The following is a 57671-nucleotide window of genomic DNA, read 5'->3' on the forward strand; positions in this document are numbered from 1 at the left end:
AAAAACAATAAAAAGGCACTCAACCCATTGTTGAGTGCCTTAGTTTTTTGGCAGGGGAGACAGGATTTGAACCCGCAGCCCTCGGTTTTGGAGACCGATGCTCTGCCAATTGAGCTACTCCCCTGTATGGTTAGTATAGTATTTTAGTCGATAAATTACATTATAAAATATTGGATTTCATTAGTCAAGGGAAAAACTTTTATTATGACTTTAGCGCCACAAAACCTATGACTTCATTTATAGGGTTACTTGCAGTATGCATGAAGAACCGCTGCATTTAATACCTAAAGAACTGCGCAGGGAATTTATGAGCCAATATGGTGTGCATATAGAGGGTGAATTATGCCCTTCATGTCGCCTGCGCTTGGAACAGGAGTATGGGGGTCAAATTGAAAAGGTGCCTGTGGAGCGTATTGTGTTGTCAGAGGATAACCGTGTCGGTATAGGAACTTTTGCACCTTCTGATCCAAAAAGCCAGGATATTGCAGATCTAACAGGCAGTGTAGATTTTTCTACCATTGCTGAATATGGTTCGGAAAGTGATCCCCGGGCCTACCGCTTTGATGGGGAACTCAACATCAGTAACCGCGGATTAATGGAATTCCAGGAAATGTTAAAATGCGATGAAAAATTTTTATGGAATCTCTTGTCCCTTTCCCAAGAGGGAAATTTTAAGGCAGGCCGTTTTGCTTTAATTTATGCCGATGTGATGATTGTAGCTCATACCAATGAAAACGAATATCGGGCCTTTATTTCCAATAAAAAGAATGAGGCCTTGCAATCAAGAATTATTGTTATAAAGATACCGTACAATTTAAAGGTGTCAGAAGAGATTAAAATATACAACAAACTAATCAAGGAAAGCGATTTAAATGATGTTCATATAGCGCCCCATGCGCTGCGGGTGGCCAGTATGTTTTCTGTGCTTTCCAGATTAAAGGAATCTAAAAAGCAGGGTATGGACCTTATAAAAAAAATGAAGCTCTATGACGGGGAAGATGTGGAAGGATTTAAGCAAAAGGATGTAAGTGAGTTACATCAAGAGGCGGTGGAAGAGGGGATGAGCGGTGTTGATCCCCGGTATGTTATCAACCGCTTATCCAGTGCCTTAATCCGTACAGGCAGCAGATGTATAAATGCTTTGGATGTTTTACGTTCGCTAAAAGACGGTTTAGACCAACATCCGTCTATAACGAAAGAGGAACGGGAACAATTATTGAATTATATTTCTATAGCACGGCGGGAATATGATGAGTTGGCAAAAAAAGAGGTACAGAAGGCATTTGTTTATTCTTATGAAGACAGTGCGCGGGTTTTATTTAACAACTATTTGGATAACGTTGAAGCTTACTGTAATGGCCTCAAACTGAAAGACCCTATAACCGATGAAGAAATAGATCCCGATGAGCGGCTTATGCGCTCCATAGAGGAACAAATTGGGGTATCGGAAAGTGCAAAGAAGGATTTTCGCGAGGAAATTCTTATTCGCTTGTCCACCTATGCCAGAAAAAACAAGCGTTTTAATTATAACAGTCATGAACGCTTGCGTGAAGCAATTGAGAAAAAGCTATTTGCCGATTTAAAGGATGTTGTCAAAATAACTACGTCAAGTAAAACGCCGGATGCTGATCAGTTAAAACGTATCAATGAGGTAAGTAATCGATTAATTGAAGATTACGGGTATTGTCCGGTTTGTTCCAATGAGTTGCTAAAGTATGTGGGTAGCTTGTTGAATCGGTAGGTGATTATGGTGTCTGGGAAAGTAAATTTCATTGTTTCTAAGGAGGATTGGTCTTTACATCGAAAGGGAGAATTGGATCAGTCCAGGCATAGGGAAAAAGTTAGGGAAGCCATTAAAAAAAATCTTGCTGAAATTATTAGTGAAGAGAGCATTATTATGTCAGACGGTAAAAAGGTTATCAGGGTGCCCATACGTTCCTTGGAAGAGTATCGCTTTCGGTACGATTATCGCAAACAAAAGCATGCCGGTATGGGTAAGGGTGACAGTAAAGTGGGTGACGTAGTCGGTAGCGAGCGTCAACCTGCCGCCCCTGGCATGGGTGGGGGCGCAGGTGAACAAGCAGGTGTAGATTACTATGAAACCGATGTAACCATTGAAGAAATTTCAGAGATGGTTTTTGAGAAACTATCCTTACCGGACTTACAGGAAAAAAATGAAAAAAAGTTAGCTGCGAAGGCCATTGAGTTTAAAGATATCCGTAAAAAAGGTTTACAAGGCAATATTGACCGTAAGCGCACCCTCCTAGAGGTATTAAAACGCAATGCCTTGCAGGGTAAGCCCGGGGTACATGGTATTAAACCTGAGGATTTAAGGTATAAAACTTGGGAAACCACCTATCAGTATCAGTCTGCCGCGGTGGTAATGGCTATGATGGATACTTCCGGCAGCATGGGGCCCTTTGAAAAATATATTGCCCGCAGTTTTTTCTTTTGGATGGTGCGTTTTTTGCGGAGCAAATATCAGCAGGTGGAAATATTGTTTTTGGCACACCATACGGATGCAAAGTTAGTTACCGAGGAGGAGTTTTTTAGCAAAGGTGAAAGCGGTGGCACCAGATGTTCATCTGTTTACCGTCTGGCGCTGCAATTAATAGAAGAAAAATATAACCCCAGGGACTACAACATATATGCCTTTCACTTTTCTGACGGTGATAATTTAAGTTCAGATAATGAACTGTGTGTTGAACTGGTAAAAGAACTTTTAAATAAGTGCAATCTGGTAGGATACGGAGAAATTGAAGGTCCTTATTATTACACCGGTACATTGAAGACCTCCTATAAGCAAATTGAAGATAAAAAGTTTACCCTTGTAAGTATTAGGGACAAAAAGGGAGTTTACCCGGCATTAAGGGCTTTCTTTACTGATAAGCGGGAAAACGGAACTGTAAGTATGATACAACCCTTTGAACAGTATGCGGGGGAATAGCATGAGCAGTGAATTAAAAGCATTGGAGAAATCCATTGAGGAGATTGCTGAGATTGCCAAAGGCTTTGGCTTGGATTTTTATCCCATGAGATTTGAAGTTTGTCCGGCGGAAATTATTTATTCCTTTGGTGCCTATGGCATGCCCTCTCGGTTTACCCATTGGTCATTTGGCAAGGCCTATCATAAAATGAAAATGCAGTATGATTATAACTTAAGCAGAATACATGAAATGGTTATTAATTCTAACCCTTGTTATGCATTTTTGTTAGAAGGCAATTCGTTGATTCAGAATAAATTGGTGGTGGCCCACGTGCTGGCCCACAGTGATTTTTTTAAAAATAACGTCTGGTTTAGAAAAACCAACAGAGATATGATGGAGTCAATGTCTGCGGCGGCCCAACGCTTTCACAGTTATGAGTTGCAATACGGTTATGAAAAGGTGGAGCGGTTTATTGATGCTGTGATGGCAATACAGCAGCATATAGATCCCCATTGTTATATAAAAGAAGCTGAGAATAAGAACTGCCAATGCTCTTGTGACAGACAGCAAACACCCTACGATGATTTGTGGAACCTTGACAAAGAAAAAAACCGCTCCAGTGAATGCAATTGTGAGAATAACCGTCTTTTTCCTGAGGTGCCCCAGCGGGATTTAATGTTTTTTATATTAGAACATGCCAAGGACTTAGAGGAATGGCAGAAAGATATTATATCGGTATTAAGGGATGAAATGTTTTATTTTTGGCCGCAAATGCAAACAAAAATAATGAATGAAGGCTGGGCCAGCTATTGGCACTTACGTATTATGAGGGAAATGGATTTAGATGTACAGCAGTCCATAGAATTTGCCAAAATGCATGCCGGGGTTATGCAAGCTTCCACAAGGAATATTAATCCTTATTTATTGGGAATAAAAATATTTGAAAATATTGAAAAGCGCTGGGATAATCCCAGTGCCCGGGAAAGAAAACTTTATCAACGGCCGGGTGGACAGGGCAGGGAAAAAATATTTGAAGTGCGCACTATTGATAACGATGTCAGCTTTATTAGAAACTATTTGACTAAAGAAATAGTTGATGAATTGGATTTATATTTATACCGTAAGGTGGGACACGAATATAAAATTGTTGACAAGGATTGGGAACAGGTGCGGGATGAAATGGTTAAAAATCTAACTAATTGTGGAGTACCATATATTGATGTGATCAACGGGGATTATGGAAAACGGGGGGAGTTATACTTGCTGCATCGTTATGAGGGTCTGGAACTTGATGTGCAGCATTTGGAAAAAACGCTGGAGCATGTCCATTTAATTTGGGGTAGGCCGGTCTATTTGGAAACAAAAATAGATAGTAAGGCTGTCTTATTTTGCTATGACGGAAATGCCATAGCGAAGAAATTAATATAGAATAATGGTGGCTAAAGCCTGGCGGTAACCGCTGGGCTTTGTTTATGTTTATTGGCGGTGTTTGTGATAAAAATAAGCTCTATTGATCAAGATAAAGCCACAGGGTGATTAAGGGAAGGTGTTGTTATGCGACCGTTATGGAAAGGAGCAGTAAGCTTTGGCTTGGTCTATGTGCCGGTAAAGATGTATGCTGCCACCGAAAACAAAGATATTAAATTTAATTACTTGCATGAAAAATGTAAAACGCCCGTTAAGTACCGTCGATTTTGCCCCCAGTGCGAAAGTGAAGTGCCCATGGAGGAAATAGTGAAGGGTTATGAATACCAAAAGGGCAGGTATGTGGTGATAAACGAAGAAGATTTCGCCCGTCTACCGGGAGGAACGAGTAAAAGTATAGACATTCTGGACTTTGTTAATTTTAGTGATATAGACCCTGTATTTTTTGAAAAGTCCTATTACCTGGCGCCGGGGGATGGGGGGCAAAAGGTTTATCACTTACTGAAAACAGCCATGGAAAAAACGGGGAAGGTAGCTGTGGCCAAGGTGGTAGTAAGAACTAAGCCTTCTTTAGCCTTGCTGCGTGTGACGGCAAATACCGTGATGATGAGTACCATGTTTTACCCCGACGAAGTGCGTCAAGCGGACAATATACCGGAATTAAATTATAGTGTTGATTTACATGAGAATGAATTAAAAATGGCGGTTAATTTAATTAGTAGTTTGTCAAGTGATTTTAAGCCTGAAAAGTATACCAATGAATATAGACAGGCCTTAATGGAAGTGATTCAGGCTAAGGTAGCCGGTGACGAAGTGGAAGTGCCAAAGGAGGCAAACAAAGAAAAGATTGTTGATTTAATGTCCGCTTTAAAGGCCAGCATAGATCTGGCTAAGGAGGAGCGGGGTAGAGGAAAAAAGAAAACCCAAAGAAAAACTTCGTAATTTAAGATAACATTAAACGTTAATTTACCCCATATTCATAATTAGAGAAAGGATATGGGGTGAGACCATGCATAAGCCCATTACCGTTTTTTTTAATTTACGGCTGCTGGCAAAAATATTGCTTTTTGTGATACCGCTGGTATTCTTAGCGCGGATTTATCTACCGGCTCAACCGGCCCAGATAACCTTTACTGCACTTCGCTGGCCAGGGGAGATAGAAGTGGTCAATCAACAGGATGCAGATGATATAATGGAGGCCCTTCGTTATGTACATAAGGTTAGAGAACCGGGGCCACCGGAGAAAATGGCCCTTTATCTAATGACAATACAGCAGGGCAAGAAAAAACAGCAGTATTTAATCACTGAAAAAAATGAATATTTTTGTCTAGACGGCACAGCTGTGCTTCCCAGTTATAGGTTGCGTGAAATTGTTAACCACTATACGGCTCGATTGGAGCGCCTAAGTCCCTATGGTCGACTGATACCCTGGTCTGAAGCAAGACATATTTTTGGTCGTTTTGTTAAGGGAACGGTTGAAGATATAGATACCGGGCTTCGATTTGATGTGCAGAGAAGGGAAGGCAGGTATCATGCCGATGTTCAGCCCTTAACGGCAAGGGATACTGCAATCATGAAGGAAATATATGAAGGTGAATGGAGTTGGCGCCGTAAGGCTGTGGTTGTTGAGGTAGATAACATGCGTATTGCGGCTTCAATGAGCGGTATGCCCCATGGGGCAGGGGCAATAAAACATAATGAATTTGACGGTCATTTTTGCTTGCACTTTTTAGACAGCACAACCCATAACAATCCTGAGAGCACCAATTTAGCCCATCAAATAATGGTGTGGAAAGCTGCTGGAAGGCTGCCGGAAATGCTGGCAAATGCAAGCCCCGAAAAGGTGGTGGAGATTTTTCTTACTTCCTTAGGACAGCAAGCACCGGACATATCCCTGCTGACCTTGGCAGGGGAACCGGCGCTTGATGCCAAGGATTTTATGTTAAGGTCAACCCAGGTGGAATCTATAAATTATGAGATAGTAGAGTATAACAAAGACACTGATACGGTAACTGCAAAAGTTCAAATTGATTATTTGGACGGCCCCCGGGGTATACAAAAAGAATTGGAATTTAGAATGGTGCACAGTATGGGTTACTGGTGGAAGATAGATCCGCGCAATATAGAGCTCATTTTTGAGCCTAAGGCCACAGCCGGCTTCAAGGACTTGGGCCCTGTGCAGGAAAAATGTTTTTAATTGGGAGTTTTCACCATGATAAGTGAATTAAAGGAAAGGCTGGTTAATATAGAAGGTTACACAGTGAGGTTGACAAACCTGGATAAAGTTATGTATCCTGACCACATCACCAAGGGGGATGTAATAAGATATTACTACGATGTTTCGGCCACCTTGCTGCCTCATATAATTAATCGACCGCTGGTGCTGAAAAGATACCCTAACGGTATTGCAGGGGATTTTTTTTATCAAAAGGAATGCCCGTCCCATGCCCCGGATTGGTTACAAACCGCTACCATAGCCCACGGAGACAAACATATAAAATATGTGGTTTGTAATAATTTAGCTTCGTTAGTTTGGTTAATCAATCTGGGTTGTCTGGAGATACATGCATGGACGGCAAAAATTGATAATATAGACTGTCCTGACATTGGTGTGATAGATTTAGATCCCGCTGAGGGTATAGATTTCTCAGAAGTGATAAAGGTTGCCCTGCTGGTGAGGGAAGCCTTAAAAGAATTTGGAATTAACTGTTACCCTAAAACCTCCGGTTCAAGGGGTATGCATTTATATATCCCCTTAGAACCAAAGTATACCTTCCAAGAGGTAACTAAGGCGATGAAATATATAGCCGGTATAGTTGTAGATGTTTATCCTGCCAGATGCACAATTGAGCGGGCGGTGAAAAAAAGAGGGCAAAAAATTTATCTTGATTACTTGCAAAACACCCGGGGTAAAACCATGGCCTGGCAATATAGTTTGCGTCCTAACCCAAAGGCGGCGGTGTCAACACCGCTTTTATGGGAAGAAGTAGAAAAAGGCGGTTTTGATGCCCAACAGTTTACTTTATCGTCGGTGGTTAAAAGAATTAATAAATTTGGGGATATATTTTACCCCCTGTTAATTAACAGATATCAACTGGACAGGCTATTGGCTCAAGTTGGATAAGCTTATCAGCATATATCACCCTCAAGATGTCAAATAATAAAAAATAATAAAGTATAGCAGGAAAAAATTGCTTTCCCCCGAAATGCGTTATTTAATGGTGGGTGATGGTGATGGACAAAAGGCTGTATTGGTTAGCCTGGCAATTGATAATGCCCGGTGTGGGCAAAAGGTTATGGAGAATTATAGATTTCTTTGGCGGCCCGCAACAGGCCTGGCAGGCCGGTGAAACTGCATTGGCAGAGGTGCCCGGTATTACAAGGGGCACAGTTGAAAGGTTGGTTTGGCAGCAAAAAAACATTAATATAGAGCAAGAGGTTGAGCGCCTGCATAAACATAAAATATCTTTTGTGACCTACGAAGATGAAAATTACCCCAGGAGAATTAGGGATATTTTTGATCCCCCGCCGGTGCTTTTTGTAAAAGGCAGCCTGGAGCCATTAACCGATAATGCTGTGGCACTGGTAGGTTCGCGAAGGGCCACTGCATACGGTCGTGCTGTGGCCCAAAGGTTAAGTGCAGAACTGGCCCAAAGAAGGGTTGCCGTAGTCAGTGGTGCTGCCCGCGGAGTTGATTCCTCTGCCCATCGAGGGGCAATGGGTGCCGGTGGTTATACAGTGGCAGTGCTGGGATGTGGATTAGATGTGGTCTACCCGCCGGAAAATGCCCGGCTGTTAGATGAAATTGCCAGGAAAGGAGCAGTTCTTTCCGAGTTTCCTTTAGGTGCCCGGCCTGAAGCCTGGCATTTTCCTTCCCGCAACCGTATAATCAGCGGCCTGTGCAAAGTTGTGGTGGTGGTGGAGGCTGCGAATAAAAGCGGCGCACTGATAACAGCTGACTTAGCCCTGGAACAGGGAAGGGACGTCATGGCCGTTCCCGGCAGTATATACAGTAAACTCAGTGAGGGTGCACATAAGTTAATTAAACAGGGTGCAAAACCGGTTACAAGCGTTGAGGATATATTAGAAGAACTGGGTATTGACACTCTTTTTAATGGGGAGTACAAGGGTAAAGCCACAGGTCTAAAACTAAGCCTAACAGAACAGGCTGTTTATAAAGAGTTGAGCGGTGACCCCCTATATTTAGAAGAACTGATTCAAAAAGTTTCTTCGTCCTCCCAGGAGGTTATGGCTGCTCTGATGTTTTTAGAAATAAAAGGTTTGATAAAAAAGCTGCCGGGCAAAAAGTATGCGGCAGTAAAATGACAACATTAGTTCTAAATGTGCAGTGGCTTTGATAGATTTAAAAATAACGGTGGTGGCAATAATAGCGCTAACAGCACCGAAGTTGTTTGTTAGGGGTGTAAGATATTGGCAAAAAAAACTATAGTAATTGTAGAATCACCTGCGAAGGCAAAGAGTATCAGTAAATTTTTAGGCCGTAATTATAAGGTGAAAGCTTCCATGGGGCATGTGCGTGATTTGCCTAAAAGTCAATTTGGCGTTGACGTGGAACATGATTTTAATCCTAAGTATATCACCATTCGAGGAAAAGGGGATATTATTAAAGAATTAAAAGCTGCTGTTAAAAAATCAGACAGGGTGCTGCTGGCAGCTGACCCTGATCGTGAAGGGGAAGCCATTGCTTGGCACTTACAAAAGATTCTAGGTATAGATGAAAAGACCCCCTGTCGAATTGAATTTAATGAGGTTACAAAAAGCGCCGTTCAGCGTGCTGTAAAGCAACCCAGACTGATAGATCAAGATTTGGTTAATGCCCAGCAAGCGCGCCGTATATTGGATAGATTAGTGGGTTATAACCTCAGCCCCTTATTATGGCGTAAGGTTAAAAAAGGACTTTCGGCAGGGCGGGTTCAATCTGTTGCCGTACGCATGATTGTTGACCGTGAGGAAGAAATAAATGTCTTTGTTCCTGAAGAATATTGGTCTCTAACTGCCAAGCTCAACAAGCCCGGCCAAAGTACCTTTGAAGCTAAGTTAAACAAGCATAAAAACAAAAAAATAGAAATTAAAAGCAAAGAGCAAATGGACCAAGTGCTCAATGAGTTAAAGGGTAAAGATTTTGTGGTGGATGCCATCACTAGAAAAGAAAAGTATAGACACCCGGCTCCCCCCTTTACCACCAGTTCATTGCAGCAAGAGGCATATCGCAAACTAAATTTTACGGCACGAAAAACAATGGTGGTGGCCCAACAGCTTTATGAAGGTCTTGAAATTGGTGAAGAAGGCCATACCGGTCTGGTCACCTATATACGCACCGACTCTAAACGTGTATCTGAAACTGCAATGTCAGAGGCAAAGGACTTGATAGCAGAAAGATTTGGGCCGGCCTATGTACCCAAAAAGGTAAAACAAGCCGGGGAAAAGGGAAATAAAGATAATAAAGTCCAAGATGCCCATGAGGCCATCAGACCAACCTATGTACATTTAGACCCGGTTTCAATAAAAAAATATTTAACCAATGATCAGTACAAATTATATAAATTGATTTGGTCACGGTTTGTGGCCAGTCAAATGGCTCCGGCGGTGTTAGATACCACCGCTTTAGATATTAAAGCCGGCAATTATAACTTTAGGGCCAATGGTTCAATTATTAAGTTTCCTGGTTTTATGCAGGTATATATTGAAGAACAGGATGACGAGCAGAAGGATGAAGAGGGTGTATTGCCGGAATTGGCCCAGGGTGAAAAATTAAACTTAAAGGATTTGATTGCAAAACAGCATTTCACCCAACCACCTCCGCGGTATACCGATGCGTCCTTAGTAAAAGCCCTTGAGGAACAAGGTATCGGCAGACCGAGTACCTATGCTCCCATTGTGGAAACAATACAGAAACGGGGTTATGTGGTAAGAGAAAACAAACAACTTTATCCCACTGAATTAGGTGTAATTATAGTTGATTTACTTAAAAACCATTTTCCTGATATTATTAATGTAGAATTCACAGCTGAAATGGAAGAAAAATTGGATAAAATAGAAGAAGGGGGAATAGACTGGGTAGATGTATTGAGAAAATTCTACACTCCCTTCAGTGAAACATTAAAGACGGCGGAAGAAGCCATAGGAAAAGTGGAAATTGAAGATGAAGTTACCGATGAAATATGCGACCAATGCGGTAAAAACTTAGTTATAAAGTTTGGGCGCTACGGTAAATTTTTAGCATGTCCGGGCTTTCCCGACTGTAGATTTACCAAACCACTGCTTGAACCAACCGGTGTACAGTGCCCAAGGTGCCAAGGCGATGTGGTATTGAGGCGCAGCAAAAAAGGAAGAAAATTTTATGGCTGTAGTAATTACCCCAAATGTGATTTTGTAAGTTGGGATCAACCTGTTAAAGAAAAATGTCCCCAATGCAATAGTTATATGGTACAGAAAAACGCCCGTAACAAAGAAACTTATATTAAATGCTCTGACAATAACTGTGGCTACAGAATCAACGGTAACAGTGTCGGTGAAAAAAGCAAAGAAGATAAGCATGTTGCTGACTTGCAAACAAATCAACCTTTGGTAGAAGAAGCTGCAGTTTCCCCAAATAGTTATTCTGGAGGAAACAATTGATGTCCGGTGGGCCCAATGGCCAAAGCTCAATCCCCCATGCTCACTCCGGAAAAGGTTCAACTGCACAGCCAAGTCCGAAGGGTATTTGATGTTATGTTTGGTGATGGCCGACAACATTGTCGGCCATTATAGTGCAAATTATCTATTAAAGGCAGACAGACCTGTTCGTCACTGCAGGAGTTCACCGGTGCTGTATTAGTTTTCTACTAAACTACAGGAGATGTGGTTGCTGATAATGAGAGAAGTCAAAGTAAATGTGATCGGAGCCGGATTAGCCGGGTCAGAGGCTGCCTGGCAGCTGGCCAGACACAATATACCCGTAAGATTATATGAAATGCGCCCCCGGAAAAAGTCCCCTGCCCATCATACTGAAAAATTTGCTGAATTGGTGTGCAGCAATTCTTTACGTGCTGTAATGCTTGAAAATGCAGTGGGCTTGTTGAAAAAAGAAATGGAACAATTAAACTCCTTAATTATAGAAAGCGCCTATAATACAAGAGTGCCTGCCGGAGGGGCGCTGGCGGTGGACAGGGAATTATTTTCCCAGTATATTACCGATGCTTTGGTTAATCATCCCAAGGTGGAGTTAATTCGTGAGGAAGTCACTGACCTTCCGTTAGATGGAATAACCATTATAGCCACCGGTCCCCTGACCTCGGATACATTGGCCGCTAAAATAAAGCAGCTGACAGGTGATGACTACCTTTACTTTTATGATGCGGCGGCACCCATTGTTACCTTAGAGTCATTAAATATGGATATAGTATTTAAGGCATCCCGTTACAATAAAGGTGAGGCTGCCTATCTGAATTGCCCCATGACAGAAGAAGAATATGATAATTTTTATCAACAGTTAATTAAAGCCGAAAGGGTGCCCCTGAAAGAATTTGAAAAAAAGGTTCACTTTGAAGGGTGCATGCCCGTGGAAGTTTTGGCATCCAGGGGTAGGGAAACCTTAACCTTTGGCCCGTTAAAACCGGTGGGTTTAACTGATCCCCGTACCGGCAAGCGCCCCTATGCGGTGGTGCAATTGCGACAGGATAACCAAGAAGGCACCCTCTACAATTTAGTGGGCTTTCAGACTAATTTAAAATGGGGTGAACAAAAAAGAGTTTTTAGCCTGATACCGGGTTTAGAGGATGCAGAATTTGTGCGCTATGGTGTAATGCATCGCAATACCTATATAAACTCACCGAAATTATTAGAAGCTACCTTGCAATTCAAACAAATACCTAACCTATTATTTGCCGGCCAAATTACCGGGGTTGAGGGATACGTAGAGTCAGCTGCTTCGGGTTTGGTGGCCGGCATTAATGCCGCAAGGCTGGCAGTGGGGAAGCAGGCGGTGATTTTTCCTAAACAAACTGCCATTGGGGCCCTGCTGCACTATATAAGCACGGCACCGGCAAAAAACTTTCAACCAATGAACATCACCTTTGGATTAATGCCGCCGCTGGAAAAGAGAATAAAAGATAAAAAAATGCGCAATCAGTTGCTTTCCCGGCGGGCACTGGATAAACTTGAAAAATTCATTGAGGAAGTTGGATTGTAATGTACCACTATATAGATGAATTTATTCTTTACTTAAAGTTGGAAAAAAACAGTTCGCCGCGTACCCTGGAAGAATATCAGAAGGATATTTTTCAAGGGCTTGATTTTTTTGTTCAATTAATGGGTAAAGAAATAACAGAACTGCATCCCTCCGATATCGATCATCGTACCTTAAGATGTTACCTGGCCCACCTTCAGAAAGAGGGTTTTGCACGCAGTACGGTGGCACGTAAATTGGCGGCATGGAGATCTTTTTACAACTTTTTGAGTAGGGAAGAGGTGTTGGCAAGCAATCCCCTTACCAGGGTTTCTACACCGAGGATACACAAGAAGTTACCAAAATTTTTCTACCCTGAAGAAATAATAAAGCTGCTTTCTGCTCCGGACCAAACACCGCTGGGAATGCGGGATAAGGCTATAATGGAGACAATTTATGCCTCGGGTCTTAGGGTTAGTGAACTCGTTTCATTGGATATTGGTGATGTTGATTTAACCAATGGATATTTAAAGGTAATGGGTAAAGGTTCGCGGGAAAGGGTGGTACCCCTGGGCTCATATGCCGCTAAAGCCATAAGTATATATTTAGAAAAAGGATATCCTTTCCTAGGCAAAGAACATGATAAGACAATGTTAAAAGCCCCTCTTTTTTTAAATTACCGTGGTGCAAGACTTTCTGCCAGGGGGGTTCGCAAAATTATTGACAAGTACTTAAAATTGGCAGGTATAAAAACTTCTGCCAGTCCCCACACAATTAGACACACCTTTGCCACCCACCTATTGGATAGGGGTGCTGATATGCGAACTGTGCAGGAACTGCTGGGACATGTAAGATTATCCACCACCCAGATATATACCCACCTAACAAAGGAAAAGCTTAAACAGGTATATCTTAATACCCATCCCAGGGCGTGAAAAAAGTCGAATATATGGGTGAGAACATTGTAAAAACACCTTACAAATTATATAATTAATAATTGTGAAAGAGGGAATAGATATTATGTTTCATGCTACCACCATTGTGGCAATAAAAAAAGGTCCTCAGGTGGCAATAGCCGGTGACGGACAGGTTACCTTTGGAGATCGTACCATATTTAAACAAACAGCTAAGAAAGTGCGAAAATTGTACCAGGGCAAAGTGGTGGCCGGTTTTGCCGGATCTGTAGCAGATGCCTTTACCTTATTTGAAAAGTTCGAAGCTAAGCTGGAAGAATACCACGGCAATATTTTACGCGCATCGGTGGAGATGGCTAAAGAGTGGCGGTTAGATAGAATGTTGCGCCGTTTAGAAGCCTTACTTATTGTAGCTAATAAAGAGCATCTGTTAATAATATCCGGCAATGGAGAAGTTATCGAACCCGATGACGGTATTGCAGCCATTGGCAGCGGTGGCACATATGCCTTAGCCGCCGCCCGGGTATTAGTAAAACACAGTAAACTTTCACCGGATGAGATAGCCAAAGAGGCTTTAAACACTGCGGCAGATATATGTGTGTACACCAACCACAACATCGTGGTGGAACAATTATAAAGGGAGGAATATAATATTATGCAATCCTCAACCCCACGGCAAATAGTTGCGGAACTGGATAAATACATTGTCGGCCAAGATGATGCCAAAAAAGCAGTGGCAATTGCACTTCGCAATCGTTATAGACGCAGTAAGCTGCCTGAGGAACTACAAGATGAAGTGGTTCCTAAAAATATACTGATGATTGGACCCACAGGGGTTGGAAAAACAGAAATTGCCAGACGTTTAGCAAAGTTAGTTAAAGCACCCTTTGTAAAGGTTGAAGCTACTAAGTTCACAGAGGTGGGATATGTTGGGCGTGACGTGGAATCCATGGTGCGCGATCTGGTAGAAACCAGCATCCGTATGGTCAGACAGGAAAAGATGGCTGAAGTGGAAGACAAGGCCATGAAAATGGCTAACGAGAGAATTGTGGAATTGCTGGCACCCATGCCTGCGCAGCCCGCCCAAAACAAAAACCCATTTGAAATGTTGTTCGGAACTGCCAATCAAAACCCTGCGGAGGATAACAACCTAGAGCAGCAGAGAAGAACAAGGGTATATTTTGAACGGGAAACCTTGCGGGAAAAACTGCAACGGGGTGAGCTTGAAAATGAATACCTGGAGATAGAGGTGGATGATAATAACCCCCCCATGTTAGAGGTATTCACCGGTTCCGGAGTGGAAGAGATGGGCATAAACATAAAAGATATGTTTGGGGGAATATTTCCTAATAAAAAAAGAAAACGTAAGGTGACCGTTCGAGAAGCGCGAAAGATCTTAACCCAGCAAGAGGCTCAAAAACTGGTAGATATGGATGAGGCAACGGCAGAGGCCATAAAACGTGCTGAAGAACAGGGGATAATATTTTTAGATGAAATTGACAAGATTGCAGGGAAAGATTATGGCCATGGACCGGATGTTTCAAGGGGTGGAGTGCAAAGGGATATTCTACCCATTGTGGAAGGATCCACTGTGATGACCAAGTACGGCCCGGTAAAGACTGACCACATATTATTTATGGCTGCAGGGGCCTTTCATGTTTCCAAGCCTTCTGATCTAATACCGGAGCTACAGGGTAGATTTCCCATCAGAGTAGAATTAAAAAGTTTGTCGAAGGAAGACTTTTTACAAATACTCACGGAGCCTCAAAACTCCCTTATTAAACAATATAAGGCACTATTAGCCACAGAGGGTGTTATTGTAGAATTTTCAAAAAATTCACTTGAAGAAATAGCAAAAATCGCTTATACTGTAAATGTACAAACAGAGAACATAGGTGCCCGTCGGTTACAAACTATCATGGAAAAACTGTTGGAAGATCTCTTATTTGACGCGCCTGAAATGTCTGGTGAAAAAATTGTCATTGATCGCGAGTATGTAGAGGGTAAGCTTGGAGAAGTGGTAGCAAATGAAGATCTAACCCGTTACATCTTATAAGCAGACAGGGAGGGGTAATAGTTGAGCAACTTGCTTGAAAGGACCCGATCGATTAATAGATTATTACAAAAATCAGCCGGGTACCCGGTAGACTTTAATGAAATAACCACCGTCTTATCTGAAAACATTCAGTCTAACGTATATATTATAGATAGACGTGGACGTGCTTTGGGATATTCTTTTATGAGTGAATTTGCCTGCGATATTATGAGAGATATAGTGGAGGGCAGTAAGAGATTTCCAGAGGAGTATAACAACCATTTACTAAAAATAGATGAAACCTATGCAAACTTTTGTCAGACAATTAATGCTTGTGTGTTTTTTGATGAGGAAGGCTGTAGGTTTAGTAATAAAGTAACAACGGTTGTTCCCATTATGGGTGCAGGTTCCAGACTGGGTACTTTAGTTCTTGCAAAGTTTAATCAAACCTTTACCGATGAAGACTTAATTTTAGCTGAGTATGGCGCCACCGTAGTGGCCATGGAAGTATTGAGGGCAAGGGCGGGACGGATGGAAGAAGAGGCCCGCAAAAAGGCGGCGGTACAGGTGGCTTTGGGTACTCTGTCTTACAGTGAACTGGATGCCGTCAAGCACATATTCAGGCAGCTGGAAGGCGAAGAGGGTGTGCTGGTGGCCAGTAAAATTGCCGATCGCGTGGGCATAACCCGTTCAGTGATTGTAAACGCATTGCGCAAATTTGAAAGCGCCGGTGTAATCGAGTCTAAATCTTTAGGAATGAAGGGCACCTATATTAGGGTGCTAAATGATAGGTTATTGGAAGAATTGGATAAACTAAAGTAAGCCACAGCCTTAACTGTGGTTTACTTTTTTATCTAACCGGCCCTGCCTGTAAGTAGCAAGAGGTGCTTTCCATCAATAATTGGTTTTTTTTACTCTTTTACACTAAAAATTAAACTTAAGGCCTTGCCTTGAACAAATGTTTATGTTATCATTTTTTCTGGTGTTAATTACACACGCTGTTGGATTTTTGCAAGGGTGCCTGGGTGAAAACCAAGGTCTTGCAAAAGGTGAAAACAGCGGAGGGAAAAAACCACTTAGGGAGGAGGTGTAGCAGTAGTGGCAGTGATCTCAATGAAGCAGCTGTTGGAAGCAGGCGTCCATTTTGGACACCAGACAAGACGTTGGAATCCGAAAATGGCTCCCTACATCTTCACTGACCGTAATGGCATCTACATCATTGATTTACAAAAGACGGTACGTAAGGTTGAAGAGGCATATAATTTTATCAAAGAAACAGTGGCCAACGGTGGCAGTATTTTGTTTGTAGGTACAAAAAAACAAGCACAACAGTCTGTTCAGGAAGAGGCAGAGCGTTGTAACATGTTTTATGTGAACCAGCGTTGGTTAGGCGGTATGTTAACAAATTTCCAAACAATTCGTCGTCGTATAGATCGCCTTCATGAACTGGAACGTATGGAGGAAGAGGGAACCTTCAGTCGCCTTCCTAAAAAAGAAGTGGCTGAACTTTTACACGAAAAAGAGCGGCTAAATAAGTTTTTAGGCGGCATTAAGGACATGAAACGTATTCCCGATGCGCTGTTCGTGATTGACCCCCGCAAAGAGCGTATTGCAGTTGCCGAGGCCCATAAACTTGGCATACCCATTGTAGCAATTGTGGATACCAACTGTGATCCCGACGAAGTTGACTACGTGATACCCGGTAATGATGACGCTATTCGTGCGGTGAAGTTGCTAACCAGTAAAATGGCCGAGGCTGTTCTTGAAGGTAAGCAAGGCGAGCAAATTAGTGAGTAGTGAAACAAAGGGCAGAGGGCGTCTCAAGAGGGTACTCTCTGTCCTTTTTGTATGTTTGTCTGCGGAATTAAATGGTTATAATAGCAAAGTAAAACATAAATATAGGAGGAATTATTATGGCCGAGATTTCTGCAAAAATGGTTAAAGAACTGCGTGAACGCACAGGCGCAGGTATGATGGATTGCAAAAAGGCCCTGGTTGAGGTAAACGGGGATGTTGATAAGGCGGTTGACTACCTGCGTGAAAAAGGTTTGGCTGCTGCAGCTAAAAAAGCCAGTAGAATTACCGCAGAAGGTCTTGTGGAGTCATATATACATGCCGGCGGCCGTATAGGTGTACTGGTTGAAGTTAACTGTGAAACAGACTTTGTGGCTAAAACCGATGATTTTAAAGACCTGGTAAGGGATATAGCCATGCAAATAGCTGCTTCAAAACCGGAATATGTCTCCCGGGAAGAGGTACCCTCTGAAGTAATAGAAAAAGAAAAAGAAGTATTAAGGGCTCAGGCCTTAAATGAAGGCAAGCCGGAAAAAATTGTAGAAAAAATGGTTCAGGGACGTATTGATAAGTATTATAAGGAAATTTGCCTACTTGAACAACCCTTTATTAAAGATCCCGATGTAACAGTGCAGCAGTTGGTTACCGAGAAAATTGCCAAAATTGGTGAGAATATTTCGGTACGTCGTTTTGTTAGGTATGAACTGGGCGAAGGTATTGAAAAAAGACAAGAAGATTTTGCCGCTGAAGTAGCTGCTCAAATGAAAAAGTGCTAATTGAAAGATAAATCGCTCTCCGATTAGGGTGCGATTTATCGCACATTATTCCACATTTTTATATTTGTGCATTATTTTACAAAGGAATTTTATTATTTATGTAGAAATAATTTTTAACCTGACTGGAGGTTGCATTATCGCATGACTCCCAAGTACAGACGTGTTGTTTTAAAACTTTCCGGAGAATCGTTGGCAGGCAGCAAGGGGTATGGTATTGACCCTGAGGTAGTGTATTCCATTGCTCGACAAATTAAAGAAGTTGTTGAGATGAGGGTGCAGCTTGCTGTGGTTGTGGGTGGAGGTAATATTTGGCGCGGAGTGGCCGGCAGTGCTAAGGGTATGGATCGTGCCACTGCTGACTATATGGGCATGTTAGCCACTGTAATGAATTCTCTGGCTTTACAAGATGCCTTAGAAGACATTGAAGTGGATACACGGGTGCAATCTGCAATAGAGATGAAAGCTGTGGCTGAAACATATATAAGACGTAGGGCCATGCGCCACTTGGAAAAGGGTAGGGTGGTAATATTTGCAGCCGGTACCGGCAACCCATTCTTTTCTACCGATACCACCGCTGCACTGAGGGCGGCCGAAATTGAAGCTGAGGCCATTTTAATGGCAAAAAGAGTGGATGGGGTGTATTCTGACGACCCTATCAAAAATAAAGAAGCACAAAAATATGACTACCTATCATATATCGAGGTGCTTAATAAGGGGTTACAGGTGATGGATGCAACCGCCACCTCATTGTGTATGGACAACAATATTCCCATTATAGTTTTTAACATTACCCAAAAGGGAAACATTAAAAGAGTATTGATGGGCGAAAAAATAGGTACCTATGTAGGGGGGGATAGTAAATGATTAATGAAATAATCAAGGACGCAGAAGAACGCATGAAAAAAAGTGTAGAAGTTACTAAAAGTGAATTTGCTTCCATGAAAGCAGGTCGCGCTACCCCTGCCTTGCTGGACAAAATTCAAGTTGATTATTATGGCACTCCTACACCAATAAATCAAATGGCGAATATTTCTGTTCCTGAAGCCAGGCTATTGGTTATTCAACCCTGGGACAAAACTTCCATTCCTGATATTGAAAAAGCTATCTTGAAGTCTGATTTAGGTATTAACCCAACAAATGATGGCACGGTGATTAGGTTAGCCATTCCACAACTGACCGAAGAACGTCGCGTTGAATTGGTTAAGGTGATAAAAAAGAAAGCGGAAGAAGGCCGTGTTGCTATACGTAATGTGCGCCGTGAAGCCAATGACAGCATGAAAAGCGCTCAAAAAGAAGGCATTATCACTGAGGATGAATTAAAACGCGGTCAAGACCAGGTGCAAAAGGTTACCGATAAGTTCATTAAAGATATAGACAATTTGCTTGCAACCAAAGAAAAGGAAATTATGCAGGTATAATTACCATGCGCATACCCGACATGCTGGGCATGGAACTGGATAATGCTATTATAGAGTTAAAGTCTACACCTTTTAAAGCCGAGATAAAAACCACCGGCGTTACCAATTCCTTATCTGCTAGAGGAGGTACGGCAAGGATTGTGCGTATTGATAAAGTAACTGAAGATAAAATTTTTCTTACAGTGACGTACCACAAGGCTGCAGGAAAGGAGGTGTAGATAAATGGCATACCTAATTTCTGATGAATGTCTTGCTTGCGGTACATGCATAGATTCATGTCCGGTTAGCGCTATAGTTGAGGGAGAATTCTACTCGATTAATTCAGAGGTATGCGATAATTGCGGTATATGTCTAGACTCCTGCCCTGTGGGAGCTATTATTGAAGAATAATATAGTACCCCCTCGAAGTCGAGGGGGTTGTTTTCATATGGGAGGTGAGTTATTGTGATAAAAAAATTCCTTGATCGCTGGTTAAAGGCCGGAAAAGATAAAAATAACCCAGATCAGCTCTTAAAAGAGCTTGATCATGAACGATTACCACATCATATTGCCATTATCATGGACGGCAACGGCCGCTGGGCTCAGCGAAGGGGAATGCCTCGGGTTTATGGGCATCGGGAAGGGGTTGAGTCATTACGGGAGATTGTAAAGACCTGCAATGAGCTAAAGATACCTGTTCTCACGGTGTATGCCTTTTCAACTGAAAATTGGAAACGCCCCAAAGATGAAGTGGACGCCTTGATGAATTTATTGGTAGAATATGTTTACAAAGAAATAGATGACTTGGATCAAAATAAGGTGCAAATTAGAGCAATAGGCAGGATACATAAACTGCCTGAAGCATGCCGCCGTGCTGTATCCTATGCCCGGGAACGTACCGCGGACAACGACGGATTGATCTTTAATTTGGCGCTAAATTACGGCGGTCGTTCTGAATTGGTGGACGTTGTAAGGGCCATAGCAAAAAAGGTGGCTGACGGTGAGATTACCACGGAAGAAATTGATGAACAACTGTTATCGGCACATCTCTATACAGCAGGCTTACCGGATCCTGATCTGTTAATAAGACCATCCGGAGACTTTCGGATTTCTAATTTTTTGCTCTGGCAGCTGGCTTATACTGAGTTTTGGCATAGCAATGTCATGTGGCCTGATTTTAGTAAAGCTGATCTGCTACAGGCAATTTATGACTACCAGAATCGCGAGCGCAGATTTGGTGGTCTAAAGACAAAATAGCAGTATAAAATTACAGGTTGGTGAAAATATTTGTTACATTTAAGGGTGCTCAGTGCACTGGTGGGAATTCCGTTAGCTGTATTTGTGGTCTGGCACGGTGGTTTACTGTTACTGGGCTTTATAGGCCTAGTTATTGTGCTGGGTGCTTTAGAGGCCATACGGATATTTAACAATTTAGACATGCGCCCCAATCACCTGCTGGTGATACTGGGGCTGTTGCTGGTTCTGCTAACTGTATACCTGCAGTTTTGGCCGCTGGCGGCAATCACCTTTACAGCCTTGCTGCTGTTACATATGTTGTTAATGCTAGTGTATTATCCCCATTATAGACCCACAGATGTTTCGGCCGGGTTATTTGTAACCATGTATTTAAGCCTACTCACATATATATACCTTATAAGTACGTTACCGGAGGGACGTCATTGGATATTTTTAATGTTGGTAGGTACCTGGGCCAGTGATACCTTTGCATATTTCGCCGGTCGCGCCTTTGGCAAACACAAGCTTAGCTCCTTAATTAGCCCTAAAAAAACCTGGGAAGGGGCATTTGGCGGAGTAATTGGGTCATTATTGGGCGTATATATATATAGCTATTTTTTAATTCCCATAGATTTGCCCTGGCTAATATTATTGGGGCTGCTAATCAGTGCTTCCTCCCAAATTGGTGACCTGGTGGAATCCGGACTAAAACGGCATGCCAAGGTAAAAGATTCCGGCAGACTGATTCCAGGCCACGGTGGAGTTTTAGATCGTTTTGACAGCATGTTGCTTTCAGCGCCACTTGTATACTATTATGTACTAATGTTAATAATTTGAATGAGGTGAAATAATTGGTTCCAGGATGGTATAGACCTGCAATAAATACAATTGTGCTGGTGGCAGCGGTGTTGTTGTCGCTGGCTCTGGCCGGTTTATTTATATGGTTAGCCGGTTATTTATTCCCGGCCCTGTTGCCTTTTATTTTGGCTGCATTTATTGCTTTTATGATGGAGCCATTAATAAATTTGCTGCAGAATCGCTTAAGGTTAGGCCGTGGTCCGGCTGTTGGCTTATCGATGTTGCTTGTTTTTGGTGGTTTAGGAACGGCCTTCACCTATCTGGTTGTGCAGTTGTTGGCAGAATTAATCGCCATATCCCAGACATTACCGGATGCAGCCAGAGAGGTTAGAATGTACCTGGAATCATTAATTCCGGTTGTAATGCGTTTTTACGGTGACTTACCTGTGGATATGATAAGTTACCTTCAGGATTTGGTGCGCAATTTAACTGCTATGCTACAATCATTGGTAGAAATTGTGGTTGCATCATTATTAGCGGTGCTGTCCCTGGTGCCGGGAACCTTTGTCGGTGCCATTGTAACCTTTTTAGCCACTTATTTTATTGCCAAGGATCGTCGCCGTATAGCTAACTTTTGGTTAAAGATAGTACCAACTCCCCATGGTCAGAACAGTTTAAATGTGTTACGTGAGGTATTAGGAGCCTTTTGGGGCTATTTGAAAGCCCAGGGCATTTTGGTAGCCATTAGCACTACCATTTGTATTATAGGTCTGTACATTATTGGGGTGGACTACGCCCTTACGGTGGGTTTAGTGGTCGGTTTGTTTGATATTATACCGGTACTGGGACCTTCCACCTTATTTATACCATGGTTAGTATGGTTGTTTTTTACCGGAAATTACGTATTCGGTCTAAAGGTGGCCATCCTTTATGTGCTCATCATGGCGGTACGTCAATTATTGGAGGCCCGGGTGGTGGCACATAATTTGGGATTGCATCCGCTGGCAGTGCTGATGGCAATGTTTATGGGATTACAATTAATAGGATTTTTAGGACTGATTTTAGGCCCGATATTATTAATTGCAATTCAAGCTGCCCTTAAAGCAGGAAATATACTACAAAGGGTGAAATAAATACTTTGAGGTGTTGACGTGAAAAAGGTTTCTATAATTGGCAGTACCGGCTCCATTGGGTGCCAAGCCTTGGATGTGGCATATAACAACCCAGACAAGATTAAAATTGTTGGCTTATCTGCTGGAAAAAACATTGAGTTATTGATAAAACAAGTAAAAGAATTTCAACCGAAGGTGGTATCGGTATCCAGTGTTGAACATGCCGGTTTGTTACAAAAGGAGTTTGGCGCATCCAAAGGGATAGATATTTACCATGGAAGCGAGGGCTTACTTGCAGTGGCCGGTTGTGAGGATGCAGATATAGTGTTAACTGCCGTTACCGGCACTGTAGGCTTAGCGCCAACCTTAAAAGCAATAGAGAGCGGTAAGGACCTTGCTTTAGCAAATAAAGAAACCTTGGTTGCAGCAGGACCCTTGGTAATGGCTGAGGCAGGTGCCCGGGGAGTAAAAATATACCCGGTGGACAGTGAGCATTCTGCCATATGGCAATGCTTAAACGGTGAAGATACTAAGGCACTTTCCCGATTGATACTTACTGCCTCCGGTGGTCCCTTTAGAAATTTACCACAGAAAGAAATGGATGCAATTACACCGGAACAGGCACTAAAGCACCCCAATTGGAATATGGGTAGTAAGATAACGATAGATTCAGCCACTCTAATGAATAAGGGGTTAGAGGTTATAGAAGCTCGCTGGTTATTTGATGTGGACTTTGATAAGGTGGATGTGCTTGTTCACCCCCAGAGCATCGTTCACTCAATGGTGGAGTTTATTGACGGATCGGTGATGGCCCATCTGGGTATTCCTGACATGCGAATACCGATTCAGTATGCCCTGTCAAATCCCCACCGTTGGCCAAATAATTTACCTAAGCTGGATTTAATGCAGGTGGCACATCTCACCTTTGAGCGGCCTGATTTAGATCGTTTTCCATGTTTAAAACTTGCCTATCAAGCAGGAAGAATAGGTGGTACCATGCCGGCGGTGTTAAACGCGGCCAATGAGGTGGCTGTGGAAAGATTTTTACGAAAAGAAATAGCTTTTACCGATATACCTAAAACGGTGAGCAGGGTTATGGAAAAACACCAAAGGGTGGCAAGTCCCACCTTGGAGGACATATTACAGGCTGACCGTTGGGCAAGGGAAGCGGCTTACCAATTCTAAAAATAGCGTTTTGAGGTGTACAATGCTAACATTTATTGCTGCAGTGTTTGTCTTTGGCATTTTAATATTTTTCCACGAACTGGGACACTTTTTAGTGGCTAAAAAAGTAGACATAAAGGTGTATGAATTTAGCTTGGGGTTCGGCACTAAGGTTTTTGGTTTTAAACGGGGGGAAACCATGTATAATTTAAGGCTGATTCCCCTGGGCGGTTATGTTCGCATGGCCGGAATGGATCCTGAAGAAGAAGATAAGGCCAACCCCGGCTTTGATATTAAAAGGGCATATAACAGTAAGACGGTATCCCAACGGTCTGCGGTAATAGTGGCAGGGCCATTGATGAACTTTGTCCTTGCGGCCATCTTGTTGGCAGTGGTGTTTATGTTGATACCGATACCCACTGCACATATTGGAGGAGTAATTGAGGGGTACCCGGCGGAACAGGTAGGGTTAATGCCGGGGGATCGGGTGGTATCTATAAATAACAAGGCCGTGGATACCTGGTCGGACTTAGTTACCCAGGTAAATGCCTATAGCGGCCAACAATTAAATATAGTTGTTGATAGGGATGGAATGACTAAAGATTTTGTCATTACTCCGCTGTTAAATGAAGACGGCATGTATGTAATTGGCATTATGGCAGACGAGTCAAAGGCAGACCGGTTAAACCCCTTGGTGGCCATATGGCGGGGTATTGAAACAACTTGGCAGGTAACCGTTTTGATTATTACCTACCTTATTCAAATGTTTTCTGCCCAGGCACCGGTTGATTTAGGTGGCCCGGTGCGGATTGTTTCTGAAATTGGTAATGCGGCAGAGGACGGCTTTTTAAACCTGTTGCAGTTGGCTGCATTCCTCTCTATTAACGTTGGTCTGTTTAACCTTTTCCCCATCCCGGCATTGGACGGAAGCAAGCTGATATTTCTGGGCTGGGAAAAAATTGCCGGTAAACCGATTGATCCCTCAAAAGAAGGTTTTATTCATATGATTGGTTTTACTTTATTATTGCTACTGATCATTGTGATTACTTACAAAGACATTATTGGATTAATAACCGGTACTTAATGGGGGGCTATAAATGATTAACCGAAGGAAAACCCGGTTAATAAATGTGGGCAGCGTGCCGGTGGGCGGGGATTCACCCATATCTGTGCAGTCTATGACCAACACTGACACCAGAGATGTTGCTGCCACCGTTGCACAAATTAAAGAACTGGCAGAATTAGGCTGCGAAATAATCAGGGTGGCGGTACCGGACGAAGCAGCCGCTGCCAAACTTAGGGATATAAAAGCACAAATTAACATACCCTTAATTGCGGATATACATTTCAATCATAAATTGGCGCTAAAAGCCATAGCTGCCGGTGTTGACGGTTTGCGTATTAACCCGGGTAATATCGGCGGTAAAAGTAAGGTGCTTGAAGTGGTGACGGCTGCAAAGGATAGGGTTATACCCATTCGCATTGGGGTAAATGCAGGATCTTTGGAACGGGAATTATTGGAAAAATATAATGGTGTTACACCTGGGGCATTGGTGGAAAGTGCCCTAAAACACATTACTATACTGGAAAAATTAAATTTTTATGATATAAAAATATCATTAAAGGCTTCTAATATACCCTTAATGTTAGAGGCATACCGACAGTTGGCCAAAGAGGTTGATTATCCATTTCACATTGGTGTTACCGAAGCGGGTACTGTTAATTCCGGTGCGATTAAATCTGCCGTTGGCATTGGCATACTACTGTCCGAGGGACTGGGGGATACCCTTAGGGTATCATTGACAGGCCACCCCCGCCATGAGCTTAAGGTGGCTTATCAAATTTTACAGTCACTGGGATTACGCCGTAGGGGAGTGGAAATCATTTCCTGCCCCACCTGTGGCCGTACCGAAATAGATTTGATAAATATTGCCCACCAAGTGGAAGATAGACTACAAAAACTGGACAAGCCAATAAAGGTGGCGGTGATGGGTTGTGTAGTAAACGGCCCCGGTGAAGCCAGGGAGGCAGACGTGGGCATAGCCGGAGGCAAAGGAGTGGGCATAATTTTTCGCAAGGGTGAGATTGTAAAGAAAGTACCCGAGGGGAAACTCTTAGAGGAACTTTTGGCTGAGATTGATAAAATTTAATGGTTCCAGTAGAAAACCCTGTGGCGCCGGTTAAGGGGCGGGTTTCCATGGCCGCCGGTTTCTTGTTCCGGTGTGGCAGGTTTGTTTAAATTACACTATATACGGAGGTTACCGATGCGCGTATCTGAAATGTTTATACCCACCTTAAGAGAAACACCTGCTGAGGCAGAGGTGGTCAGTCATAAATTACTGCTTCGTGCGGGTTTTATCCGTAAAACCGCAGCCGGGGTTTATTCTTACCTGCCCTTGGGTATGCGGGTAATTAAAAAGATAATGAACATTATTCGGGAAGAAATGGATAAACAGGGCGGTCAGGAAATGCTGATGCCTATTATGCAGCCTGCTGAGCTGTGGTTAGAATCGGGTCGGTGGCAGGTGTATGGCCCGGAGCTAATGCGTTTTAAAGACCGTCATAATAGAGATTTTTGCTTGGGTCCTACCCATGAGGAAGTAATCACGGTGTTAGTAAGAAACGATGTCAGGTCCTATAAACAATTGCCACAATTACTTTACCATATCGGCAATAAATACCGCGATGAGCGGCGCCCGCGCTTTGGCTTAATGAGGGGTAGAGAATTTATAATGAAAGACCTTTACTCCTTCGATAAAGACGAAGAAGGCTTACAAAAAAGCTATGAAAAAATGCACCGGGCATATACTAACGTATTTACGCGGTGCGGCTTAACATTTCGTCCGGTGGAAGCAGACTCCGGCGCCATAGGCGGCAGTACAACCCATGAATTTATGGTGTTGGCAGACTCCGGTGAAGCCACCATATTGTACTGCGATACTTGCGATTATGCATCAAATGTAGAAAAGGCATCACTGCCCGCTGCCGGTTTAGATGCCGGCCTTGAAAAACTTGAAATGAGGGAAGTGACTACCCCCGGTGCCCATACGGTGGAGCAGGTTACTGAATTTTTAGAGGTTGAAGCCCGGCAAATAATCAAGACGCTTATCTATAAAACTGACAAAGAAATAGTTGCCGCCCTGGTAAGGGGAGACAGAGAGCTAAACGAAATTAAATTATATAATGCCTTGGGCTGCCTAACCTTGGAACTGGCAGGGCCGGAAACCGTAAAAGAAGTAACCGGTGCTCCGGTGGGTTATGCCGGCCCGGTGAACCTTAATGATGTGCGTATTATTGCAGATTTAGAAGTGGCACAAATGGTCAATGCAGTTGCAGGGGCAAATAAAGGTGATGCCCATTTAATAAATGTTAATCCCGGTCGTGATTTTAAAATGGACTTGGTGGAGGATATTCGGATGGTCACAGCCGGTGAATCTTGCCCCAAATGTGATGGAAAACTGCAGGAGGCTAAGGGCATAGAAGTTGGGCAGATCTTTAAATTAGGTGATAAATACAGTAAAATACTTAAGGCTCACTACTTGGACCAAAACGGCAAAGAAAAACCCATTATCATGGGCTGCTACGGCATAGGTGTCGGTCGTACAATGGCTGCATCTGTGGAACAAAACCATGATGATAATGGCATAATTTGGCCGGTGAGCATTGCCCCTTACCATGTTGTGGTAGTTCCTATAAGCGTTAAGGATCAACAACAGATGCAGTTGGCAGAGGACATTTATAATGAATTAAGTGGTAGGGGCATAGAGGTTGTATTAGATGATCGCAATGAGCGTCCCGGCGTCAAATTTAAAGATGCTGACCTAATCGGTTATCCCATAAGAGTGGTGGTTGGAAAGAGAACGGCGGAAGACAAAGTCGTTGAAGTATATAATCGAAAAACCCAAGCAAAAGAAAACATAAGCATAGAAGAATTGACAGATGCAATACAGAAAACATTGATATCCCTTCAATAAAATGTAGTACAGGCAGCGGGAGGTTTGTAGGTCTTGCAAAGTACGAAGGAAATGATAACCAAATTACTTCCTGATGCAAAGGTGGCAAAAGTTCAGGTGGATACCCGGCAATGCTGTTGGCACATCCACCTGAACTGTTCTACCCCTCCGGATAAAGAAAGACTGGAAGAAATAAAACAGTATTTTTACCGGGTAATGCCTGAGTTAAAAGCGGTTAATTTTACAATAACCACAAAATTAACTGATCAAGAAATTGCGCAAAAACTATCTGAAATATGGGCTAAAGCAATTAGCTTTGTTATTAAGGGTGTTCCTTCGGCCAAGGGCTGGCTGCAAACTGCCCGGTATAACTACAGGGAAGGCACACTGGCAGTACAACTAAAGGATAAGTTAGGCATAAAAATGTTACAACAGCGGGATGTTGTTAATCAACTGGCTGAACAGTTTGCCACTGAAATTGGTTTTATACCCAAAATTGAACTTTCATGTGATGACAATAAAGACATTGACCGTCAGCCGTCATGGCAAAGCAAAGCAGAAGAAGAGTATGTTAAAAAAATACAGCAGGCTGTGACAGGCTCTGCCAATACCGCTGACAAGACAAGTAAAAAAAATAACAATGCTAAATCTACACCCGCCGATACGGGTGTTTTTATTGGTCGTGCCATTAAAGAGCAAGCGGTGAAGTTGGAAAACATCCAAGAGGAAGAGCGGCAGGTGGTGGTCTGCGGTCGGGTATTTGGAGTGGATCTTAAAGAGTTGCGCAGCGGAAGACAATTATTAATGTTTAATATAACCGACAACACCGACTCCATAGCTGTAAAGTGTTTTTTGGAAAAGGATAAATCTGAGGGTGCTGCAAAGATCAAAAATGGCAGTTGGGTGTTGGTAAGGGGCCCGGTACAACATGACCGCTATACTCAAGAGCTTACATTAATGGCCTATGATATTAATGCAAGCTCAGCTCCTGAACGGGTGGATGAGGCCAAAGAAAAAAGAGTGGAATTGCACTTACATACCAAGATGAGTGCAATGGATGCCGTACTCGACGCCACCACTGCCATCACACAGGCCGCCCGGTGGGGGCATCCGGCGGTAGCCATTACAGACCACGGCGTAATACAAGCTTTTCCGGAAGCCTATAGTGCCGGTGAAAAGGCCGGCATAAAGGTGATATACGGTGTTGAAGCTTATCTAATAGATGACGGTGCACCGGTGGTGGAGAACCCCACTGCCACAGACTTAGCGAACACTGAGTTTGTAGTCTTTGACATTGAGACCACCGGACTTCACCCCCGAACCGACGAAATAATTGAAATAGGTGCTTTGAAATTCTCTGGGTTCGAAGTGGTAGATAGCTTTTCAACACTGATACGGCCGAAAGCAACAATACCCCTAGAAATAGTTAAGCTGACCGGCATCACTGCTGATATGGTTAAAGACGCCCCCGATGCGGCAGCGGCATTGGAAAAATTTCTAGGCTTTATTGGTGATGCCGTATTGGTTGCTCACAACGCAGCCTTTGATGTGCCTTTTATAAGGGTAAATCTTAAAAAACTGCTAGGGAAGTCGTTAAACAATCCTGTGTTGGATACACTGACTTTGTCACGGGCTTTGTATCCCAGTTTAAAAAATCATAAGCTTAAAACACTGTGTGCAGAGTTTAAGGTGCCCTTAGAAAACCATCACCGGGCGGTGGATGATGCCGGCGCCACAGGCAAATTGTTAAAAATATTTTTAGATAAATGCATAGATCAAGGTATCAAAAGGCTGGCAGATTTAAACACGCTAATTGGCAGCGGTAATTTAGATAAAGTAAAGCCTAATCATGTCACCATTTTGGCGCAATCTCAAAAGGGTTTAGAGAACTTATATAATTTGATCAGCTTGTCCCATTTAAAATACTTTTACCGGCATCCACGTATACCCAAAAGCCTGCTGGCGTCCTATCGTGAGGGTCTTTTAATTGGTTCAGCCTGCGAAGCCGGAGAGTTGTTTAGAAGTATTCTTGCCGGTGCACCTGAAGATAAAATTGAAAAGATAGCTTCCTTTTACGATTACCTGGAAATACAACCGGTGGGCAACAGTGAGTTTTTGGTTAACACCGGTCAGTTACAAAGCATCGATCAGCTAAGGGAAATATACCGGTACATCTACCGGCTGGGTAAAAGGCTGGGCAAGCCAGTGGTGGCCACCGGAGATGTGCACTTTTTAAATGCTGAGGATGAAATATATCGCCGCATTTTAATGTACGGTCAGGGTTTTGAAGATGCTGAAAAACAGCCCCCCCTCTACTTTAAGACCACCAATGAGATGTTGGACGAGTTCTCATATCTTGGAAAAGAGGCTTCATATGAAGTGGTTGTGACAAACCCTAGAGAGATTGCTGATTCAGTAGATAAGCTACTGCCTGTTCCCCTGGAACCTTATCCCCCTAAAATTGAAGGGGCAGAGCAGCAAATTACAAATATGGCTGAGCAAGGGGCACAGGAACTATACGGAAATCCGCTACCGGCCATTGTGAAAGAAAGGCTGGATAAAGAGTTAAAATCCATTATCGGCAACGGATTTGCCGTTTTATATCTTATTGCCCATAAGCTTGTAAAAAAGTCTATGGATGATGGGTATTTAGTTGGCTCCAGGGGTTCCGTCGGTTCCTCCCTGGTGGCCACCCTAACCGGCATAACTGAGGTTAACCCTTTACCCCCCCATTACCGGTGCCCCCGGTGCAAATTTAGCCGGTTTGTAGAAGACGGCAGTTATGGTAGCGGGGCGGATATGCCTGATGAAGAATGCCCAAATTGCGGCAGTGTTTTAAAAAAAGATGGGCATGATATTCCCTTTGAAGTTTTTATGGGCTTTGAGGGAGATAAGGTGCCGGATATAGATTTGAACTTTTCCGGTGAGTATCAACCCCGGGCTCATAAATACACAGAGGAGTTATTTGGCAAGGATAAGGTGTTTAGGGCCGGTACCATAGGTACCATAGCCGAAAAAACAGCCTATGGTTTTGTGAAAAAATATCTTGATGAAAAAAAATTGGTTAAACGGGAAGCGGAAATTAACCGCTTAGTGAATGGTTGCACCGGAGTTAAACGCACCACCGGACAGCACCCCGGAGGTATGATGGTTGTGCCTAAGGATATAGATGTGCACAAAATTACACCGTTACAACATCCGGCTGACGATAAGAAAAGTGGTATTATCACCACCCATTTCGACTATCATTCCATTCATGACTGCCTGATAAAATTAGATATTTTAGGACATGATGATCCCACTGTTATTAAAATGTTGGAAGACCTTACCGGTGTAAAGGCCCAAGAGATACCCTTGGATGATCCAGAAACACTAAGCTTATTTTATAGCACCCATGCCTTAGGTGTCACTCCGGAACAAATTCGATCTCAGGTGGGGTCCTATGCCATCCCTGAATTTGGTACAAAATTTGTACGCCAAATGTTGGTTGATACAAAGCCAAAGACATTCAGTGAACTGGTGCGTATTTCCGGTTTTTCACACGGCACTGATGTGTGGCTGAACAACGCCCAAGATCTAATTAAAGAGGGTGTTTGTCAGTTATCCGAGGCTATTTCTGCCCGGGATGATATTATGGTCTATCTTATTTATCAAGGACTACCACCTAAACAGGCATTTAAAATAATGGAGAAGGTACGTAAGGGTAGAGGAGTGGATGAAGAGGACGCAGAATCAATGCGCAGCCACGGCGTTCCCCAGTGGTATATAGAGTCATGTCGCAAAATCAAGTACATGTTCCCAAAGGCCCATGCTGTTGCTTATGTGATGATGGCTTTTCGGATAGCATGGTTTAAGGTAAATTACCCTAAGGAGTTTTATGCCACTTATTTTACAGTGCGAGCCGATGATTTTGATGCAGATCACATTATAGGCGGCCAACAGGCTGTACTTAAGGCCATTGAAGAAATAGAAGCAAAGGGAGTGACTGCATCAACAAAGGAAAAAAACATGCTTACAATTTTAGAAGTGGCATTGGAGATGTATGCCCGGGGTATAAACTTTCAAAGGGTGGACCTAAAACGTTCACATTCCACTAAGTTTTTAATTGTAGGCGAAGAACTGCTGCCACCTTTGATGGCACTGCAAGGACTAGGTGAGTCTGCTGCCAAAAGTATAGTGAAAGCCCGGGAAGAATCACCCTTTACTTCAATAGAAGATTTAAGAAACCGAGCTAAGGTGTCGAAAACCGTAATTGAAATTATGGAAAACCATGGTTGTTTACAAGGCATGGATCAAACTGATCAATTGAGCTTATTTTAATTTAATTATGTATATTAATTTATGTATATTAATTTTTAAATAGGCAATAATGTGCACATAATAGTCCTGTGTAACATAACACTTGTAAACAACTGGTTATTATGGTATACTACCTTTGGTTTGAATCAATTAGGAAGTTTTTCGAAGGAGTGGGGGTTGCGCCCACTCTTTCCTATTATCACGAGGTACTGGAAAGGGGCCCCGTTAAATGAGCAAATCTAAAGTAACTGCACAGGTTGCAGAATTTGCTAAACCTATAGTAGAGGAAATGAATTTAGAGTTGGTGGATGTTGAGTACGTAAAAGAGGGAGCAAATTGGTATTTGCGGATATATATAGATAAAGAAGGCGGGGTTGATTTAGATGATTGTCAGGCAGTGTCACAACGATTAGACAGCATACTGGATGAAAAAGACCCCATACCTCAATCCTACATTTTAGAAGTATCTTCACCCGGCATTGAAAGGCCGTTAAAAAAACCTGATGATTACCGCCGTTTTGCCGGCAAAAAAGTTGCAATAAGTACATATGAGCCGTTGAACGGGCGTAAAAAATTTACCGCTAAGTTGTTGGGCTTTGACCAAACAGGTGTACAACTGGAACTTGATAACCAGCAAGTAACAATTCCAATGGAAAAAATTGCTTCGGCGAAGCTGGTGGTAGAATTTTAATGTTGCTGTAGGAGGAGCTACAAATGAATACTGAGTTTTTAGATGCATTACATGATCTGGAAAAGGAAAAGGGCATATCGGTGGATATCTTGTTGGATGCCATAGAAGCCGCACTGCTAACTGCCTATAAACGAAACTTTGGCTCTGTTCAAAATGCTAAAGTTACTATTGATAGGGATACTGGGGATTTTAGGGTGTACTCCCAAAGGCTAGTAACTGATAAAGTTGAAGATGAACGAATGGAAATATCTCTTGAAGACGCCCGGGCAATTAATCCAAATTACAGCCTGGGCGATGTTGTGGAAACAGAAGTCACACCCAAGAACTTTGGTCGCATAGCCGCTCAAACTGCTAAACAAGTTGTGGTGCAGAGAATTCGGGAAGCAGAACGAAATATTATTTATGATGAGTACGTAGACCGTGAAGGTGATATTATCACCGGGGTTATTCAACGCATTGAACAGCGCAATGCATATATTGAATTGGGAAAAACCGAGGCTGTGCTTGCACCCTCAGAACAAATACCCGGAGAAAACTTATATCCGGGCATGAGACTTAAATGTTATATTGTAGAAGTGAGAAAGACCACTAAGGGACCGCAGATAATGGTTTCCCGCACCCATCCGGGGCTGCTAAAGAGACTTTTTGAATTAGAGGTGCCGGAATTGCATGAGGGTGTGGTGGAGTTAAAGTCTGTTTCCCGTGAAGCGGGCTCCCGATCAAAAATAGCAGTTTATTCTAAAGATGAGAACGTAGACCCTGTGGGTGCCTGTGTAGGTCCTAAGGGAATGAGAGTGCAGAGTATTGTCAATGAACTAAATGGGGAAAAGATTGATATAGTAAAATGGGACCCAGACCCTTCGAAATTTGTGGCTAATTCCCTTTCACCTTCTAAGGTGGTGGCTGTTGAAATATGGGAAGATGAGAAGGTGGCGCGGGTAATTGTTCCGGATTACCAATTATCACTTGCCATAGGAAAAGAGGGGCAAAATGCCAGATTGGCAGCTAAGTTAAGCGGCTGGAAAATTGACATTAAGAGTGAAAGCCAGATGAAAGAAATTTACCCCCAGTATGGTGAAACATCTGACTATTATGATGAAGATAGTTATGATGATTATACTGAAGGGTATGATGATGATCTGTCTGATGAATACCTTGATGATAATTCCGGTGAACCGGTGGATGTTGAAGAAAACATTGTTGATGAAGAAGTGCCAAAATAAGGGGAGGATGTTATGGCTAAGGTACGAAAAAAGCCTTTCCGCATGTGTGTGGGATGTCAAGAGATGAAGATAAAAAAAGACTTGATACGCATCGTGCGCACCCCCGACGAAACGATAGAAATAGATTACACCGGCAAAAAATCAGGCCGGGGGGCTTATATATGCCCCCAACAGCAGTGTCTTGAAAAGGCAAGAAAAGGCAATAGATTGGAAAAGGCACTTAAACATAGTGTTAGCAGCGAGGTATATGAAAAACTGCTGCAGGAGTTGGAATCAAGTGAATAAAAAGGCAGTCAATTTATTAGGTCTTTGCCAGCGTGCAGGAAAACTATTAACAGGTGATTATCAGGTTAAATCAGCCATTAAGAGCGGAAGGGCTCTGCTGGTACTGCTGGCTACCGATGCTTCCCAGCGTACCAAAAAGGAATATCTATACATGGGGAAGGCTAACAAGGTTCCTGTGATTGAAACCGGCACCAAAGCGGAATATGGTGTGTTGGCCGGTAAAACACCTAGAGCGGCATTGGCGGTGATAGATAATAACTTTGCTAAGGGTATTTCTGAGGTAATTGTTAGGGGAGAGGCGTGACAATGTTGCGCTAATCTTACGGAGGTGGATATATGACAAAAAAACGTGTACATGAACTTGCCAAAGAGCTTAATGTTGAGAGTAAAGATGTTATAAATAAATTATCTTCCCTTGGAGTCACAGTAAAGTCTGTTCTGGCCACAGTGGAAGAACAATATGTTGAAAAGTTAAAAGCCATGATGGAACCTAAAAAAAGCCATGACGTAAAAGGTTCAGAACGTAAAAAGAAAGAACACAATCGAGGACCTGGATTGGTGGACAGGGTACCGTCCAGACCACCGGATCGCCGTTTTGATGAACGCAAATCTGAACAGGCCGGTAACACCCGCCAGGGACAAAGCGGACAAAAAGGCCAGCATCAATCTAAACAGGGCAAGGCTGCCAGCCGTGGCGGCCAACAGGGCAGACCGGGCAATCGTGGTGGCCAACAAGGAAAAGCTGATCGCGGCGGTCAGCAGGGTAGACCCGGCAGTCGCGGTGGCCAACCGGGTAAAACTGCATCCCGTGACAGTCAACAAGGTAAACAGCTGGCACAACATAAAAGGACTTCTAAAGATAAAGAGATAGCAATTCCTAAACCGGATCCGGTGGTGAGTGCACAGGCCAAGGCCAAGGCCCAAGAACGACCGAGGCCTGAACAAAGAGGAAAAGCAAATAAAATGGCCAATAAAGACCGCTGGATAGAACAAAAGGAACGGCAGGAGAAATTTAAATCCCAAAAACGCCGGCCTCAAAAGAAAAGGTTCGATAAGAAATCACAGGAAAAGCAGCAACCGGGACAACCCGTAGAGAAGAAACCAATAACCATTGGCGAAAGTCTTACTGTACAAGAGCTGGCTGAAAAGCTGCGCCGTACTGCTGCCGATGTTATTAAGACGCTGATGGGCATGGGTTTAATGGCCACAATTAACCAGGAAATAGATGCTGATACTGCAACCATAGTGGCCAACGAATTTGGTTATGATACCATTGTAAAAGTTAAAGAAGATATTGAAGAATTGGTGATGGCTGAGCCGGAGGATGACAGTGAAGAACTTGAGCTGCGTCCACCTGTGGTTACAGTGATGGGTCATGTTGACCATGGGAAAACCTCTTTACTGGATGCCATACGGGAGGCAAATGTAACTGCCACTGAAGCCGGAGGCATAACACAACATATAGGCGCTTACCAGGTAGAGAAAAACGGTAAAAAGATTACTTTTTTAGACACGCCGGGACACGCAGCCTTTACAGCCATGCGCGCCCGTGGGGCAAAGGTGACGGATATTGCTATTTTGGTGGTTGCAGCAGATGACGGTGTAATGCCCCAAACCGTAGAAGCTATTAACCATGCTAAGGCAGCGGATGTACCGATAATTGTGGCCATCAATAAAATTGATAAACCGCAGGCAGCACCGGACAGAGTACGCCAGGAACTGACTCAGCATGGATTGGTGGTAGAACAATGGGGTGGCGATGTTATCAGTGTAGAAGTATCGGCCCTTAAACAAACCGGCTTAGAGGAACTGCTGGAAATGATTTTGCTGGTATCCGAGATATCTGAGTTAAAAGCAAACCCCAACAGACTGGCCCGTGGAACTGTAGTAGAAGCAGAATTAGACAAGGGACGTGGCCCAGTTGCCACTGTCTTGGTGCAAAACGGCACCTTAAAAGTAGGCGATCCTGTGGTGGTAGGCCGTGCCTATGGCCGTGTTAGAGCAATGATGGATTACTTCGGCAGGAGAGTGAAAAAGGCAGGACCTTCTACTCCAGTTGAAGTGCTTGGGCTGAATGATGTTCCTGAAGCCGGTGATATTTTAGTTGCAGTTGAAGACGAAAAAATTGCCCGGGCAGTGGCAGAGAAACGTCAAAACCGCAAACGGGAAGAAGAAATGAAATTAACCAATAAACTTTCACTGGATGACCTGTTTAAACATATCAAAGCAGGTAATATAAAAGAGCTGCCCATTATTATTAAAGCCGATGTACAGGGCTCTGTGGAAGCCTTAAGCCAGTCGCTGGAACGTTTATCAAACGAGGAAGTAAAGATCACAATGGTGCATGGGGGAGTAGGTGCAATCACTGAGACTGATATAATGCTGGCATCTGCCTCTAATGCAATTATCATTGGTTTTAACGTAAGACCTGACGTTAATGCCCGCAAGGCTGCGGAGACTGAAAATGTGGATATTAGGTTGTACCAAGTAATATACAGTGCCATTGAAGACATGAAGGCGGCCATGAGTGGTCTGTTAGATCCTGAATATAAAGAAGTGGTCATCGGCAGAGTTGAGGTTCGAAAAACCTTCAAGGTTTCGAGAATTGGTACCATTGCAGGAAGTTATGTTTTAGAAGGTAAAATCACCCGTGATTCAGGAGTACGGGTAATAAGGGACGGAATTGTTATTCACGAAGGTAAAATTGAAGCCTTAAAGCGCTTTAAAGATGATGCTAAAGAAGTGCCCCAGGGTTATGAATGTGGTATTACTCTTGAAAAATTTAATGATTTTCAAGAGGGCGATATAATCGAGCCCTTTGTTATTGAAGAGGTAAAAAGGGAATTGGCCTAAGAAGTATTGGGAACACTAATTTAGTCACAATCTTATGGGAGGTGTGTTGGATTGTCACACCGTACAGGAAGATTAGCGGAGGAAATTAAAAGAGAAGTTTCTTCTATCATTCAAATGGATATGAAAGATCCCCGTGTCGGCTTTGTGAGCATTACTTCTGTGGAAGTTTCGGGGGATCTACGTCATGCCAACATTTATATCAGTGTAATGGGCAATGAGCAACAAGGCAGCGATACATTAAAAGCCTTAAAAAAAGCCCAGGGCTATATTCGCAGTGAATTAGGAAAAAGAATAAAACTGCGCCATACACCGGAGTTAAACTTTAAGTTAGATGACTCAATAAGCCATGGGGTTAAGGTGATGAAACTACTACAAGAAGTTAAGGGTGAAGGGGAACGTCCAGCCAATGAATAGTTTCGTAAATGTTGTGAAAGCAATGCAGGATGCCCAAAATATTATTATATCCGGGCATGTGACGCCTGACGGTGACAGTATTGGTTCAACCTTGGCTTTGGCCCAGGGTCTAAACAAACTAGGCAAAAATGTTACCGTCACTTCTCCTGACCCTATTCCTGAGATATATCAATTTTTGCCGGGGGTAAAGGACTTGAGGGTTGGATTACCCCTTGGCAATTTTGATACCTTTGTGGTGTTAGATTGTTCTGTTCCATGGCGTTTAGGGGATGAATTGCAAGAGTTATTAAATAATGAAGATGTTAAGGTGGTTTGCATAGACCACCACCCCTTTGAGCAGGTTTTTGGTAATGTTAATTACATTGACATTAAAGCTGCAGCAACCGGTGAAATTATATATGACCTATTAATAGAAATGAACATAGAGCTTGACCTGGATATTGCTATTAATTTATATACTGCCATAGCCACTGACACAGGTTCATTTAGGTATGAAAACACCACTGCAGGCACTCACCGCCGTGTGGGGGAATTGTTGAATTACGGGGTGCCGGTGGCTAAAATATCAAACCTATTATATGATGAAAAACCCTTGGAAGTATTTAAGGTGCTACAAAGGGCATTACCCACCCTGGGCCTTTCCGCCTGTGGGAAAGTTGCCTGGATATGCGTAGATTGGAACACCAAGCAGCTTACGGGGGCTAAGGATGAACATACCGACGACTTAATTAGTTACCCACGTAGAATCAAGGGGGTAGATGTGGCTTTGATGTTCAGGGAGCAGTCCCCCGGTTTAGTAAAGGTTAGCATGCGGTCTAATTACCGGGTGGATGTAAATAAACTGGCAGGCCAATTTAACGGCGGCGGTCATAAAAGGGCTTCCGGATGCTTAATTAAAGGTGATTTTAATAGTGTTCAAAAACAAGTGGTGACTGCAGCAATTGATGCAGTGCGGAGGGGAAATTAATAACTATGATTACCAAACCGGTAAACGGGGTGGTTAACATTCTTAAACCCCCGGGAATGACCTCCCACGATGTGGTAAATGTTTTGCGCCGTATTTATAAAACCAAAAAAGTAGGACATACCGGAACACTGGATCCGGCAGCGGTGGGTGTTTTGCCCATATGTGTGGGTAGGGCAACTAAGATTGCCCAGTATATTGCCGGAGCAGATAAAAGCTATCGGGCAGAAATTACCCTTGGTGTTGTTACTGACACCCAAGACAGTGAAGGGAAGGTACTAAGCACCACAGACGCCTCTTTTATTAAAGAAGAACATTTTAAAGAGGTATTAAAAGATTTCGTGGGGAACATCAAGCAAATTCCACCCATGGCCTCGGCGGTTAAAATTAAAGGCAAGAAGCTTTATCAGTTGCACCGAATGGGTCAAGTGGTTGAAAGAGAACCCAGAAATGTAAAAATTCATCAGTTGAATATTATATGGTCACAGGGGTGGGGAACGGCGCACCCCAAAGCCTTGTGTGAAGTGCATTGCTCAAAAGGCACCTATATACGCACATTGTGCCATGATATAGGGGAAAAACTGGGTGTTGGTGCCCATATGAGTTTTCTCCTAAGAACATCGGTGGCTCAATTTAGTATAGATAATTCTATTACAATGGAAGAGCTTGAAGAGGGTGATCACCAAAAGGTGATTATCGCTATTGATGATGTGCTGAAAGATTACCCGGTGGTGACACTAAGGGAACAAGCAGTTAAATCGGTCATCTCCGGGGCCAGTCTTTATCCCCCAGGGGTATTAAAAAAACCCAAAGATTTAGCTGGGGGACAACTGGTGCGTTTAAAACACGATGATGAATTATTGGCATTGGCAAAAACTCAAATTGATGAACATGATGCAAGAAAGAGGTTTGTTTTTAAGCCAGTGTGTATAATTAAAATTGATTAACTAAGAATTAGTATCTACATAAAATAACATTAATACCTGCTGCATTATAGGAGGATACTGCAATGCATGTGACAAAATCCTACCAAGGTTTAAAAGATAAATACCGGAATATAGTGGTTGGTTTAGGAAATTTTGACGGAGTTCACATAGGACATCAAAGGCTAATCACTGAAGTGGTTAGTACTGCAAAAAATATCGGTGGCACAGCTGTAATATTAACCTTTGATCCCCACCCGCTGTCGGTATTAGCACCCAACAACAATCCACCCAAATTGTTAACGCAGCAGGGAAAGGAGAAAATGATCGGCCGTTTAGGTGTGGATGCGATCATTTCTGTTCCCTTCAACTTAGAATTTGCAAAAATGACGCCGGAAGAATTTATTGAAAAGGTGTTATATGAACAATTAGCTGCGAAAGTAGTGGTTGTGGGTTACAATTATACCTTTGGTAATAAGGGTGCAGGTAATGCCGATACCCTTAAAAGCAAGGCTGAAAAATATAAATATCAAGTAAAAATCATACCCCCGGTTAAAATCGGGGATCAAGTGATAAGCAGTACACTTATTAGAAGGTATTTAATGGAAGGTGACGTAACAGAGGCAACCAAATACCTGGGGCATCCTCCTTTTGTTGAAGGTATAGTAGTCAGCGGAGACCGTAGGGGCAATACAATTGGGTTTCCCACTGCCAATTTAAATCTAGACCAGGAACAACTGGTGCCGGCCAAGGGGGTTTACAGTGTACATGTGGTTGTAGATGAAGATACTTTCCTAGGGGTTGCCAACATAGGCATTAAACCTACATTTAACGGGGCAGGGGGCAAAACAAATTTAGAAGTACACCTCTTGGATTTTTCCGGTGACCTGTATGGAAAAAACATAACTGTAAAGTTTATTCGAAGGTTACGAAGTGAACAAAGATTTAGCTCTGTTCATGAACTGGTGAGTCAAATCAAAAACGATATTAAAGAGGCCCAGGCGGACAGGATGTAAAAAATGTCTGTTTAGGAAAAGTTATATAAAATTTCACAAGAATAAATGGTGTCTCCAACAATATATATTAAATAGACATTACATTTACATTTAAGCCTGTATATGCTACAATAAACGCGGCAAACGTCTAATTTGTTTGAAAGGAGACGTTGCCTGTGGGAGCACCAAAGTGTGATTCTCCGGAAGAAGAAATTAAGCGCTGGCTTAATCACATAGCGCTTATTTGTTTGTCTGAAGAATTCCAAAACCTTAAGCGCGAATTGGAGAGCTTGTATGTTAAGTCAAATGTTGATAATGTAAGATTAATAGCTTTTCAAGACGCATTATATGCATTTCTCGCCCAACAGCAAGATGATGACCGGGGATATCAATCCCGGGGCTGCTAAGTTGTGGTGGCGGCAATGCGGGTAATTATCACCGAGCATGCGCGCAAAAGGTTAAAGGATGTGCGCCAGGATAAAATAACCACCCATGATATTATTACTGCCGCAAAGGGTATACCGGGGCGCATACCAACAGCCACAAGGTTTAGGGGTTTCTTTGCCAGGTCAGGCCGTATGTTTGATATAGTGGCTAAAGACATAGCCAACGGCCGGCTGGTGATAACCATAATTGGAAAGTAAATTTCCATACGAACTGTTAGCTAGGTGGTGCGTTAACTCCGACGGTCTTCTTGGCTAACAGCGATTTAAAACTAAGGAGGTGAAATATATGGCATTGAGTGTGGACAAGAAAAGCAATATTATTGAAAACTTTAGAATTCATGAAAAAGACACCGGTTCACCTGAAGTTCAAATTGCCATACTGTCGCAACGCATTAAAGAACTCACTGAACACCTAAAGGTGCACAAGAAAGACCATCATTCCCGCAGGGGTTTGTTAAAGATGGTTGGTCAGCGCAGGGCATTGTTGAACTATCTACGTGACCGTGATTTTGATCGTTACCGTGCAATACTTGAAAAATTAGGTTTGCGCAAGTAACAAAAAAGCGGGTTTTTTTAACCCGCTTTTTTGGTACATTTAGGTACTGTAAAATATTAGTAAAATTACAGCTTTATGATTGCATAGTATTTAAAATTGAAGATATAGGAAATACTATCGCTATAACAATGAGATGTAACCATTTCAGGAGGTATACTATGACCGAACAAAAAGTTCTAAGAAGGGAGATAAATCTAGGTGGACGTGTCCTAACATTGGAAACCGGCAGATTGGCCAAACAAGCCGGTGGAGCTGTGCTGGTAAGCTACGGTGAAACTGTAGTGCTTGTTACCGCCACCATGTCCAAAAACCCCCGCGAAGGTATCGATTTTCTTCCCTTAACTATGGACTATGAAGAACGGCTTTACTCAGTGGGCAAAATTCCAGGGGGATTTATTAAGCGTGAGGGTCGCCCCAGCGAAAAGGCAGTGTTGTCTGCAAGATTAATGGACAGACCCATTCGTCCGCTATTTAATAAAAATTTACGCAATGAGGTGCAGGTTATTGCAACGGTGTTATCGGTTGAACAAGATAATGCACCGGAAGTTGCAGCCATGATCGGGGCTTCGGCAGCATTACATATTTCTAACATTCCTTTTTTAGGACCCATCGGAGCCATAATAGTGGGCAGGGTAGACAATGAGTTTGTTATAAATCCAACCACCCAGCAGGCACAAGAAAGTGATATGCACCTTGTGGTTGCCGGCACCAGCGATGCAGTGATGATGGTTGAGGCCGGTATGAAAGAAGTGCCAGAGGTTATTGTGCTGGAAGGTATAATGTTTGGACACGGTGTAGTGCAGGATATAGTTAAGTTTATTGAACAATTCCGCCAAGATGCGCTGGAAATGGGCTTAGCTCAACCTAAAGTTGAAGTTGAGGACCCGGAAGTTGATGCTGAATTAAAGCAAAAAGTAACTGAGCTGGCAGACAGCAGTTATACTGAAGCAATCAAAAGATGTGCAAATGAAAAACTTGCTAAAAAAGAGAGAGAAGCATTTTTAGAAGAAGTTAAAGAAGCCATATTGGAACAGCTGACCGCTGAAGAAGAATTTGATGAGAATCAGTTAAAGGTAATCAAAGACCTAATTTCTGAACAAGAAAAGAAAGTAATGCGTCGTATGATTACTAAAGAGCATATTCGTATTGACGGTCGAGCCATTGACGAAGTACGAAATATTAGCGTTGAAGTGGGAGTTCTACCGAGAACCCACGGCAGTGGCTTATTTACCAGGGGACAAACCCAAATTCTTTCAGTGGCTACATTGGGTCGCATTAGCGAAGAACAGGTGTTAGATGGCCTTGGTGTGGAAGAAACCAAGCGCTATATGCATCATTATAATTTTCCACCGTATAGCACCGGGGAAACTAAAATGATGCGCTCACCGGGACGCCGCGAAATCGGTCACGGTGCCCTGGCCGAACGGGCCCTGATACCGGTGTTGCCGTCAGAAAATGAATTTCCATATACTATCCGTGTTGTGTCAGAGGCCTTGGAGTCTAACGGTTCAACCTCTATGGGTAGCGTCTGTGGCAGCACCTTGGCCTTAATGGATGCCGGAGTAAAAATTAAAGCCCCTGTTTCAGGTGTTGCCATGGGCTTAATTAAAGAAGATGATGACTTTGTGGTGTTAACTGATATTCAGGGCATAGAAGATGCCCTAGGAGATATGGACTTTAAGGTTGCCGGAACAGCAAAAGGCATCACCGCCTTACAAATGGATATTAAAATAGCCGGTATAAGCAGAGAGGTATTTGAAAAAGCCCTTGCACAGGCTCACCGGGGGCGTATGCATATATTGAATAAAATGCTTGAAGTAATAAGTGAGCCCCGGCATGAAATTAATCAATATGCGCCGGCAATTATCAGTATGCAGATTGATCCCGAACAGATCCGCGATGTTATTGGCCCCGGCGGCAAAATTATTAAAAGCATTGTTGAGAAAACCGGTGCGGATATTGACATTGAAGATGACGGCCGGGTATTTATTTCCGCAGTGAACAGGGAAGCAGGTAGAGAAGCCTATGAACTTATAGAAACCCTTACTAAAACAGTGGAGCCAGGAGAAATATACACCGGCAAAGTTGTAAAGGTTACCGACTTTGGAGCATTTGTGGAGGTAATACCCGGTGTGTTGGGCATGCAGGGCAAAGACGGCCTGGTTCACATATCACAACTGGCTTATAATCGTGTGGAGAAGGTAGAGGATGTTGTAAAAGAGGGTGATATAATCACTGTAAAAGCGCTGGGTTATGATAACATGGGCAGGTTAAAGCTTTCTAAAAAAGAAGCCATGCAACCACCCGAAGGATATGTTGAAAAAACCGAGCGAGAAAACACCAGAAACAGAAGACCAAGAAACTTTAATCGCAGACCAAAGGATTAACAAAGAACCCCAATAGGGGTTTTTTAATTTTTCTACCCCCTAAACTTTGTAATTCTATGGACTGGCAGCACAGCATAAGTTTTAACAAAAGATAAGGGGGATAGTATATGGGAGTTTTTTATTTTACCCGTCGATTGATACTTAAATTGGCATGTGTATTGTTGGCGGCAGTGCTGTTAATAGGCGGTGGTTACTATGTACTAAAAAAAGAAAGGTACCAACCTACATTGGCCCCTATTTATCAGGGTGATCAAGGAAGAAAAGAAATTGCACTAACTGTAAATGTTTACTGGGGTGAAGAATACCTTCCGCAGATGCTTAAAATTATGGAGGAAGAAAAGGTAAAGGCAACATTTTTTATAGGCGGCATGTGGGCGGAAAAATTTCCTGATTTATTAAAAGAAATAGCCCAACAGGGTCATGACATAGGTAGCCACGGTTACTCGCATCCACACCCTGACCACTTGAACAAAGCAGGTAATTTGCGCGAAATTAAACGCTCGGAAAAAATAATTAAAGAAATAATCGGTAAAGATATAAAGCTCTTTGCTCCCCCATACGGAGAAAGGGGCAATTCAGTTCTTGCTGCAACAGAAGAAGCGGGTTATCAACTTATCTTATGGAGTATAGATACCATAGATTGGCAAAGACCTGCCCCTGATACGATAGTACAGAGGGTGATTAGCAAAGCCCATAACGGGGCAATTGTTTTAATGCATCCCACAGCACCCACCGTACGGGCACTGCCCACTATCATTAAAGAATTGAAAGGGCGGGGGTATGAATTTATTACGGTAACGGAATTGCTGGAAAACCTGCCACAAGAGGAGGAAGGGCAATTAACGGAGGAAACCGGATAGATTATCACATGATTCGTCATCATCTAATTTCTTGCCAATGGGGGCCAGGGGCACAATAACTATTATTGATAAACTGCTATCATTTTGGGAAGTATTTAACAGACAGGACATACTGCAGCGGGGTGAATATTAAATTGCATATTAGAAGCAGCCTAATGATAGCACTGATGGTTATTGTAATAAAAATATGTTGGTTGTCTTGTGCTGAGGCCGGCATTTCTCAATTTAAGGCGCCGGAAATAACGGCAGATGCAGCTGTTCTTATAGACGCAAACACCGGGCAAGTATTGTTTGATAAAAACATGCATCAAAGACGGCCTCCGGCCAGTACCACTAAAATTATGACTGCTCTACTGGCGCTGGAGGGAGGCAACTTGACCGATAAAGTTACGGTAAGCGACAAGGCCGCCCAAACAGGGGAGTGCAGCATTAATTTAAGGCCTAATGAAATACTAACTTTAGAAGCACTGATATATGGCGCCTTGATGCGTTCCGGTAACGACGCCTGCGTTGCCATAGCTGAACATGTTGCAGGCAGTGAAGAAAACTTTATTAGACTTATGAATCATCACGCCAAAATATTGGGTGCCCAGAATACAAATTTTCTGAACACCAACGGTCTGCCGGAAGACCAACACTACTCCACTGCCTATGATTTGGCACAAATTGCCCGTTATGCGATGAACAAGGTGAAATTTAGAGACATAGTAAGTACCAAGAGCAAAGAGATAACCAATGAAGACGGTGAAAAAAGATTTTTTCAGAATACCAACAAGCTACTGTGGCTTTACAGGGGTTCTGACGGTATTAAGACCGGCACCACCGATGCTGCCGGCAGTTGCCTGGTAGGCTCTGCCAAGAAAGACGGCAGACACTTAATAAGTGTAGTGCTACATAGTGACGACCGTTATGCTGACACAATTAAGTTGTTAAATCACGGGTTTGATGATTATGAAGAGGTGGTTGTGCTTACCAAAGGAGAACATTTTACCACCCTTCATATTGAAAATGGATATTCATCAACTGTACCGATAATTGCTGGCAGTGGTCTGTCGGTGCTGGTTCCAAAAGGAGAAATTGGTACCTTTGAGCAGCTGGTAAAGCTGGAAAGAAACCTTAGTGCACCTATAAGATATCATCAAAGGGTGGGCACGCTTGATGTGTCAGTAAAGGGAGAGGTGGTAGGCAGTGTTGAACTTATTACCGGAGCTGCCATTAATAAGTTGCCTGTACATTTAAAAATATATAATAAATTGGATAAACACTTATGAAATAATTGCCATTATTGAAGTGTTTAGATATGATATGTAGAGAGTTTTACATAAGGTTAGGGGGTTATTAAATGTACCAAAAGACAACACTAGATAACGGTCTACGCATTTTATCAGAAGAAATCCCACATGTAAGGTCGGTTTCCATCGGACTATGGATAAACGTCGGTTCAAGGGATGAAACCAATGACAATAGCGGCATATCACATTTTATTGAACATATGATGTTTAAAGGTACTAATAAAAGAACAGCAAAGGATATAGCAGAAGAACTGGATGCAGTTGGCGGACAATTAAACGCTTTTACTACCAAGGAGTACACCTGTTATCACTCCAAAGTTTTGGACGAGCATTTTGACTTGGCGGTTGACGTATTGACTGACATGGTGTTTAATTCCAAGTTTGCCCCAGAGGATATAGATCGCGAAAAAAATGTAATAATTGAAGAAATTAAAATGTATGAAGATGCCCCGGACGAATTGGTGCATGATATATTTACAAATACTATTTGGCATGGCCATCCCCTGGGCAGGCCTATTATTGGGACAACCGAGATTGTAAGTTCCTTTAGCAGAGATGATTTGCTGGATTTTCATCATAAGCATTATACACCTGAAAAAATGGTTATTTCGGTTGCCGGCAACATTAAACATGAAAAAGTAGTGGAAAAACTGGCACCGATATTGAGTCAATTAAAGGCTACAAAAACCCCCCGGCAAAGCACACCTCCCCAAGGGGTAAGTAACTTAGTATGCCGTAACAAAGATACGGAACAGGTACACATGGTAATAGGAACCCCCGGTTATCAACTGGACCATGAGGATATCTATACAGTACAGTTAATTAACACTGTTTTAGGAGGTGGGCTGTCGTCACGGCTATTTCAGGAAATCCGTGAACAAAGGGGATTAGTATATACGGTTTTTTCTTACCATAGTTCTTATCATGACACCGGCTTGTTTGCTGTTTATGCTGGTTTGTCAAAAAATAATGTTAATAAAGCCATGGAACTGATCTTTAAAGAGATAAAGGACATATCAAGGCATGGATTAAAGGAATCTGAACTGCAACGCGCCAAAGATCAGCTTAAGGGAGGACTGCTGCTTTCCTTGGAAAATGTTAACAGCAGGATGAGCAGACTGGGCAAATCAGAGATGTATCTTGGGAAAGTGTTGACCCCTGATGAAATTGTAGGACGTGTTTTTAAAGTAACCAATGAAGATATTAAAAGAGTGGCTAAAAATATGTTCATTCCCGACAGATTCACCATGGCTGCTATCGGTCCTTGGCAAGACTGCGGGGAATTAAATACTGCATTGGCTAAGCTTAAGGAATAACCTGGGTCTAAGAACCAGGTTATTCCTTTTTATACGGTTATCATTATCATTAAAATGTCATATATCTCGTCCTTCACCAATACAATTTAATGGAGGTGGGACAAAGTGATTATGACAGCTCTAACTTTATTGGTGCTCTTGCTTATTTATCTATCGGTACGGGAGAGAGCTCGCCGAAGAATGACCCGGTGTAAAGAATTGGGGGGGTTAGATACAAGAAGCTCACCTTTGGCCAATGCCTTGGGGGCACTGGTGGGTACAGCAGGTGGTATTTACCTTTCCATGGTGATGCTAATTAATTTTTTGGAGCTAGATGTGCCAAATAAGGTACAGATAATGGGTGTTAACATGGAACCATTAGCCGCCATTTCATTGTTGATGGCGATAGTACAGCCCTTTGCAATGCGCCTTATTGGTAGATAATTGTTTTTAGGGAGGAGAATGTACCGTGCGTCTTAGTGAACTGGTGGGAAAAGAAATAGTAAACATTGTCAACGGCGCCCGCCTGGGGGTTATTGGCGAGTCAGACTTGTCCTTAGATATGGAGACCGGCCATATTCAATCAATCATTTTGCCACGGCGCAGCAATTTTTTCAATTTATGGGTTGACAAACAAAACATAATGATTCCCTGGGAGAATGTGCGTAAAATAGGTGAAGAGGTGGTTATAGTTGAAATAGATCAGGGCCACTTAAATTTTCAAAGATATTCTGTCTAGAGGATTGGGTTTTCCCCGGCGCAGAGGTCGTCGGGGTTTAGTATTTCATAGTACCGTTATCCATTTAGTCCGCCTGTTCCGACAGTGTACCGGGAGCTTGGCCGTCCTGCCCCATATCGCTTTGCGGAATAATTCTAGGAACTTGACAACATGTTACCATATATAGAATAATTAAACAGAATCAGAGATGAAAATGTTGGCTCATGGTAGTATATATCTAAAAAAGTTTGGAGGTAGCGGTAGATGATTAAAGTAGTTGTTGCAGGCGCAGCAGGCCGAATGGGCCAGGAAAGCTGCAGAGCTATTTTGCGTGCGGATGGAATGGAGCTTGTGGGGGCGGTAGACAAGAACAGCAGTGGTGAAGAACTTGAAAAAGTAATAGCAATGGACGGTGTTGAATTAACAATTCAATCTGACTTAGACACTACTTTAAAAGAAACAAAACCTGATGTGGTTGTGGATTTTACAAACCCCAATGTAGTATTTAACAATGCACAAATAGCACTGCAGAATAAGGTTCGCCCGGTTATTGGCACTACCGGCTTGACCGGTGAACAAATTGCTCAATTGAAAGAACTGGCCCAAAAACAGCAGCTGGGTGGTCTAATAGTGCCAAACTTTGCAATTGGAGCACTGTTGATGATTAAATTTGCCTCAATAGCGGTAAAGTACTTTCCCCATGTGGAAATTATTGAGTTACACCATGACCAAAAGATGGACGCTCCTTCGGGTACGGCGTTAAAAACAGCGGAGGTGTTAGCTGAAATTAGGGGAAATATGCGCCAAGGATTACCCACTGAGTTTGAAAAAATCCCCGGATCCCGTGGCGGTGACTTTGAGGGTATGCGTGTTCATAGCGTACGCTTGCCCGGTTTTGTGGCCCACCAGGAAGTAATATTTGGGGGAACAGGACAAACACTGACCATAAGACACGATTCAATATCCCGGGAATCATTTATGCCCGGTTTGTTGATGGGCATTCATAAGGTGATGGAAATAGATCACCTGGTATACGGTTTAGAAAACTTAATATTTGAGTAAGGAAGCCAAAATAATTGCATATACAAGCACCTCCTTAATTGGGTTCACATATAGTGAATCATACCGAGACAGATGTCGAAAGGAGGTACCAGGCATGCAACCTGACCTGCAAGGAGTAAAGGTAGCGGTTTTAGGGGGGGACGCCCGGGAAATTATACTTGTTCATGAGTTTTCAAGGTTAGGGGCTCAAGTACAAGTGGCTGGCTTGCCTGTGCAACAATCCGATCACGTAATTGTTTGCCGTACGGTTGCTGATGCCCTTAACGGTGTTCAAGCTGTTATTTTGCCGGTACCGGGCCTCAACAAGGATGGTACGGTATACTCTGTATTTACAGAAAAGCCCATGGAATTATCGGAAAAAATGCTGGTCTCTTTGCCGGCAAATGCACCGGTTTTTGCTGGGTTCGCCCGGGAACGTTTGGTAGAAATGATTCAGCGCTGTAATCTCCGTTTAATAGAAGTGCTTAAAAGAGACGATGTGGCCATATTGAACTCAATACCTTCTGCAGAAGGGGCAGTTCAGATGGCCATGGAAGCAACGCCCATCACCATTCATAGCAGTAATTCCTTTGTGCTTGGCTTTGGACGTACCGGTGCCACTTTGGCGCGGTTGTTAAAGGGCATGGGTGCAAGAGTTACTGTGGTCACCCGCCGACCGGCACATCAGTCAAGGGTATATGAAATGGGCATGAGACCGCTGACCTTTCAACAATTGCCAGACTTTATTTGCGAAGCTGATATTATTTTTAATACTGTTCCGGCCACCGTATTAACCAACTGCATTTTAAGCAAAGCCTCTGAGGAAGTTGTAATCATTGACGTCGCTTCACCCCCGGGGGGTACAGATTTTGATGCTGCCAAAAGATTAAACATAAAAGCCTTGCTTGCACCGGGCCTGCCTGGAAAAGTGGCTCCCAAGACAGCTGGTCGAATATTGGCGCGAGTAATACCGCGCCTATTGGCCGAGGAACTGGCTCTGTAAATTTGGTTAAAGCCACGGAGGTGCGCCATGCGATTGAAGGGTGTAAGGATAGGATTTGCCTTAACGGGTTCACACTGTACTATTGAAGAAACAATACCGCAGATCGAGCGCCTGGTTAATGAAGGGGCCGAAGTGTTTCCCATTGTCAGTACATCTGTGGAAACAACCGATACCAGGTTTGGTCGCTCCAGCCATTGGTTGGAAAGAATTAAAGAAATAACAAAAAAAGAAGTGATTTCTACAATTACCGGGGCTGAACCCTTTGGTCCTAAAAAATTAGTAGATGTAATGGTGATTGCGCCGTGTACTGGTAATACTATGGCTAAGCTAACCATGGGTATTACAGACGGTTCGGTATTAATGGCCGCCAAGGCGCATTTAAGAAACCTAAGACCGGTGGTGATCGGGATATCTACTAATGATGGCTTGGGTATTAATGCTAAAAATATAGGCATGTTGATAAACTTTAAAAACATTTTTATGGTTCCCTTTGGGCAGGACAGCCCCGGTGAAAAACCCAATTCACTAAAGTCTGATATGAACCTTATTTTAGAGACTGTTGAGGCTGCTTTAAAAGGAAAACAGCTACAGCCGATTATTATTACCTATTCTTAATAAATCTATTTTTGCACCGCACAATGGGGTAAAAAGATGGTAGAATAAAAATATATATTTTTTTGGAGGGATTTAATGTTGCAAAAGTACAATGTTGTAGTTGTTGGTGCCACAGGTGCGGTGGGTCAAGAAATACTAAACATTCTTGATGAACGCAATTTTCCGGTGGGTGATTTGAAACTGTGTGCTACTGCCCGTTCGGCAGGAAAAGAAATTGTCTTTAAGGGAAAAAGCTATACAGTTGAACAAACTACCCCTGAATCATTTACCGGTATGGATATTGCCTTTTTTGCAGGTGGTAAGGCAAGCGTAGAGTTTGGCCCAGCTGCAGTGGAGCGGGGCTGCGTGGTCATCGATAACAGTAGCAATTATCGTATGGATCCCGATGTTCCTCTGGTAGTTCCGGAAGTTAACCCCGAGGATGTAAAAGAACACAAGGGAATTATTGCCAACCCAAACTGCTCAACAATTATCATGGCTGTTCCTCTGAAGCCTTTACATGATGCGGCGGGCATTAAAAGGGTAGTGGTTTCCACATATCAAGCGGTGTCCGGTGCAGGAAAAGAAGGCATTGATGAACTAACAAACCAAACTAAGGCAATTATAAACGGTGGGGAATATGCTCCCCAAAAGTTTATGCATCAAATAGCCTTTAACTTAATTCCGCACATTGATGTATGGCAGGATATGGATTATACCAAAGAAGAAATGAAAATGGTTAAAGAAACACAAAAACTATTGCATTCCGATAAAATTGGTATAACCGCCACCACTGTACGGGTACCGGTATATCGCAGTCACAGTGAAAGTATCAATGTGGAAACAGAACGAAAGCTTACTGCACAGGAAGCCAGGGAAATACTGGCCAAGGCTCCGGGAATTGTGATACAAGATGATCCTGCAAACAATATCTACCCAATGCCCATAGAAACCTCATATAAGGACGAAGTGTATGTAGGGCGTATACGTGAAGATAATTCTCACCCCAGCGCTCTAAACCTGTGGGTGGTAGGTGACCAGATTAGAAAAGGAGCAGCTACCAACGCCGTGCAAGTGGGTGAATTGGTAATTAAGTATGGGTGTTTGCTGCAAAAAAAATAAATTACAAATGGGGAGAAAATACAGATGCGTTTTCTCATCCAGAAATTTGGTGGCACGTCATTAACCACACCTGAATTTAGAAAGTTAGTGGCAGCAAAGATAGTATCTGCAAAAAACCAAGGTTTTCACCCTGTGGTTGTCATTTCGGCAATGGGAAGAATAGGAGAACCCTATGCCACCGATACACTGATATCGGTGGCTAAACAAGTTAACCGTGAAGTACCCGCCAGAGAACTGGATTTACTAATGTCCTGTGGTGAAGTGATTTCAGGTGTGATAATGGTAAACACCTTGATAGAAATGGGTTGTCCGGCAGTGCTACTTACAGGGGCACAGGCCGGTATTATTACAGATGCTAACTTTAACGGAGCCAAAATATTACGTTTAGAACCGGACAAAATCATAGAACATGCTAAACAGGATAAGATCGTGGTGGTGACTGGTTTTCAGGGCGTTACAGAAGATGGGGAAATTACCACCCTTGGCAGGGGAGGAAGTGACACAACGGCGGCTGCCCTGGGTGTTGCACTGGACGCTGAATGCATAGATATATATACAGATGTAGAAGGCATAATGACAGCGGATCCCCATATAGTTGATGATGCCGTAATATTAAACAAAGTAACTTACAATGAAATCTGCCAGTTGGCCCATGAAGGGGCTAAGGTGATTCATCCCCGGGCGGTGGAAATAGCAATGCAAAAAAATATACCCCTTAGGGTGAGATGTGCATTTAGTGATGCCCCGGGCACCTTGGTTACCAGACATGGAGAAGTCTACGGAGGCACCATTGATGTAACCCTTGACCGCACAATCACCGGCTTGACAAATATTGCCGATATTACTCAAATTACAATAGCTGTGTCTGAGCTAAAGGTGGAAAATCCGCTGCTGAAAATTTTTAAAGGCATGGCATTGTCTGATATAAGCGTTGATTTTTGGAATGTTAATCCAGAATATATAGCTTTTACGGTAAAGAACAGCGATGTGGAAAAAGCAAAACAAGTGCTGGAAAATATGGGTATATCACCGACCTTGCGCCCAGGTTGCGCCAAGGTGGCGGCAGTGGGAGCCGGCATGACCGGAGTACCCGGCGTAATGGCCCGTGTGGTGGAAGCTTTAACGGCAGAAGGTGTAGAAATTTTACAATCTTCTGACTCTCACACCACCATCTGGGTACTTGTTAAGCAAGAAGACATGAAGAAAGCCGTTGTGGCCCTTCATCGGAAATTTAACCTAGATAAAAAATAAATACTATAAAAAGACATCATTGTGTTAATGGTACGGCTGCTGCAGGGAACAAATAATATTTAGGAAGGTGAAAGCCGTGTCTGTTGATTTCGGGCGGGTACTTACCGCCATGGTAACACCCTTTAATGGTGATTTAAAAGTTAATATTCTACAAGCCAAAAAATTAGCTCGCTATCTGGTGGAAAATGGGTCCGACGGGTTGGTAGTATGTGGAACCACCGGCGAATCACCCACCCTGTCCACAGAAGAAAAAATTGAGTTATTTAAGGCCGTGGTAGAGGAAGTGGGAGGCCAGGCGGCGGTTATCGCCGGTACCGGTAGCTACAATACTGCAGCCAGTGTAGCCCTTACCCAGGCAGCTGAGAAATGCGGCGTAGACGGTATAATGCTGGTAGCACCATACTATAATAAGCCCTCACAGGAGGGTTTGTATATGCACTTTAAAACAGTTGCAGAAAGTACCCAACTACCCGTAATGCTATACAACATTCCTGGGCGTACTTCCATAAATGTGTTGCCGTCAACAGTGGTTCGTTTGGCCCAGGATGTACCGAATATTGTAGCAATTAAAGAAGCTGCCGGAGTTATGGATAATGTAAGTGAATTACGCTCCTCTTTACCAGATGAATTTGCCATCTATAGTGGCGACGATTCGCTTACAATGCCCATTTTGGCCTTGGGAGGAAAAGGTATTGTAAGTGTAGCCGCTCATATTGTAGGGCCACAAATACAAGAAATGGTGCAGGCCTATGTCAGTGGCAATGTTTCTAAAGCCACCAGAATTCACACTGAATTATTCCCGGTGTTTAAAGGTATGTTTATTACCACCAACCCGGTACCGGTTAAAACTGCCTTAAATTTAAAGGGCATGAATGTGGGCGGTGTACGTCTGCCCCTTGTGGATATGAGCGCAGAAGACAACAATAAGTTGCGAAACTTACTTACTGATAAAGGTATACTGTAAACTGTCATTAAAAATAACAAGTGTATAGAATTTAGATACATTTAATTATGGGTACCTAAGGTGCCCATAATTTATTTTTTAGGTATGAGAATGTAAAATTATGGGTACTATATTTAATGTTTATCTTACCCGAAGCTTGTTAACATTCCACCATTTGAGTATAATATAAGATGCAGGAGCTTTAACTTGAGATAAAATATGCCCACATGACAATTTAATATATAAAATATTATCGCCTTCTCCTGGTAAGAACTCACCAATTATTGTTAAGTTATTGAAAGTATTGTGGAAAGGTTGGGAGGTGTATTTTTGGCTAAAGAAACCAAAATATCCATAACCCCTTTGGGGGGATTGGGAGAGATCGGGAAAAACATGATGGTGGTGAGGTACGGTGATAATATTTTATTAATAGACAGCGGATTGTCTTTTCCGGAAGAGGAAATGTTGGGCATTGATATAGTGATCCCTGACATAACTTATTTGGTGGAAAATAAACATTTGCTGCGCGGTATTGTACTTACCCATGGTCATGAAGATCATATTGGTTCGCTACCTTATGTATTAAGACAAATAAAAGCCCCGGTGTACGGAACTAAATTAACTCTGGGCTTACTGGCACATAAATTAAAAGAACACAACCTTTTTGATCAAACACAGTTAAATACTGTAAAACCTAGGGATATAATTCAAGTCGGACCGTTTAAAGTTGAGTTTATAAAAGTATCACACAGTATTCCTGATGCGGTTGGATTAGCAATTCACACCCCTGTCGGAACTATTGTGCACACAGGGGATTTTAAAATTGATCAAACCCCGGTGGATGGGGAAGTAACTGACTTGTACAAACTGGCACAGCTTGGTGAAAAGGGCGTGCTGGTCATGTTATCGGATAGCACTAATGTTGAAAGACCGGGCTATACATTGTCTGAAAAAATCGTCGGTCACACCTTTGAAGAGGCTTTTCAGAATGCAAAAGAAAGAATTATATTGGCTACTTTTGCATCTAATGTACATCGGTTGCAACAGGCCATTACCGCTGCCCATAAATATGACCGTAAGGTGGCGGTAATAGGACGGAGTATGTTAAATGTCGTTAACATAGCATGTGAGTTGGGCTATTTACAGATACCAGAGGGTACATTGGTGGAATTGGATGAAGCCAGCCGATTACCAAAACACAAACTGGTGTTATTGTGTACCGGCAGCCAAGGGGAACCGATGTCGGCCCTAACAAGAATTGCAATGGCTGACCACCGCCAGGTAGAAATACTACCCGGTGACACAGTGATTATATCTGCAACACCTATACCGGGGAACGAAAAACTAGTTGCCCGAGTGGTAGACCTGTTGTTTAAAAAGGGCGCCAATGTAATTTATGAATCAGAATCCGGTATACACGTATCAGGGCACCCTAGCCAGGAAGAACTTAAACTGATGTTTAATCTTTTAAAGCCCAAATTTTTTATACCTGTACACGGCGAACACCGTATGCTTGTTAAACATGCAGAGTTAGCCCAAGAAATGGGTATTCCAAAGGAAAATACCTTTGTGGTTGAAAACGGTACGGTGCTGGAATTTACCAGGCGTCAGGGCAGGGTGGCCGGCAGAGTGCCGGCAGGAAGAGTTCTTGTGGATGGGTTGGGTGTTGGTGACGTAGGAAATATAGTTCTGCGTGATCGAAAGCAGTTGTCGCAGGACGGTATTTTAATAGTGGTGGTTACAATCAACCGAGAAACCGGCCTGGTGGCAGCTGGACCGGATATTGTTTCCAGAGGTTTTGTTTACGTTCGGGAATCTGAAGAGTTAATGGAAGATGCTAAAGAACGGGTTAAGGTTGCATTGGAAAAGTGCTGTAACCGCAACATTACTGAATGGTCATCAATTAAATCTCAGGTGAGGGATGTATTAGGGAGATTTCTGTATGAAAAAACCAGGAGAAGGCCGATGATATTACCTATCATTATGGAAGTATAATTTATTTGCCGATATCGGAACCGCAAACCCTTATTATGTAAGGGTTCTGCGGTTCTTGTTCTGTATTTGACCACATTGAGAATTCAATCAGTGAATTTCTTGATGCTAGACACGGGTAAATTCAGTGCCGTTGCATTTAGGGCATGGTGGTAAAGTATCAGTATTATCGTCTAGCCTAACTAATTGACCACATTTGTTACATTTATAAGTACCAATACCGGGCTTTTCGCCTGTAGTTGGCATATAATGCACCTCCTTTCTATGGAAATATCATTCATAATGACAAGTTTCCACAAAACATAGGATTTACCTTTATCTAACAATGTCGGAATATGTTTGAAGAAAGCAATGCAAATAAGTCTCGACGAATGAATTACTGATATTTGTAGGGACACGAAAGTTAAGTGTGTGGGTGAGGAAGGCGGAACAGGTCCTGAGATATTTACGAATGTGGAACTTAGGCCAATTTCCCAGGATGGGATTGGCATGTAGAGAATATCAATACAGAGCGAAAATATGGAAGTATAAAAAATTTGGTGTAAGCCAACTCTTTCTAAATGGGGTGTATTTTTTTATTTGTTGAGCCATAATAACTCAGAAGAACAATGCCAAGGAGTGAACTACATGTACGATTTTTACCAGCAGTTTGGAGAGAATCAGCCTGGGCCAAATTTTATACCTACCACAGGTCCAGTGCCTGGGCCCAACACCACCCCTAGCCCCAACACCCCACTTCCCGGAAGCCCGGGAACACTACCCGGCCAAAGCCCCGGTGCAGTTCCCCAAAACCCAGATACTAATAAACCAAAAAGAGTGGTGGGTCAAGCTAAGGGTACTCTGGATGCTATAAAAGAACTGGGCACCACAGAATTGCCGGAGGTAAAAAGTAATATTCATTGTATCACCATAGTGGGTCAGGTGGAGGGCCACCTAACTCTGCCCCCTCAAAATAAAACCACCAAGTATGAGCACATTATTCCCCAATTGGTGGCATTAGAGCAAAGTGATGAGGTAGAAGGGGTTCTGATTATTTTAAATACCGTCGGGGGAGACGTGGAAGCCGGCTTGTGTATTGCAGAGATGATCGCCAGTTTGAGCAAACCCACTGTAAGTATTGTTTTAGGTGGGGGACACTCAATTGGAGCGCCCATAGCTGTATCCAGTGACTATTCATTTATTGCAGAAACCGCCAGTATGACCATTCATCCCATAAGGCTTAACGGACTTGTGATTGGAGTGCCACAAACATATGAATACTTAGATAAAATGCAAGATAGGGTGGTGCGTTTTGTCACAGAGCATTCTAACATCAAAGAGGAGAAGTTTAGAGAGCTGATGTTCCGCACCGGAGAATTGGCCAGAGATATTGGAACGGTACTTATAGGCCGTGATGCGGTGGAGGTAGGGTTGATTGATGAAGTCGGTGCCCTTGGCAAGGCGGTAAAGAAACTTAATAATTTAATAGAAGAAAGGAAAGGTACGCAGGGGGTGCCATTACAGTGATATTATATACTCCAATGCAGTTAGAATTGGTTTTAGAAGGCATTGAACCGCAGTTTAATAATAAACAGCGGGAAGTTAAAATAGGCAGCTCTACGCTTATTGTGGAAGACAGTGCCTGGGGCAGCAGTCGTGTGGTTCGGCTAATTTCTACCAATCCAAATGATTACTTAAACCCCCGCTATACACCGGGCACAGAGATTCAAATATAATGAAAAAACTAAGGCTTTCGCCGGCGTCCAAGGGGAGTTGGCGTAAGCCAAGTTTTTATATAACACCGTTATTTATACTAAAAAGAGTTAATTATTCTTCCCTGGGTTCAT

The 57671-nt window shown here is 42.9% G+C and carries 54 protein-coding genes, 1 tRNA gene and 1 pseudogene; 54 read left to right on the forward strand and 2 right to left on the reverse strand.

The window, feature by feature from the left end; all coding sequences use genetic code 11:
- Positions 1 to 48: 48 nt before the first annotated feature.
- Positions 49 to 124, reverse strand: a tRNA-Trp gene (locus BR02_RS0103835).
- 126 nt (positions 125 to 250) lie between these two features.
- Between BR02_RS0103835 and BR02_RS0103840 the strand changes: the two are divergent.
- The 52 genes and pseudogenes from BR02_RS0103840 to BR02_RS0104090 form a co-directional block, all read left to right on the forward strand.
- Positions 251 to 1741, forward strand: a pseudogene (locus tag BR02_RS0103840) (PrkA family serine protein kinase); the annotation flags it as partial.
- Positions 1742 to 1747: 6 nt separating this feature from the next.
- Positions 1748 to 2947: a sporulation protein YhbH gene (yhbH, locus tag BR02_RS0103845; RefSeq protein ID WP_051688113.1), complete on the forward strand. Its 1200-nt coding sequence runs from the start codon at positions 1748 to 1750 to the stop codon at positions 2945 to 2947.
- Position 2948: 1 nt separating this feature from the next.
- Positions 2949 to 4355 carry a SpoVR family protein gene (locus BR02_RS0103850; protein WP_238442396.1) on the forward strand — a complete coding sequence of 469 codons (1407 nt, stop codon included), beginning with the start codon at positions 2949 to 2951 and terminating at the stop codon, positions 4353 to 4355.
- 126 nt (positions 4356 to 4481) lie between these two features.
- A complete protein-coding gene (ku, locus tag BR02_RS0103855) occupies positions 4482 to 5294 on the forward strand; it encodes a non-homologous end joining protein Ku (RefSeq protein ID WP_031514374.1) in 813 nt (270 codons plus the stop codon).
- A 67-nt stretch (positions 5295 to 5361) separates the two neighbouring features.
- A complete protein-coding gene (locus tag BR02_RS14710) occupies positions 5362 to 6549 on the forward strand; it encodes a hypothetical protein (protein ID WP_051688114.1) in 1188 nt (395 codons plus the stop codon).
- A 15-nt stretch (positions 6550 to 6564) separates the two neighbouring features.
- Complete coding sequence (gene ligD, locus BR02_RS0103865) at positions 6565 to 7476, forward strand: non-homologous end-joining DNA ligase (RefSeq protein WP_031514377.1); 912 nt, start codon at positions 6565 to 6567, stop codon at positions 7474 to 7476.
- 110 nt (positions 7477 to 7586) lie between these two features.
- Positions 7587 to 8678, forward strand: coding sequence for a DNA-processing protein DprA (dprA, locus tag BR02_RS0103870; RefSeq protein ID WP_031514380.1), 1092 nt, complete (start codon positions 7587 to 7589; stop codon positions 8676 to 8678).
- A gap of 105 nt (positions 8679 to 8783) precedes the next feature.
- Complete coding sequence (gene topA, locus BR02_RS0103875; RefSeq protein WP_207640978.1) at positions 8784 to 10991, forward strand: type I DNA topoisomerase; 2208 nt, start codon at positions 8784 to 8786, stop codon at positions 10989 to 10991.
- Between the two features lie 235 nt (positions 10992 to 11226).
- Positions 11227 to 12543: an FADH(2)-oxidizing methylenetetrahydrofolate--tRNA-(uracil(54)-C(5))-methyltransferase TrmFO gene (gene trmFO, locus BR02_RS0103880; protein ID WP_031514384.1), complete on the forward strand. Its 1317-nt coding sequence runs from the start codon at positions 11227 to 11229 to the stop codon at positions 12541 to 12543.
- Positions 12543 to 13454, forward strand: coding sequence for a site-specific tyrosine recombinase/integron integrase (gene xerA, locus BR02_RS0103885; protein WP_031514386.1), 912 nt, complete (start codon positions 12543 to 12545; stop codon positions 13452 to 13454). Before trmFO ends, xerA begins: the two co-directional genes overlap by 1 nt.
- 85 nt (positions 13455 to 13539) lie before the next feature.
- Positions 13540 to 14070, forward strand: a complete 531-nt coding sequence (gene hslV / locus BR02_RS0103890) for an ATP-dependent protease subunit HslV (protein WP_031514389.1) — start codon at positions 13540 to 13542, stop codon at positions 14068 to 14070.
- Between the two features lie 18 nt (positions 14071 to 14088).
- Positions 14089 to 15489 (forward strand): ATP-dependent protease ATPase subunit HslU, encoded by a 1401-nt coding sequence (gene hslU / locus BR02_RS0103895; RefSeq protein ID WP_031514391.1) that lies wholly within the window; start codon positions 14089 to 14091, stop codon positions 15487 to 15489.
- A gap of 21 nt (positions 15490 to 15510) precedes the next feature.
- Complete coding sequence (gene codY, locus BR02_RS0103900; RefSeq protein ID WP_031514393.1) at positions 15511 to 16290, forward strand: GTP-sensing pleiotropic transcriptional regulator CodY; 780 nt, start codon at positions 15511 to 15513, stop codon at positions 16288 to 16290.
- Positions 16291 to 16566: 276 nt separating this feature from the next.
- Positions 16567 to 17265 (forward strand): 30S ribosomal protein S2, encoded by a 699-nt coding sequence (rpsB, locus tag BR02_RS0103905; RefSeq protein ID WP_031514395.1) that lies wholly within the window; start codon positions 16567 to 16569, stop codon positions 17263 to 17265.
- Positions 17266 to 17381: 116 nt separating this feature from the next.
- Positions 17382 to 18038, forward strand: a complete 657-nt coding sequence (tsf, locus tag BR02_RS0103910; protein WP_031514397.1) for a translation elongation factor Ts — start codon at positions 17382 to 17384, stop codon at positions 18036 to 18038.
- 141 nt (positions 18039 to 18179) lie between these two features.
- A complete protein-coding gene (gene pyrH, locus BR02_RS0103915) occupies positions 18180 to 18902 on the forward strand; it encodes a UMP kinase (protein WP_031514399.1) in 723 nt (240 codons plus the stop codon).
- Positions 18899 to 19456: a ribosome recycling factor gene (gene frr / locus BR02_RS0103920; RefSeq protein ID WP_031514401.1), complete on the forward strand. Its 558-nt coding sequence runs from the start codon at positions 18899 to 18901 to the stop codon at positions 19454 to 19456. The genes pyrH and frr overlap by 4 nt, the downstream gene beginning before the upstream one ends.
- Positions 19457 to 19461: 5 nt before the next feature.
- Positions 19462 to 19674, forward strand: a complete 213-nt coding sequence (locus tag BR02_RS0103925; RefSeq protein ID WP_031514403.1) for a hypothetical protein — start codon at positions 19462 to 19464, stop codon at positions 19672 to 19674.
- A gap of 4 nt (positions 19675 to 19678) precedes the next feature.
- Positions 19679 to 19846, forward strand: a complete 168-nt coding sequence (locus BR02_RS15030) for a DUF362 domain-containing protein (protein WP_084170925.1) — start codon at positions 19679 to 19681, stop codon at positions 19844 to 19846.
- 54 nt (positions 19847 to 19900) lie between these two features.
- Positions 19901 to 20692 carry an isoprenyl transferase gene (locus tag BR02_RS0103930; protein WP_031514405.1) on the forward strand — a complete coding sequence of 264 codons (792 nt, stop codon included), beginning with the start codon at positions 19901 to 19903 and terminating at the stop codon, positions 20690 to 20692.
- A 30-nt stretch (positions 20693 to 20722) separates the two neighbouring features.
- Positions 20723 to 21508 carry a phosphatidate cytidylyltransferase gene (locus BR02_RS0103935; RefSeq protein WP_031514407.1) on the forward strand — a complete coding sequence of 262 codons (786 nt, stop codon included), beginning with the start codon at positions 20723 to 20725 and terminating at the stop codon, positions 21506 to 21508.
- A gap of 14 nt (positions 21509 to 21522) precedes the next feature.
- On the forward strand, positions 21523 to 22602 hold the full coding sequence (gene ytvI, locus BR02_RS0103940) for a sporulation integral membrane protein YtvI (RefSeq protein WP_031514409.1): 1080 nt from the start codon (positions 21523 to 21525) through the stop codon (positions 22600 to 22602).
- 18 nt (positions 22603 to 22620) lie between these two features.
- Entirely contained in the window at positions 22621 to 23766 is a 1146-nt protein-coding gene (locus BR02_RS0103945) for a 1-deoxy-D-xylulose-5-phosphate reductoisomerase (protein ID WP_031514411.1), read from the forward strand.
- 22 nt (positions 23767 to 23788) lie between these two features.
- Complete coding sequence (gene rseP, locus BR02_RS0103950) at positions 23789 to 24829, forward strand: RIP metalloprotease RseP (protein WP_031514413.1); 1041 nt, start codon at positions 23789 to 23791, stop codon at positions 24827 to 24829.
- A gap of 16 nt (positions 24830 to 24845) precedes the next feature.
- Positions 24846 to 25895 carry a flavodoxin-dependent (E)-4-hydroxy-3-methylbut-2-enyl-diphosphate synthase gene (gene ispG / locus BR02_RS0103955; protein ID WP_114638791.1) on the forward strand — a complete coding sequence of 350 codons (1050 nt, stop codon included), beginning with the start codon at positions 24846 to 24848 and terminating at the stop codon, positions 25893 to 25895.
- 114 nt (positions 25896 to 26009) lie between these two features.
- Positions 26010 to 27719: a proline--tRNA ligase gene (locus tag BR02_RS0103960; RefSeq protein ID WP_031514417.1), complete on the forward strand. Its 1710-nt coding sequence runs from the start codon at positions 26010 to 26012 to the stop codon at positions 27717 to 27719.
- Positions 27720 to 27752: 33 nt separating this feature from the next.
- On the forward strand, positions 27753 to 32018 hold the full coding sequence (locus BR02_RS0103965; protein ID WP_274377108.1) for a PolC-type DNA polymerase III: 4266 nt from the start codon (positions 27753 to 27755) through the stop codon (positions 32016 to 32018).
- A gap of 208 nt (positions 32019 to 32226) precedes the next feature.
- Positions 32227 to 32688: a ribosome maturation factor RimP gene (gene rimP, locus BR02_RS0103970; RefSeq protein ID WP_031514421.1), complete on the forward strand. Its 462-nt coding sequence runs from the start codon at positions 32227 to 32229 to the stop codon at positions 32686 to 32688.
- 23 nt (positions 32689 to 32711) lie between these two features.
- Positions 32712 to 33911: a transcription termination factor NusA gene (gene nusA, locus BR02_RS0103975; RefSeq protein WP_031514423.1), complete on the forward strand. Its 1200-nt coding sequence runs from the start codon at positions 32712 to 32714 to the stop codon at positions 33909 to 33911.
- A 12-nt stretch (positions 33912 to 33923) separates the two neighbouring features.
- Positions 33924 to 34196 (forward strand): RNase P modulator RnpM, encoded by a 273-nt coding sequence (gene rnpM, locus BR02_RS0103980; RefSeq protein ID WP_031514425.1) that lies wholly within the window; start codon positions 33924 to 33926, stop codon positions 34194 to 34196.
- Positions 34189 to 34500 (forward strand): L7Ae/L30e/S12e/Gadd45 family ribosomal protein, encoded by a 312-nt coding sequence (locus tag BR02_RS0103985; RefSeq protein ID WP_031514427.1) that lies wholly within the window; start codon positions 34189 to 34191, stop codon positions 34498 to 34500. Before rnpM ends, BR02_RS0103985 begins: the two co-directional genes overlap by 8 nt.
- A 32-nt stretch (positions 34501 to 34532) precedes the next feature.
- The gene (infB, locus tag BR02_RS0103990) at positions 34533 to 37049 is read left to right on the forward strand and encodes a translation initiation factor IF-2 (protein WP_031514429.1); all 2517 of its coding nucleotides are present in this window, start codon (positions 34533 to 34535) and stop codon (positions 37047 to 37049) included.
- 51 nt (positions 37050 to 37100) lie between these two features.
- Entirely contained in the window at positions 37101 to 37463 is a 363-nt protein-coding gene (rbfA, locus tag BR02_RS0103995; protein WP_031514430.1) for a 30S ribosome-binding factor RbfA, read from the forward strand.
- Complete coding sequence (locus BR02_RS0104000) at positions 37456 to 38430, forward strand: DHH family phosphoesterase (protein ID WP_031514431.1); 975 nt, start codon at positions 37456 to 37458, stop codon at positions 38428 to 38430. The genes rbfA and BR02_RS0104000 overlap by 8 nt, the downstream gene beginning before the upstream one ends.
- A 5-nt stretch (positions 38431 to 38435) precedes the next feature.
- Positions 38436 to 39374 carry a tRNA pseudouridine(55) synthase TruB gene (gene truB / locus BR02_RS0104005; protein WP_031514432.1) on the forward strand — a complete coding sequence of 313 codons (939 nt, stop codon included), beginning with the start codon at positions 38436 to 38438 and terminating at the stop codon, positions 39372 to 39374.
- A 62-nt stretch (positions 39375 to 39436) separates the two neighbouring features.
- Positions 39437 to 40366, forward strand: coding sequence for a bifunctional riboflavin kinase/FAD synthetase (locus tag BR02_RS0104010; RefSeq protein WP_031514433.1), 930 nt, complete (start codon positions 39437 to 39439; stop codon positions 40364 to 40366).
- Between the two features lie 155 nt (positions 40367 to 40521).
- Positions 40522 to 40752 (forward strand): hypothetical protein, encoded by a 231-nt coding sequence (locus tag BR02_RS0104015; protein ID WP_031514434.1) that lies wholly within the window; start codon positions 40522 to 40524, stop codon positions 40750 to 40752.
- Between the two features lie 15 nt (positions 40753 to 40767).
- Positions 40768 to 40989: a hypothetical protein gene (locus BR02_RS0104020; RefSeq protein WP_031514435.1), complete on the forward strand. Its 222-nt coding sequence runs from the start codon at positions 40768 to 40770 to the stop codon at positions 40987 to 40989.
- 88 nt (positions 40990 to 41077) lie between these two features.
- Positions 41078 to 41347 carry a 30S ribosomal protein S15 gene (rpsO, locus tag BR02_RS0104025; RefSeq protein WP_031514436.1) on the forward strand — a complete coding sequence of 90 codons (270 nt, stop codon included), beginning with the start codon at positions 41078 to 41080 and terminating at the stop codon, positions 41345 to 41347.
- A 158-nt stretch (positions 41348 to 41505) separates the two neighbouring features.
- Complete coding sequence (locus BR02_RS0104030; protein WP_031514437.1) at positions 41506 to 43734, forward strand: polyribonucleotide nucleotidyltransferase; 2229 nt, start codon at positions 41506 to 41508, stop codon at positions 43732 to 43734.
- Positions 43735 to 43841: 107 nt separating this feature from the next.
- Positions 43842 to 44594: a polysaccharide deacetylase family protein gene (locus BR02_RS0104035; RefSeq protein WP_031514438.1), complete on the forward strand. Its 753-nt coding sequence runs from the start codon at positions 43842 to 43844 to the stop codon at positions 44592 to 44594.
- 134 nt (positions 44595 to 44728) lie between these two features.
- Positions 44729 to 45865: a D-alanyl-D-alanine carboxypeptidase family protein gene (locus tag BR02_RS0104040; RefSeq protein WP_157834921.1), complete on the forward strand. Its 1137-nt coding sequence runs from the start codon at positions 44729 to 44731 to the stop codon at positions 45863 to 45865.
- 71 nt (positions 45866 to 45936) lie between these two features.
- On the forward strand, positions 45937 to 47202 hold the full coding sequence (locus tag BR02_RS0104045; RefSeq protein WP_031514442.1) for a M16 family metallopeptidase: 1266 nt from the start codon (positions 45937 to 45939) through the stop codon (positions 47200 to 47202).
- Positions 47203 to 47313: 111 nt separating this feature from the next.
- On the forward strand, positions 47314 to 47625 hold the full coding sequence (locus tag BR02_RS0104050; protein WP_084170933.1) for a hypothetical protein: 312 nt from the start codon (positions 47314 to 47316) through the stop codon (positions 47623 to 47625).
- A 25-nt stretch (positions 47626 to 47650) separates the two neighbouring features.
- The gene (locus tag BR02_RS0104055) at positions 47651 to 47920 is read left to right on the forward strand and encodes a YlmC/YmxH family sporulation protein (protein ID WP_031514446.1); all 270 of its coding nucleotides are present in this window, start codon (positions 47651 to 47653) and stop codon (positions 47918 to 47920) included.
- A gap of 243 nt (positions 47921 to 48163) precedes the next feature.
- Positions 48164 to 48961, forward strand: coding sequence for a 4-hydroxy-tetrahydrodipicolinate reductase (gene dapB / locus BR02_RS0104060; RefSeq protein WP_031514448.1), 798 nt, complete (start codon positions 48164 to 48166; stop codon positions 48959 to 48961).
- Positions 48962 to 49055: 94 nt separating this feature from the next.
- Complete coding sequence (gene dpsA, locus BR02_RS0104065; RefSeq protein ID WP_031514450.1) at positions 49056 to 49943, forward strand: dipicolinate synthase subunit DpsA; 888 nt, start codon at positions 49056 to 49058, stop codon at positions 49941 to 49943.
- 27 nt (positions 49944 to 49970) lie between these two features.
- A complete protein-coding gene (locus tag BR02_RS0104070) occupies positions 49971 to 50558 on the forward strand; it encodes a dipicolinate synthase subunit B (protein ID WP_031514452.1) in 588 nt (195 codons plus the stop codon).
- Positions 50559 to 50636: 78 nt separating this feature from the next.
- The gene (locus tag BR02_RS0104075; RefSeq protein ID WP_031514453.1) at positions 50637 to 51659 is read left to right on the forward strand and encodes an aspartate-semialdehyde dehydrogenase; all 1023 of its coding nucleotides are present in this window, start codon (positions 50637 to 50639) and stop codon (positions 51657 to 51659) included.
- A gap of 24 nt (positions 51660 to 51683) precedes the next feature.
- Entirely contained in the window at positions 51684 to 52910 is a 1227-nt protein-coding gene (gene dapG / locus BR02_RS0104080; RefSeq protein ID WP_031514456.1) for an aspartate kinase, read from the forward strand.
- A 76-nt stretch (positions 52911 to 52986) separates the two neighbouring features.
- A complete protein-coding gene (dapA, locus tag BR02_RS0104085; protein WP_031514458.1) occupies positions 52987 to 53874 on the forward strand; it encodes a 4-hydroxy-tetrahydrodipicolinate synthase in 888 nt (295 codons plus the stop codon).
- Positions 53875 to 54183: 309 nt separating this feature from the next.
- Complete coding sequence (locus tag BR02_RS0104090) at positions 54184 to 55848, forward strand: ribonuclease J (RefSeq protein ID WP_031514459.1); 1665 nt, start codon at positions 54184 to 54186, stop codon at positions 55846 to 55848.
- Positions 55849 to 55953: 105 nt separating this feature from the next.
- Here BR02_RS0104090 and BR02_RS0104095 read toward each other — a convergent pair whose 3' ends face one another.
- On the reverse strand, positions 55954 to 56091 hold the full coding sequence (locus BR02_RS0104095) for a zinc ribbon-containing protein (RefSeq protein ID WP_031514461.1): 138 nt from the start codon (positions 56089 to 56091) through the stop codon (positions 55954 to 55956).
- A 381-nt stretch (positions 56092 to 56472) separates the two neighbouring features.
- Between BR02_RS0104095 and BR02_RS0104100 the strand changes: the two genes are divergently transcribed.
- Both BR02_RS0104100 and BR02_RS0104105 read left to right on the forward strand, forming a co-directional pair.
- Entirely contained in the window at positions 56473 to 57351 is an 879-nt protein-coding gene (locus BR02_RS0104100) for a ClpP family protease (RefSeq protein WP_084170926.1), read from the forward strand.
- Positions 57348 to 57560 (forward strand): YlzJ-like family protein, encoded by a 213-nt coding sequence (locus BR02_RS0104105; protein ID WP_031514465.1) that lies wholly within the window; start codon positions 57348 to 57350, stop codon positions 57558 to 57560. Before BR02_RS0104100 ends, BR02_RS0104105 begins: the two co-directional genes overlap by 4 nt.
- The last annotated feature ends 111 nt before the right edge of the window (positions 57561 to 57671 follow it).

The organism is Desulfofalx alkaliphila DSM 12257 (assembly GCF_000711975.1).
Taxonomy (GTDB): Bacteria; Bacillota; Desulfotomaculia; order Desulfotomaculales; family Desulfohalotomaculaceae; genus Desulfofalx; species Desulfofalx alkaliphila.

Coding starts and splice junctions, on each gene's coding strand:
- yhbH (WP_051688113.1), top strand. CDS start 1,748: ATGGTGTCTGGGAAAGTAAATTTCATTGTTTCTAAGGAGGATTGGTCT.
- BR02_RS0103850 (WP_238442396.1), top strand. CDS start 2,949: ATGAGCAGTGAATTAAAAGCATTGGAGAAATCCATTGAGGAGATTGCT.
- ku (WP_031514374.1), top strand. CDS start 4,482: ATGCGACCGTTATGGAAAGGAGCAGTAAGCTTTGGCTTGGTCTATGTG.
- BR02_RS14710 (WP_051688114.1), top strand. CDS start 5,362: ATGCATAAGCCCATTACCGTTTTTTTTAATTTACGGCTGCTGGCAAAA.
- ligD (WP_031514377.1), top strand. CDS start 6,565: ATGATAAGTGAATTAAAGGAAAGGCTGGTTAATATAGAAGGTTACACA.
- dprA (WP_031514380.1), top strand. CDS start 7,587: ATGGACAAAAGGCTGTATTGGTTAGCCTGGCAATTGATAATGCCCGGT.
- trmFO (WP_031514384.1), top strand. CDS start 11,227: ATGAGAGAAGTCAAAGTAAATGTGATCGGAGCCGGATTAGCCGGGTCA.
- xerA (WP_031514386.1), top strand. CDS start 12,543: ATGTACCACTATATAGATGAATTTATTCTTTACTTAAAGTTGGAAAAA.
- hslV (WP_031514389.1), top strand. CDS start 13,540: ATGTTTCATGCTACCACCATTGTGGCAATAAAAAAAGGTCCTCAGGTG.
- hslU (WP_031514391.1), top strand. CDS start 14,089: ATGCAATCCTCAACCCCACGGCAAATAGTTGCGGAACTGGATAAATAC.
- tsf (WP_031514397.1), top strand. CDS start 17,382: ATGGCCGAGATTTCTGCAAAAATGGTTAAAGAACTGCGTGAACGCACA.
- pyrH (WP_031514399.1), top strand. CDS start 18,180: ATGACTCCCAAGTACAGACGTGTTGTTTTAAAACTTTCCGGAGAATCG.
- frr (WP_031514401.1), top strand. CDS start 18,899: ATGATTAATGAAATAATCAAGGACGCAGAAGAACGCATGAAAAAAAGT.
- BR02_RS0103925 (WP_031514403.1), top strand. CDS start 19,462: ATGCGCATACCCGACATGCTGGGCATGGAACTGGATAATGCTATTATA.
- BR02_RS15030 (WP_084170925.1), top strand. CDS start 19,679: ATGGCATACCTAATTTCTGATGAATGTCTTGCTTGCGGTACATGCATA.
- rseP (WP_031514413.1), top strand. CDS start 23,789: ATGCTAACATTTATTGCTGCAGTGTTTGTCTTTGGCATTTTAATATTT.
- BR02_RS0103960 (WP_031514417.1), top strand. CDS start 26,010: ATGCGCGTATCTGAAATGTTTATACCCACCTTAAGAGAAACACCTGCT.
- rimP (WP_031514421.1), top strand. CDS start 32,227: ATGAGCAAATCTAAAGTAACTGCACAGGTTGCAGAATTTGCTAAACCT.
- nusA (WP_031514423.1), top strand. CDS start 32,712: ATGAATACTGAGTTTTTAGATGCATTACATGATCTGGAAAAGGAAAAG.
- rnpM (WP_031514425.1), top strand. CDS start 33,924: ATGGCTAAGGTACGAAAAAAGCCTTTCCGCATGTGTGTGGGATGTCAA.
- infB (WP_031514429.1), top strand. CDS start 34,533: ATGACAAAAAAACGTGTACATGAACTTGCCAAAGAGCTTAATGTTGAG.
- BR02_RS0104000 (WP_031514431.1), top strand. CDS start 37,456: ATGAATAGTTTCGTAAATGTTGTGAAAGCAATGCAGGATGCCCAAAAT.
- truB (WP_031514432.1), top strand. CDS start 38,436: ATGATTACCAAACCGGTAAACGGGGTGGTTAACATTCTTAAACCCCCG.
- BR02_RS0104010 (WP_031514433.1), top strand. CDS start 39,437: ATGCATGTGACAAAATCCTACCAAGGTTTAAAAGATAAATACCGGAAT.
- BR02_RS0104020 (WP_031514435.1), top strand. CDS start 40,768: ATGCGGGTAATTATCACCGAGCATGCGCGCAAAAGGTTAAAGGATGTG.
- rpsO (WP_031514436.1), top strand. CDS start 41,078: ATGGCATTGAGTGTGGACAAGAAAAGCAATATTATTGAAAACTTTAGA.
- BR02_RS0104030 (WP_031514437.1), top strand. CDS start 41,506: ATGACCGAACAAAAAGTTCTAAGAAGGGAGATAAATCTAGGTGGACGT.
- BR02_RS0104035 (WP_031514438.1), top strand. CDS start 43,842: ATGGGAGTTTTTTATTTTACCCGTCGATTGATACTTAAATTGGCATGT.
- BR02_RS0104045 (WP_031514442.1), top strand. CDS start 45,937: ATGTACCAAAAGACAACACTAGATAACGGTCTACGCATTTTATCAGAA.
- BR02_RS0104050 (WP_084170933.1), top strand. CDS start 47,314: ATGACAGCTCTAACTTTATTGGTGCTCTTGCTTATTTATCTATCGGTA.
- dapB (WP_031514448.1), top strand. CDS start 48,164: ATGATTAAAGTAGTTGTTGCAGGCGCAGCAGGCCGAATGGGCCAGGAA.
- dpsA (WP_031514450.1), top strand. CDS start 49,056: ATGCAACCTGACCTGCAAGGAGTAAAGGTAGCGGTTTTAGGGGGGGAC.
- BR02_RS0104070 (WP_031514452.1), top strand. CDS start 49,971: ATGCGATTGAAGGGTGTAAGGATAGGATTTGCCTTAACGGGTTCACAC.
- dapG (WP_031514456.1), top strand. CDS start 51,684: ATGCGTTTTCTCATCCAGAAATTTGGTGGCACGTCATTAACCACACCT.
- BR02_RS0104095 (WP_031514461.1), bottom strand. CDS start 56,091: ATGCCAACTACAGGCGAAAAGCCCGGTATTGGTACTTATAAATGTAAC.
- BR02_RS0104100 (WP_084170926.1), top strand. CDS start 56,473: ATGTACGATTTTTACCAGCAGTTTGGAGAGAATCAGCCTGGGCCAAAT.